Origin of the sequence: Collinsella aerofaciens (assembly GCF_040915425.1) — a bacterium.
Taxonomy (GTDB): Bacteria; Actinomycetota; Coriobacteriia; order Coriobacteriales; family Coriobacteriaceae; genus Collinsella; species Collinsella aerofaciens_BW.
Genome location: NZ_JBCPDN010000001.1, coordinates 1 through 56543, shown reverse-complemented (window position 1 = coordinate 56543; position 56543 = coordinate 1). Strand labels below are relative to the sequence as shown.

Annotated in this window: 53 protein-coding genes, 1 pseudogene and 1 riboswitch (1 of these 55 running past the window's edge); of the genes and pseudogenes, 28 read left to right on the top strand and 26 right to left on the bottom strand. The window is 59.5% G+C overall.

Features of this window, described 5'->3' with window-relative positions; all coding sequences use genetic code 11:
• Positions 1-297 carry the 3' end of an ABC transporter ATP-binding protein/permease gene (locus AB5164_RS00270; RefSeq protein WP_368147710.1) on the top strand. The gene continues 2958 nt to the left of window position 1, outside the view, so the window shows 297 of its 3255 coding nt (coding positions 2959-3255); its start codon lies off the left edge, out of view; the stop codon is at positions 295-297.
• A 53-nt stretch (positions 298-350) separates the two neighbouring features.
• Entirely contained in the window at positions 351-1304 is a 954-nt protein-coding gene (locus AB5164_RS00265; RefSeq protein WP_161115274.1) for a tRNA dihydrouridine synthase, read from the top strand.
• A gap of 64 nt (positions 1305-1368) precedes the next feature.
• Here AB5164_RS00265 and AB5164_RS00260 read toward each other — a convergent pair whose 3' ends face one another.
• Both AB5164_RS00260 and AB5164_RS00255 read right to left on the bottom strand, forming a co-directional pair.
• Positions 1369-1614 carry a glutaredoxin family protein gene (locus AB5164_RS00260; protein ID WP_368142687.1) on the bottom strand — a complete coding sequence of 82 codons (246 nt, stop codon included), beginning with the start codon at positions 1612-1614 and terminating at the stop codon, positions 1369-1371.
• Between the two features lie 51 nt (positions 1615-1665).
• Positions 1666-2493 carry a TipAS antibiotic-recognition domain-containing protein gene (locus AB5164_RS00255; RefSeq protein WP_368142686.1) on the bottom strand — a complete coding sequence of 276 codons (828 nt, stop codon included), beginning with the start codon at positions 2491-2493 and terminating at the stop codon, positions 1666-1668.
• Between the two features lie 141 nt (positions 2494-2634).
• Here AB5164_RS00255 and AB5164_RS00250 point away from each other — a divergent pair, with 141 nt between their 5' ends.
• The 4 genes from AB5164_RS00250 (at position 2635) to AB5164_RS00235 (ending at position 7902) form a co-directional block, all read left to right on the top strand.
• A complete protein-coding gene (locus AB5164_RS00250) occupies positions 2635-3372 on the top strand; it encodes a tRNA (N6-threonylcarbamoyladenosine(37)-N6)-methyltransferase TrmO (protein ID WP_368142685.1) in 738 nt (245 codons plus the stop codon).
• Positions 3373-3484: 112 nt separating this feature from the next.
• Positions 3485-4699 carry a MalY/PatB family protein gene (locus AB5164_RS00245; RefSeq protein ID WP_368142684.1) on the top strand — a complete coding sequence of 405 codons (1215 nt, stop codon included), beginning with the start codon at positions 3485-3487 and terminating at the stop codon, positions 4697-4699.
• Positions 4700-4843: 144 nt separating this feature from the next.
• Positions 4844-5713 (top strand): substrate-binding periplasmic protein, encoded by an 870-nt coding sequence (locus AB5164_RS00240; RefSeq protein ID WP_368142683.1) that lies wholly within the window; start codon positions 4844-4846, stop codon positions 5711-5713.
• On the top strand, positions 5710-7902 hold the full coding sequence (locus tag AB5164_RS00235; protein ID WP_368147708.1) for a hybrid sensor histidine kinase/response regulator: 2193 nt from the start codon (positions 5710-5712) through the stop codon (positions 7900-7902). Before AB5164_RS00240 ends, AB5164_RS00235 begins: the two co-directional genes overlap by 4 nt.
• A gap of 69 nt (positions 7903-7971) precedes the next feature.
• Here the strand turns inward: AB5164_RS00235 and AB5164_RS00230 are convergent, their stop codons facing one another.
• On the bottom strand, positions 7972-8451 hold the full coding sequence (locus AB5164_RS00230) for a pyridoxamine 5'-phosphate oxidase family protein (protein ID WP_250786950.1): 480 nt from the start codon (positions 8449-8451) through the stop codon (positions 7972-7974).
• Between the two features lie 42 nt (positions 8452-8493).
• Positions 8494-11298, bottom strand: a complete 2805-nt coding sequence (locus AB5164_RS00225) for an ATP-binding protein (RefSeq protein ID WP_368142680.1) — start codon at positions 11296-11298, stop codon at positions 8494-8496.
• A 218-nt stretch (positions 11299-11516) separates the two neighbouring features.
• Between AB5164_RS00225 and AB5164_RS00220 the strand changes: the two genes are divergently transcribed.
• From AB5164_RS00220 to AB5164_RS00200, 5 genes are all read left to right on the top strand, one after another.
• A complete protein-coding gene (locus tag AB5164_RS00220) occupies positions 11517-11942 on the top strand; it encodes a potassium channel family protein (RefSeq protein WP_152068435.1) in 426 nt (141 codons plus the stop codon).
• 36 nt (positions 11943-11978) lie between these two features.
• Positions 11979-12224, top strand: coding sequence for an LOG family protein (locus tag AB5164_RS00215; RefSeq protein WP_368142679.1), 246 nt, complete (start codon positions 11979-11981; stop codon positions 12222-12224).
• Between the two features lie 8 nt (positions 12225-12232).
• Complete coding sequence (locus tag AB5164_RS00210; RefSeq protein ID WP_368142678.1) at positions 12233-12511, top strand: LOG family protein; 279 nt, start codon at positions 12233-12235, stop codon at positions 12509-12511.
• Positions 12512-12636: 125 nt separating this feature from the next.
• A complete protein-coding gene (locus tag AB5164_RS00205; RefSeq protein WP_368142677.1) occupies positions 12637-13941 on the top strand; it encodes a chloride channel protein in 1305 nt (434 codons plus the stop codon).
• A 35-nt stretch (positions 13942-13976) separates the two neighbouring features.
• A complete protein-coding gene (locus AB5164_RS00200) occupies positions 13977-14768 on the top strand; it encodes an EFR1 family ferrodoxin (RefSeq protein ID WP_368142676.1) in 792 nt (263 codons plus the stop codon).
• A 15-nt stretch (positions 14769-14783) separates the two neighbouring features.
• Here AB5164_RS00200 and AB5164_RS00195 read toward each other — a convergent pair whose 3' ends face one another.
• The 4 genes from AB5164_RS00195 to AB5164_RS00180 form a co-directional block, all read right to left on the bottom strand.
• Entirely contained in the window at positions 14784-15659 is an 876-nt protein-coding gene (locus AB5164_RS00195) for an EamA family transporter (protein WP_368142675.1), read from the bottom strand.
• Positions 15660-15727: 68 nt separating this feature from the next.
• Positions 15728-16435 carry an ABC-2 transporter permease gene (locus AB5164_RS00190; protein ID WP_349104977.1) on the bottom strand — a complete coding sequence of 236 codons (708 nt, stop codon included), beginning with the start codon at positions 16433-16435 and terminating at the stop codon, positions 15728-15730.
• Positions 16432-17313 carry an ABC transporter ATP-binding protein gene (locus tag AB5164_RS00185; RefSeq protein WP_368142674.1) on the bottom strand — a complete coding sequence of 294 codons (882 nt, stop codon included), beginning with the start codon at positions 17311-17313 and terminating at the stop codon, positions 16432-16434. Before AB5164_RS00185 ends, AB5164_RS00190 begins: the two co-directional genes overlap by 4 nt.
• 23 nt (positions 17314-17336) lie before the next feature.
• On the bottom strand, positions 17337-17717 hold the full coding sequence (locus AB5164_RS00180; protein ID WP_022093976.1) for a GntR family transcriptional regulator: 381 nt from the start codon (positions 17715-17717) through the stop codon (positions 17337-17339).
• Positions 17718-18189: 472 nt separating this feature from the next.
• On the opposite strand from AB5164_RS00180, the gene AB5164_RS00175 reads away from it, so the two are divergent.
• From AB5164_RS00175 to AB5164_RS00165, 3 genes are all read left to right on the top strand, one after another.
• Positions 18190-19803, top strand: a complete 1614-nt coding sequence (locus AB5164_RS00175) for a peptide chain release factor 3 (RefSeq protein WP_368142673.1) — start codon at positions 18190-18192, stop codon at positions 19801-19803.
• A 156-nt stretch (positions 19804-19959) separates the two neighbouring features.
• Positions 19960-20682, top strand: coding sequence for a VUT family protein (locus AB5164_RS00170; RefSeq protein WP_022093974.1), 723 nt, complete (start codon positions 19960-19962; stop codon positions 20680-20682).
• Between the two features lie 9 nt (positions 20683-20691).
• A complete protein-coding gene (locus tag AB5164_RS00165; RefSeq protein ID WP_368142672.1) occupies positions 20692-21372 on the top strand; it encodes an SDR family NAD(P)-dependent oxidoreductase in 681 nt (226 codons plus the stop codon).
• A 50-nt stretch (positions 21373-21422) separates the two neighbouring features.
• Here AB5164_RS00165 and AB5164_RS00160 read toward each other — a convergent pair whose 3' ends face one another.
• Together AB5164_RS00160 and AB5164_RS00155 are read right to left on the bottom strand one after the other, a co-directional pair.
• Positions 21423-22148: a uracil-DNA glycosylase gene (locus AB5164_RS00160; RefSeq protein WP_368142671.1), complete on the bottom strand. Its 726-nt coding sequence runs from the start codon at positions 22146-22148 to the stop codon at positions 21423-21425.
• 88 nt (positions 22149-22236) lie between these two features.
• On the bottom strand, positions 22237-23139 hold the full coding sequence (locus AB5164_RS00155; RefSeq protein ID WP_368142670.1) for a DMT family transporter: 903 nt from the start codon (positions 23137-23139) through the stop codon (positions 22237-22239).
• Positions 23140-23297: 158 nt separating this feature from the next.
• On the opposite strand from AB5164_RS00155, the gene AB5164_RS00150 reads away from it, so the two are divergent.
• Entirely contained in the window at positions 23298-24164 is an 867-nt protein-coding gene (locus tag AB5164_RS00150) for a LysR family transcriptional regulator (protein WP_368142669.1), read from the top strand.
• 27 nt (positions 24165-24191) lie between these two features.
• On the opposite strand, the gene AB5164_RS00145 is transcribed toward AB5164_RS00150, so the two are convergent.
• Positions 24192-25574, bottom strand: coding sequence for an MATE family efflux transporter (locus AB5164_RS00145; RefSeq protein WP_215673313.1), 1383 nt, complete (start codon positions 25572-25574; stop codon positions 24192-24194).
• A 178-nt stretch (positions 25575-25752) separates the two neighbouring features.
• On the opposite strand from AB5164_RS00145, the gene AB5164_RS00140 reads away from it, so the two are divergent.
• On the top strand, positions 25753-26565 hold the full coding sequence (locus tag AB5164_RS00140) for a putative RNA methyltransferase (RefSeq protein WP_368142668.1): 813 nt from the start codon (positions 25753-25755) through the stop codon (positions 26563-26565).
• Between the two features lie 128 nt (positions 26566-26693).
• Here AB5164_RS00140 and AB5164_RS00135 read toward each other — a convergent pair whose 3' ends face one another.
• Positions 26694-27095 (bottom strand): hypothetical protein, encoded by a 402-nt coding sequence (locus tag AB5164_RS00135; RefSeq protein ID WP_368142667.1) that lies wholly within the window; start codon positions 27093-27095, stop codon positions 26694-26696.
• 436 nt (positions 27096-27531) lie between these two features.
• On the opposite strand from AB5164_RS00135, the gene AB5164_RS00130 reads away from it, so the two are divergent.
• Positions 27532-28236, top strand: coding sequence for a class I SAM-dependent methyltransferase (locus tag AB5164_RS00130; RefSeq protein WP_368142666.1), 705 nt, complete (start codon positions 27532-27534; stop codon positions 28234-28236).
• 48 nt (positions 28237-28284) lie between these two features.
• On the opposite strand, the gene AB5164_RS00125 is transcribed toward AB5164_RS00130, so the two are convergent.
• Positions 28285-28581: a hypothetical protein gene (locus AB5164_RS00125; RefSeq protein ID WP_368142665.1), complete on the bottom strand. Its 297-nt coding sequence runs from the start codon at positions 28579-28581 to the stop codon at positions 28285-28287.
• 77 nt (positions 28582-28658) lie between these two features.
• Here AB5164_RS00125 and AB5164_RS00120 point away from each other — a divergent pair, with 77 nt between their 5' ends.
• From AB5164_RS00120 to AB5164_RS00105, 4 genes are all read left to right on the top strand, one after another.
• A complete protein-coding gene (locus tag AB5164_RS00120; protein ID WP_368142664.1) occupies positions 28659-29147 on the top strand; it encodes a GNAT family N-acetyltransferase in 489 nt (162 codons plus the stop codon).
• A gap of 254 nt (positions 29148-29401) precedes the next feature.
• A complete protein-coding gene (locus tag AB5164_RS00115; protein ID WP_368147706.1) occupies positions 29402-31402 on the top strand; it encodes a GTP-binding protein in 2001 nt (666 codons plus the stop codon).
• Positions 31403-31566: 164 nt separating this feature from the next.
• Entirely contained in the window at positions 31567-32685 is a 1119-nt protein-coding gene (locus tag AB5164_RS00110) for a DUF8462 domain-containing protein (RefSeq protein ID WP_368142756.1), read from the top strand.
• A complete protein-coding gene (locus AB5164_RS00105; RefSeq protein WP_438265599.1) occupies positions 32678-35191 on the top strand; it encodes an excinuclease ABC subunit UvrA in 2514 nt (837 codons plus the stop codon). The genes AB5164_RS00110 and AB5164_RS00105 overlap by 8 nt, the downstream gene beginning before the upstream one ends.
• A 41-nt stretch (positions 35192-35232) precedes the next feature.
• On the opposite strand, the gene AB5164_RS00100 is transcribed toward AB5164_RS00105, so the two are convergent.
• The 7 genes from AB5164_RS00100 to AB5164_RS00070 all read right to left on the bottom strand — a co-directional run bounded on the left by AB5164_RS00100 (position 35233) and on the right by AB5164_RS00070 (position 43879).
• Positions 35233-36093 (bottom strand): DUF8462 domain-containing protein, encoded by an 861-nt coding sequence (locus AB5164_RS00100; protein ID WP_368147705.1) that lies wholly within the window; start codon positions 36091-36093, stop codon positions 35233-35235.
• 436 nt (positions 36094-36529) lie between these two features.
• Positions 36530-37129 (bottom strand): tRNA (cytidine(34)-2'-O)-methyltransferase, encoded by a 600-nt coding sequence (locus AB5164_RS00095; protein WP_368142753.1) that lies wholly within the window; start codon positions 37127-37129, stop codon positions 36530-36532.
• Positions 37130-37230: 101 nt separating this feature from the next.
• The gene (locus tag AB5164_RS00090; RefSeq protein ID WP_117797701.1) at positions 37231-38361 is read right to left on the bottom strand and encodes a GTP-binding protein; all 1131 of its coding nucleotides are present in this window, start codon (positions 38359-38361) and stop codon (positions 37231-37233) included.
• A gap of 86 nt (positions 38362-38447) precedes the next feature.
• Positions 38448-38789, bottom strand: coding sequence for an arsenate reductase family protein (locus tag AB5164_RS00085; protein ID WP_055252194.1), 342 nt, complete (start codon positions 38787-38789; stop codon positions 38448-38450).
• A gap of 17 nt (positions 38790-38806) precedes the next feature.
• The gene (locus AB5164_RS00080; RefSeq protein ID WP_368142752.1) at positions 38807-39430 is read right to left on the bottom strand and encodes a flavodoxin family protein; all 624 of its coding nucleotides are present in this window, start codon (positions 39428-39430) and stop codon (positions 38807-38809) included.
• Between the two features lie 74 nt (positions 39431-39504).
• Entirely contained in the window at positions 39505-41034 is a 1530-nt protein-coding gene (locus tag AB5164_RS00075; RefSeq protein WP_368142751.1) for a diguanylate cyclase domain-containing protein, read from the bottom strand.
• 127 nt (positions 41035-41161) lie between these two features.
• The gene (locus tag AB5164_RS00070) at positions 41162-43879 is read right to left on the bottom strand and encodes a bifunctional diguanylate cyclase/phosphodiesterase (RefSeq protein ID WP_368142750.1); all 2718 of its coding nucleotides are present in this window, start codon (positions 43877-43879) and stop codon (positions 41162-41164) included.
• A gap of 318 nt (positions 43880-44197) precedes the next feature.
• Between AB5164_RS00070 and AB5164_RS00065 the strand changes: the two genes are divergently transcribed.
• Positions 44198-45067: a patatin-like phospholipase family protein gene (locus AB5164_RS00065; RefSeq protein ID WP_368142749.1), complete on the top strand. Its 870-nt coding sequence runs from the start codon at positions 44198-44200 to the stop codon at positions 45065-45067.
• Positions 45068-45168: 101 nt separating this feature from the next.
• Here the strand turns inward: AB5164_RS00065 and AB5164_RS00060 are convergent, their stop codons facing one another.
• The 3 genes from AB5164_RS00060 to thiM are packed head-to-tail and all read right to left on the bottom strand — an operon-like array spanning position 45169 to position 47045.
• Complete coding sequence (locus tag AB5164_RS00060; protein WP_368142748.1) at positions 45169-45864, bottom strand: thiamine phosphate synthase; 696 nt, start codon at positions 45862-45864, stop codon at positions 45169-45171.
• Positions 45861-46202 (bottom strand): thiamine-binding protein, encoded by a 342-nt coding sequence (locus tag AB5164_RS00055; RefSeq protein WP_022093950.1) that lies wholly within the window; start codon positions 46200-46202, stop codon positions 45861-45863. Before AB5164_RS00055 ends, AB5164_RS00060 begins: the two co-directional genes overlap by 4 nt.
• Positions 46203-46205: 3 nt before the next feature.
• Positions 46206-47045 (bottom strand): hydroxyethylthiazole kinase, encoded by an 840-nt coding sequence (thiM, locus tag AB5164_RS00050; protein ID WP_368142747.1) that lies wholly within the window; start codon positions 47043-47045, stop codon positions 46206-46208.
• Between the two features lie 51 nt (positions 47046-47096).
• A riboswitch (TPP riboswitch) is annotated at positions 47097-47207 on the bottom strand.
• Between the two features lie 93 nt (positions 47208-47300).
• Between thiM and AB5164_RS00045 the strand changes: the two genes are divergently transcribed.
• The 4 genes from AB5164_RS00045 to AB5164_RS00030 all read left to right on the top strand — a co-directional run bounded on the left by AB5164_RS00045 (position 47301) and on the right by AB5164_RS00030 (position 51863).
• The gene (locus AB5164_RS00045) at positions 47301-48209 is read left to right on the top strand and encodes an HAD-IIB family hydrolase (protein WP_368142746.1); all 909 of its coding nucleotides are present in this window, start codon (positions 47301-47303) and stop codon (positions 48207-48209) included.
• Between the two features lie 10 nt (positions 48210-48219).
• Positions 48220-49116 (top strand): LysR family transcriptional regulator, encoded by an 897-nt coding sequence (locus tag AB5164_RS00040; RefSeq protein WP_006234513.1) that lies wholly within the window; start codon positions 48220-48222, stop codon positions 49114-49116.
• 155 nt (positions 49117-49271) lie between these two features.
• Complete coding sequence (locus tag AB5164_RS00035) at positions 49272-50405, top strand: 5-methyltetrahydropteroyltriglutamate--homocysteine S-methyltransferase (RefSeq protein ID WP_368142745.1); 1134 nt, start codon at positions 49272-49274, stop codon at positions 50403-50405.
• A gap of 123 nt (positions 50406-50528) precedes the next feature.
• Positions 50529-51863: a uracil-xanthine permease family protein gene (locus AB5164_RS00030; protein WP_368142744.1), complete on the top strand. Its 1335-nt coding sequence runs from the start codon at positions 50529-50531 to the stop codon at positions 51861-51863.
• Positions 51864-51923: 60 nt separating this feature from the next.
• Here the strand turns inward: AB5164_RS00030 and AB5164_RS00025 are convergent, their stop codons facing one another.
• Positions 51924-52589: an alpha/beta hydrolase gene (locus AB5164_RS00025; RefSeq protein WP_368142743.1), complete on the bottom strand. Its 666-nt coding sequence runs from the start codon at positions 52587-52589 to the stop codon at positions 51924-51926.
• 137 nt (positions 52590-52726) lie between these two features.
• A complete protein-coding gene (locus AB5164_RS00020; RefSeq protein WP_368142742.1) occupies positions 52727-54040 on the bottom strand; it encodes an NCS2 family permease in 1314 nt (437 codons plus the stop codon).
• A 193-nt stretch (positions 54041-54233) separates the two neighbouring features.
• On the opposite strand from AB5164_RS00020, the gene AB5164_RS00015 reads away from it, so the two are divergent.
• Both AB5164_RS00015 and bsh read left to right on the top strand, forming a co-directional pair.
• Positions 54234-54653, top strand: a complete 420-nt coding sequence (locus AB5164_RS00015; protein ID WP_117746174.1) for a peptide deformylase — start codon at positions 54234-54236, stop codon at positions 54651-54653.
• Between the two features lie 244 nt (positions 54654-54897).
• Positions 54898-55863: a choloylglycine hydrolase gene (gene bsh, locus AB5164_RS00010; RefSeq protein WP_368142741.1), complete on the top strand. Its 966-nt coding sequence runs from the start codon at positions 54898-54900 to the stop codon at positions 55861-55863.
• A gap of 79 nt (positions 55864-55942) precedes the next feature.
• Here the strand turns inward: bsh and AB5164_RS00005 are convergent.
• Positions 55943-56543 (bottom strand): annotated as a pseudogene (locus tag AB5164_RS00005) (KUP/HAK/KT family potassium transporter); the annotation flags it as partial.

Here is a 56543-nt window from a genome sequence, read left to right as displayed (position 1 = left end):
GGCATCTTACGCGCAATTGGTGCGTCGAAGCGCAACGTGGCCAATGTATTCAATGCCGAGACCTTTATCGAGGGCCTCATCGCCGGCGTCTTTGCCATTGTCGTTGTGATGGCCGTGAGCTTTCCGGTTAATGCCTGGGCGCTTGCTGCCAAACAGGTACCCAATCTGATGAGCCTGCCCGTGCAGGATGCGCTGGTGCTCATTGCAATTTCGGTGCTGCTGACGGTTGTTGCCGGCCTGCTGCCGGCCCGTAGCGCATCCAAGAAGGACCCCGTCGAAGCCCTGCGCTCCGAATAATGTGACAAAGGGACAGTCCCTTTGTCACGTTCGTTGATATGAGAGAAGAGTAGATGATTCTATCGTTGGCCCCTATGGAGGGGATTACCGGGCATGTGTTCCGTCGCGTGCATGCGGAGTGCTTCGGTGCGCTCGATTGCTATTACACGCCGTTTTTGCCGCCGCCGCGGGTGGGAAACCGCTTTGGCGGCAAGGCGTTTAAGGAGATCGATCCTGCCAATAACCAGGGGCTCAACGTAGTGCCTCAGCTGATGTCCAAGAACGCGGACGAGTTTGTGTGGGCGGCACAGGTGCTCGCCGATATGGGCTACCGCGAGGTCAATCTCAACTTGGGTTGCCCTTCGGGAACGGTTGTCGCCAAGGGCAAGGGCTCGGGTTTCTTGCGCAATCTCGACGAGCTCGAGGCGTTCTTAAGCGATGTGTGCGAGCGGTCGCCGTTGCCGGTATCGGTAAAGACCAGGCTGGGGTTGGAACGCGATGACGAGTATGAACGTGTGCTCGATCTGTATTGCCGCATGCCGTTGGCAGAGCTCATTGTGCATCCGCGCGTGCAAAAGGACCGCTATACGGGTTCGCCGCGCAAAGAGTTTTATGGCGAGACGCTGGAGCGTGTGCCGTTCCCCGTGGCCTATAACGGTGACATTTTTGATCTTGAGGATATGGACGCGCTGGTGGAGGCCTATCCCGGCACGCGCCATGTGATGTTGGGGCGTGGCCTGCTCGCGAACCCCGCTCTGGCTCGCATGGTCAAGGGCGGCCCTGCTGCAACGGCTGCTGAGCTGCAGCGCTTCCACGACACGCTGTTTGCGGCATATGCAGAAGAGATTGGCGGCAATGCGGTCTTCCGCATGAAGGAGTGGTGGTTCTACGCCAAGTGCGCTTTCGCTGATCCCGCTACCGTCCACAAGATCGTACGCAAGACCAAAAAGGTCGACGAATACCGCGCTGCCGTCGAGCGCGTCTTTCGCGAACAGCCGCTTGCACCCACAGCTCGCTTCAACGACTAGTTAGTCGTTGGGGACGTTCTTTAACGACTAGTCATTTATGAACGTCCCCAATGACTATGTTGCACTAGAGCAGGTTTTTCTGCACCCATGCGATGATGTCGCTTGACTCGTAGAGCGGCTTGCCGTCGATGAACAAGCAGGGAACCTGGCGTTTTCCGCCGACGGCGATGAGTGTCTGTTCGGCATCGGAATCGGTCGAGATATTGCGCTCGGGAATGGTCACGCCGTTATCGGCCAAAAAGTGCTTGACCTTTAAGCAATACGGGCAGCCGGTTATAACGTACAGCGCGAGCTCGTGATTAGTAGCCATAGGTCTCCAATCGGTTGAGGTTTTGATTGAAATACCCAAAGCCGCCGCGGTCTATGCGCGCGTCAACGAAGACTCGATGGCCTGGACCAGAAACGCCGTGGCTCCGGTGGCGCAGGGCTTGTCGTAGTAGTCAACAAAGCGCTGGTCGGCAAGATAACCGTGGGCGAGGCCCAGGTACGCCTCGTCTTGGGGCTCGCATCCCCAGTTGAGAGCAATCCAGCGACGATGCATCGCGACAAGCTTACGAGCCTCGTTGCTCTCTGGGTCGCCAATGCCCATGGCAATCGAGAGCTGGCCCAGAATAGCGCGTTCAAGTTCCTTCATGTCGTTCCATGTCTCGGGGTTCATGTCCAGCAGTGCTTCGTTTGCTGCGTCGATCGCCTCGTCGCCGTAGCGCGCCCGCGCCTCGGCACCGTAGCGCGCCTCGTTTTCCTGCACGGTGTGCCAGCGCTCCAGTTGCGGCAGGACGGCGCCCATGAGCGAGACGGCTTCGTCGAGCGACATGCCGGTGTTTTGTGCCAGGCGCGGGGCACAATCCTCAATCATTGCCTCCATGGTGGTGTCATAGGTGTACTTGCCGTGGTCGTAGCACCACTTGCAGTAATGATCGGTCGCGGTGCCCGTGGCATCGGTGCCGCAGTCGTCGGGCGTGAGTATCATGCCGCAGCTCTGGCAATAGTGCTCAGGCATTTCGAGCAGGTGGGACAGCGGTTCTCCGGTTACGGCGGCGATGAGCTTCATCATGTCGATGCCCGGTGTGACCTCGCCGCGCTCCCACCGGCTGATGGCCTGGCGTGTGACGAAGAGCTTAGCGGCAAGCTGCTCTTGGGTAAGGTGATGGGCGCGACGGACAGCAATGAGCTTTTCTGCAAAGGCCATAGCGGCTCCTTTCTGCTGGTTGATGGCTTAAGCATACGCGGCGGCAGGCGCCCTTCCAAGCAACCGTTGGTTGCACGACGGGGGACCGCGGCGAAGAATTGCGCGCAACGCCCCACGCCTCCATGCCGTACAATGACCGGCATGGAACCTATCGCACGCATACATACCGACCTGCCGCAGAAGTTCGGCATCCCGCGCAACAGCTTTTTGGCGCCCCATCTGCAGGGACGAATCTTTTTTGAGCCGGAATTTGCCTCCAATGCAGCGGTTGAGGGCCTGGACTCCTTCTCTCACCTGTGGCTGCTGTGGCGCTTCGAAAACGGAACGCCCGGCGGCACGGCTAAGGATATTGCCGTCGACGCTAAAACGCAGGACAGGTCCGGCACCAACGCAAAATGGTCGAAAACCGTGCGCCCGCCGCGTCTGGGCGGAGCCGAACGTGTGGGAGTGTTTGCCACGCGCAGTCCGTTTCGCCCTAATCCCATCGGGCTCACCTGCGTCAAGCTTGATCGTGTCGAGCTCACCGACGATGGCCCCATCATCCATGTGTTGGGGGCCGACCTGCGCGACGGTACGCCCATCTACGACATCAAGCCCTACATTCCGTTTGCGGACTGCCACCCGGATGCGACCGGAGGCTGGATCGAGGATGCTCCGTGGCAAGAGCTCGATGTTGAGTTTCCGCAAGCACTGCAGGATATGGTCCCGCCCGCAAAGCTCCTCGGCTTGGTCGAGGTCCTTCGCCAAGACCCGCGCCGCGCGGGCAGCAAGCACGAGCCACACCGCGTCTATCATCTGGCTTACGCCGGGCTCGACATATCGTTTACGGTCGATGAAACCCAGCTAACCGTAGTCGCCGTCAACGACGCGCGAGACTAACCGGCCATTCGTCCGCACCCGTCAAATTAAGCGCCAAACCCCATGCCAAAACCGCCCACGCTGGTGGACAATAACGCCTATCGAAACAGTCTACTTTGCACGGGAGCTCAGCATGAAATACGACTTTAGCTCGCTAATCGATCGCCACGGCATGGACTCCATCGCCGTTGACTCCTGGGGCGAGATCCCCGGTATGGCTCCGAACGCACCCGACGAGGGCTTCGACCGCATTCCCATGTGGGTGGCCGACATGAATTTTGCCACGGTGCCCACGGTCCAGGAGCACATCATTCAGCGCGCTCAGCATCCCATGTTTGGCTACTTTAACCCGCGCTCCGAGTATTTCGACCGCATCATCGAATGGCAGAGCCGCCGCAATGGCGTCGAGGGTCTGCGCCCTGAACATATCGGCTACGAAAACGGCGTGCTGGGCGGTGTCGTGTCGACGCTGCGTGCGTATGTTCAGCCAGGCGATGCGGTGCTGGTCCACAGCCCTACCTACATCGGCTTTACCAAGTCCATTGAGGCCGCGGGCTATCGCATTGTCCACAGCCCGCTTAAGTTCGACGACCAGGGCGTGTGGCGCATGGACTTTGAGGACATGGAGTGCAAACTCGCCCAAAACCACATCCATGCCGCGGTATTCTGCTCGCCGCACAATCCCTGCGGCCGCGTATGGGAGCGTGACGAGATCGAGCGCGCCATGGACATCTATCGCCAGCACGATTGCGTGGTGATCTCGGACGAGATTTGGTCCGATATCATCCTGCCGGGGCACAAGCACATCCCGACGCAGTCGGTGAGCGAGGATGCCCGCATGTGCACGGTTGCCCTCTATGCGCCCAGCAAGACGTTCAACCTGGCGGGTCTGGTCGGCAGCTATCACATCATCTATAACGAGACGCTGCGCGACCGCGTGTGCGCCGTGTCCAACAAGACCCACTACAACGAGATGAACGTCCTCTCCATGCATGCGCTTATCGGTGCCTACCAGCCGCAGGGCTACGAGTGGGTGGACGAGCTCAACCAGGTGCTTGCCGGCAATATCGAGTACTTCTGCGATTACGTGGACGAGCATTTTGAGGGTGTGTCCTATTCGCGTCCGCAGGGCACGTACATGGTGTTTCTGGACTGCACCGAGTGGTGTCGCGAACATGGCCGCGATATTCAGTGGCTGCTCGACGAGGGGGCGCGCGTGGGCGTGGGATATCAGGACGGCCGTCCGTTTCACGGGCCCTGCCACATTCGCGTGAATCTGGCGCTGCCGCTTTCGCGCGTAAGGGAAGCGTGCGACCGCCTGGACCGCTACGTTTTTAATGCACGGTAAGTGAGCACTGCATGCGGGGTCTTCTGCCAAGTCGGCTGGAAGGCCCCACACGGTAAAGCGTCTGTAACAATTGGGCGCTCGTGTGGTTTTGTTTGCTGTTATCTTTAACCATTTCAGTCTGTAAACAGGATCGTATGGAGCTCGATGAAAAGATTCCGTCGCTCGGTTGCCATTTCGTTGTTTGTTGCGCTTGCAGTGGCGAGCGTCTTTGTCGTAGCGATAGCTGGCTGTTTCGGGTCGAATGACGGAGCCTCGACGTCTGCATTAGAAGGTCTGGACGCCTCGCAAGTCAAAGACGACGACCTTAAGACGCTCAACGTCGGAAGCGACCTCTATCCACCGTTTGTGTATACCGACGAGTACGGCGATATCGTTGGCCTGGATGTCGAGATATTGACCGAGGCTTTGGCTCGCATTGGTTACAAGCCAAAATACCAGCTGATCGACTGGGAAAAGAAGAAGGAGCTGCTGGCGAGCGGCGAACTCGATTGTGTCATGGGCAGCTTTAGTATGACGGGTCGCGAAAACGAATATCGTTGGGCCGGCCCGTACCTTGCGAGCCGCCAGGTGGTCGCGGTCGATCCCCAGAGCGATATCTACACGCTTGCCGATCTTGAGGATAAGATCGTGGCGGTTCAGTCCACCACCAAGCCCGAGGACATTTTGCTCAATCGCATAAATGAAAACGTTCCGCAGATCAAGGAACTCTACAGCTTTTCGGACGGTTCATACCTGAACCCGGCGCTCGTCGAGGGCCTGGTCGACGCTATCGCCGCGCATGAGTCCTCGTTCCTCACCTACGAAAAAGACTATGGTGTGACATATCGCATTTTGGATGAGCCGCTGCTAGAGGTCGGTTTGGGCACCGCTTTCGATATCAACGATACGCGTGGCATCGACGTCAAGCTCACTCATGCCTACCAAGAAATGCTTGCCGATGGCACCATGGAACGCCTGGTGTCAAAGTACTTCGATGACCCTTCGCCATTTTTGAATATGGAGGGCCTGTCATGATCGATGCGCCCGACCACGCCGCTCAGGAGCGGGACAATCGTTCGACAGGGGCATGGCTCCTTGTCGCTCTGCTGGGGATAGCGCTCTCGGTTGTTGCCGGCATGATGAGCTACGATTACACGACGGCCCAAGCCGAGCAGCGCTTTGCCGACGTTGTCGATTACGTGGCGACGCAGAGCCTTTCCTACGATGCATTCAACAGCGCCTATACGACCAAAAACCTGATTCGCGTTATGGAGATCGCCGGAGAGGCTGCCCGCGATATGGAGCGCGACGGTTCGGTGGATAACGCCATGCTGGAGCAATACGCCGACCAGTTCAACGTGAGCGCGCTGATCGTGACGGACGCATCGGGCAATTTGGTGTCCGAGTCCTCGACGGGCGATGTGGACTACGGGTCGCTCGCTACGTATCTCAAAGAATCACCCGTGCTTGAGGTGGCAACTCATCCGCTTAAGTCCTATACTGCCCGCATCACGCTTGCGGATGATTCGGTCGCAGACATTGGCTGCGTGACTCGGCAGGATGGCGAGGGCATCGTTATCGCGGTAAGGCATCAGAGCGCGAAAGCGGTTGCAAGCAATACACTCAAACTGCAGAGCTTGCTTGATGGCTATGAAACCATCGATAGCGGCAATATCGTGATCGAAAGCGACGGCAAGGTCGTTGCGACCAATGCCGTTGAACCCACCGTATTGGGCGTGTTCGATCTGCCTGCGACGGATGTCTTTATTGTCGACGGTATTAAGGATCGATGCCTGGCTGGTAAGGTTAGATTGGTTAACGCCGACGGCGAGTGGTATTTGGGCACATTTGGAAAAGCGCACAAATTCTATGTGTACACCTATGCCTCGGCGCAGCGCTACTTTGAGGTCGCCGCGGCTGTTGCCGCCGGCGTGCTGGTGCTCTACGGCGGTGTTATAGCCGTTGTTGTGACGGTGCGTCGCCGCGCTGATCGTCGACGTTTGACGGACTTGCTGCAGCAGGAGCGCGACTATGGCGACAAGCTGGCAAAGGCGGCGTGTGAGGCCTCGTCTGCCAACTCGGCAAAGACGGAGTTTTTGCGTCGCATGAGCCACGATCTGCGCACGCCCATCAACGGCATTCGCGGCATGGTCGAGGTTGGCGATGCCAATGCGGACGATCTGCAAAAGCAGACTGAGTGCCGCTCAAAGATCTGGACGGCATCGGGACTGCTGCTCGACCTTGCCAACGAGGCCCTGGATATGAGTCGCCTGGAGAGCGGGCAAATCGATCTGGAGCTTGTTCCCACAAACTTGGTGACCCTCAACCACGAGGTGCGCGATATTCTGGAGCGCCAGGCCGAGGAGCGTCTGGTGACAATTATCTGCGACCAGCAGACGCTTAATCATCCCTATGCGCGGGTGAGCGTGACGCACCTCAAGCGCTTGTTGCTCAATATTGCCGGCAATGCCGTCAAGTACAACCGCCAGGGCGGCTATGTTCGCCTGGTGTGCCGCGAGGTGGAGCCAGCGGATGGCGTCCCCGTCTATGAATACACGATCGCCGACAACGGTATTGGCATGAGCGAGGAGTTCCAACAGCGCCTCTACGAGCCGTTTTGCCGTGAGGGGCAACAGGTGGAAGGCGCTTCATCGGGAACTGGCCTGGGCGCGCCTATCGCAAAACAGTTGGTCGAGCTTATGGGCGGAACCATGAGTTTTACGAGCGTCTTGGGGCAGGGGACGACGTTTACCATCCGCCTGCCGTTCGAGAAATGCAAGCGCTCCGAGATTCCTCAGGCTGTGCGCGTGGACGCGGGAGACGGCGATGCACTCCAGGGCTTGCGCGTTTTGCTCGTAGAGGATAACGATCTGAATGCCGAGATCGCGCAGTTTACGCTCAGCCGTGCCGGTGCCGTCGTGACACACGCTAGGGATGGTGAGTCTGCCGTCGAGATGTTTGCCGCGAGCGTGCCGCACGAGTACGACGTGGTGTTGATGGACATCATGATGCCGGGCATCGATGGCCTTGAGGCCACACGTCAGATTCGAGCACTCGATCGCGAGGATGCCGCGACCACGCCGATTATCGCCGTGAGCGCCAACGCCTTTGCCGACGACCGCAGGCTTTCGCGTGAGGCGGGCATGAACGCGCACCTGAGTAAACCCGTGAGCTCGCAGGAGCTCATTGAGGCGCTTGCGCACATAGCCGCCGACGCTCTATAAGCATATGGCCTGGTTCCAAGGTGGGTTGGAACCAGGCCATATTGTTATTGATGAGGCCTGCTGAGGGGCTTACTTTTCCTGAATCTGCTTGCCGCAGAGATGCTCAATCGTAATCTCGTAGAGCTGGACGCCCTTAATGTCCTTGGCGATTTCCTCTTCGACTTCCTCGGCGGAAGGGTAGTACTTAAGGGCGAGCTGGCGGACTTTGTCTTCGATAAACGCGGGAGTGTCGTTCGCCAGGCGACAGCGGCCAAAGACCACGGTACTCATAACGTAGGGAGCCCAGTCACCGTCCTTGTGCCACTCGTTGCCGTAAACGGTAAAGCAGACCTTGTCATCGCGCTTGAGTGCGTCGACCTTGTGGCCGGCTTTGGCGCCATGGAAATAAATCTTGTCGTGCTCGGCGTCAAAGAAGTAGTTGACGGGAATGGCGTACGGGTAGCCATCGTCGCCGTTGACGGCAAAGACGCCGCGCTTGCAGGTAGCGAGCAGTTCGCGCGCTTCCTCGTCAGTGATGGCGCGTTTCTTTCGACGTAAGGGCCTAAACATCGTTGGCTTCCTTTCTGGTCGTGCGTGGTGGTTGAGCACAAACTATAGCGAAACGGATCCGTTTTTCTTGATGCGGGCGAGTATGTTTTTGAGCTTGTTAAAGTCGAGCGGTTTGGACAGATGGGCGTTCATGCCGGCGTCGTGTGCCGCCTTGGCGTCCTCGGCAAAGGCATTGGCGGTGAGCGCGATGATGGGGATATCGGCTGCATCGACCTTCTCGCTCAGGCGAATCGCGCGGGTTGCCTCGTAACCGTCCATGTCCGGCATCATAATGTCCATCAGGATCGCATCGAAGCTGCCGGCGGGACGGCCAACGTATAGGTCGACCGCTTCGTTGCCATCGGCGGCGCGAGTTACGACAATGCCTTCGCTTTCGAGCAGCGCCTGGGCAATCTCGGCATTGAGCTCGTTATCTTCTGCCAAAAGAACGTTCATGCCGGCAAGCGAGCAGCTGTCTGCTTGCTCGTCCGCGCGCTCTCTTGCCTGAGGGTCTTTGTCGATATCGAGCGGAATCTGGACGTTGAACGTACTCCCCACGCCAACCTCACTCGAAATCTCAATCGTGCCGCCCATCAGTTCAATAAGCGACTTGACGATTGGCATGCCCATGCCGGTTCCTTGGAACTTGCTGCGCGCATCGTCACCTTCTTGGGCAAACGGTTCATAGATATGCTTTAAAAACTTGGGAGTCATACCAATGCCGGTATCCGAAACGCTAAAGCAAAAGAGAGCGCGCCCGTTATCGAGTGGCTTGGTCTTTGAGCTAAAGGTGACGGCGCCGCCGTGCTTGTTGTACTTAATGCTGTTGTCTAACAGGTTGATCATGATCTGTCGGATATGGGTGGGACTGCCGACCATGTATGGCCCCGTGGCGTACGGCAGACTATTGTCCTGCATTGTGATGCCGTTACTGGACGCGCGGAGCTTGCACAGCACCAGCGTATCGTCACAGAGCTCTTTGAGGTTAAAAGGCACATGTTCCAGTGTTAGCTTGCGGTCTTCGATCTTGCCCATCTCGAGGATGTCGTTGATTAGCGAGAGCAGGTGATTGGCGGCAACGCGCGCCTTGGCACGGCTCTCGCGGGCGACCTGGATATCGCCTTCCTTCAATTCCTCGATCTCGATAAGGCCCAGGATACCGTTGAGCGGTGTACGGATGTCGTGGCTCATGCGCGTGAGGAATGCCGTCTTGGCGGCGTTGGCGGCATCGGCTTTTTTGCGCTCGGTTCGAGCGCGCACGAGTGCCCAGATGAGCAGGACGATGCCGACCGACAACATACCGATGAGGGCAGCTGCAACGGCGGCACGGTTGCGATAAAGGAATTGAAGCGTGTTGGATTCCTGGGCCGTGTACGACGTGGAGGAGTAATTGCTTGCGGAGAGCGATTCTCCGGCATTGATGATGCCCTTGTTGATGATTCCCAACAGCTCGGGTTTTCCGCGCGAAATCCAGCACGAGAGCTCACAGGTGTCAGGGAGCTCGGCCGTCTCGCAGTCCTCGAGATCATAACGGTCACCGATGGTTTTTACGCGTGAACTGGGGGCGAGGATGCAGTGCGCCGTTCCCTTCCTGAGGGCGTCGAACGCTTCATCGTCGGATCGGTATTCGGTCACGGTCGCTGTGGGGAACAGACTTTCAAGTGCATTTTTGTTGACAAACGATGATTTGGTACAGGCGATGTTCTGAAGGTCTTTGTTCAGGTTGCTGCCGGTGTGGATGGCGGTGAGGGACACGGTCCCCAACGATACCGACTGCACAACGCCTGATTGCTCGGCAAACCAGTAATCTCGGTATACCGGCAGCGCAACGTCGATGCTTCCCTTTGACAGGGCCTTTGACATCATCTTGTAGTTATCAAAGGCGACGGTTTTGACCGTAATGCCAAATTTATCGTGCAACGTCGCCGCAAGCGATGCGAGCGAGCCTTCCATTTTGCCGTCTTCGTCTTCGTTGCAGTAGGGGAGTTTGCCCGTAATGTAGCCGAGCGTGATGGTGTTGTCATTTGCTTTGAGCCAGGAACGTTCGGGGCTGTTGAGCGATGATGAACCGCTGTTTTGGGCCGAGTAGTTAGATTTGACTTCGTCGATATAGCGTGGGTTGACGCGGGCGATTGCCGACATGGCGGCATTGATGTCGTCCATTAGGTCGGGGCGGCTTTTGGGGACGGCAAAGTAGTAGTCGCTCGAACCAACGTAGAACATGGGCGACGCCTCGGGCGACGAGAGCGTGTCGTTCATGATGATGGCGTCGACCTCGCCGTTTGTGAGCGCGCCAAAGAGGGCGCCGCCAGTGTCGATTTCTTTATAGGTGCAGGTAATGCCTTCGTTGGCGAGCCACTGCTGGCCAACGAAGGTTTGCATAACGTCGGGGTTGTAGCCGATGGTAAGGCCTTGGAGCGCTTGGGGGTCGCCCTTGGCCAGATCGTCGCGATCGGGCTTGGCGTAGATGTAGTAGCGCTCGGTGCCCTCGGGGTTCGAGGAAAAGAGCAGCTTTTGGGCGCGTTCCTCGGAGTAGGAGATGTTGGGCATGAGGTCGATCTCGCCTGCCTCGAGCATGTCCATAAGCTCGGTGAAGGTGCCGGAGACGTATTCGTACCGCCAGCCGGGCGTGTAGTACGACAGGGTCTGGAGGTACTCGTAGCCCCATCCCGAAAGACGCTCCCCGGGGGTGCCGTTCTGGAAGCCTTCGCTGTTGACGAGCCAACCAACGCGGACCGTCTTGACTGGCTGATCGGAGTCGGCGGCAAAGGCAGGGGCGGGCGCGATAGAACTTAGTACGGCAAGCGCGGCAAGCACAATGGCCAGAGCGCGATATATAACTGAACGAAGGACAGTGGCAGCTCTCACATGCAATCCTAACGAATCGAGACATTACCGCATAAGGATACCAGCTCAACCTGCCCAGTCGGCAGCTGCACCGCTAAACGCTCCCGCCCGGCAGTCATTGGGGACGTTCTTGTTTGACTAGTCATTTAAGAACGTCCCCAATGACTAGTTTCGTTTGCGGGGGAGGCGTGGGACAATACCGAGCGAACGAGATTGGGCGTCTGGGAAAAGGGGTCGCGATGAACAAGTTGAGGACGCTTGCCGATGTGCTGCGACAGGCTGGCTTTGCGCGCATCACGGGCCTGTTTCTAATCTTTTACCTGCTGTGCTCGACTGCCGTCTGGCTGTCCGAACCCACGTCCCTTACGTTTGGCGACGGTCTCTGGTTTAGCTTTGAGACGGTCTCGACCATCGGCTTTGGTGACATTCCTGCCGAGACACCGGTTGCCCGCGCCATTACCGTCATTCTGAGCGTCATCAGCATCTTCTACATCGCCATGCTCACGGGCGTGGCGGTGAACTACTGCAATACGCTTATCAAGCTGCGTCAAAAGGACACCATGGCGCGCTTTATGGATGATCTGGAGCATTTGGAAGAGCTCGATCGCGACGAGCTTGCCGATCTTTCGCGTCGCGTGCGCGAGTATCGTCGACGCCAGCGCTAAGACGAACGTCGTGCGCCACAACAAGGGGGACCAAATATGAATATCACCGTGTATCTGGGTGCCAGTGCCGGCAATGATCCGGCGTTTCTGCCCGCGGTGCAGGAGCTGGGCAACTGGATTGGCGCCAACGGGCACGCGCTGGTATACGGCGGGTCCAAATCGGGGCTGATGGGTGCGCTCGCCGATAGCGTGCTCGAGGCGGGTGGACACGTGACGGGTGTTGAGCCGAGTTTTTTATCGAGGCCGAGTTTCAACATGACGGTATCAACGACCTTATCGTGACGAGCGATATGGCGGAGCGCAAGGCCAAGATGATTGAGCTCGGCGATGCGTTCATCGCATTTCCGGGCGGTACGGGCACGCTCGAGGAGATTGCCGAGGTCATGTCTGCGGTGTCGTTGGGGCACCTGAGTGCTCCGTGCATCCTGTATAACCTGGACGGTTACTACAACGACCTCAAGGCGCTGCTCGGGCACATGATCGATAAGGGTTTATCGAGCCCGCAGCGCCAGCAAGGCATTTACTTTGCCGACGATTTGCGCGAGATTGCCTCGATTATCAACGGATAAGTCTTGAGCCTGCCCCACAATGGCTCCCAATGGTGCCGTTTGCAGCGCAGACGGTTGGCTCGTTCGAGCAACGCTCGCTCTACAATAAAACGTATCTATGTCGACTTTAACCGCGGGAGGACCCGATGGATAACCTTGCCAAACCCACAAACCGCGCGCTGTTTTTGGTCAGCGTTGCCGTGACCGGTGCACTCGCAGGTGCTGCGGTCTGGCTGTTCTTTTTTGCGATGGAGCACGGTATCGACTATCTATGGACCGAGATTCCGCACGCGCTGGGCGTCGCTTCGCCCGAGCTTGCCAGCGGCCCGTTTGGCTTTCTGCCGTACCCGTTTTTTATCTGCCTGCTGGGCGGCCTGTTAATCGGTCTGTACGAAAAGATGACAGGCACCAAGACCGATGACCTCAACCAGGTGATGGCTAAGGTTAAGCAAGACGGGCGCTATCCGTACGACAACCTGGGCAAGCTTTCGCTCGCGGCATTGCTGCCGCTGCTGTTTGGCGGAAGCATTGGACCGGAGGCCGGCCTGACCGGCGTTATCGCTGGTCTGTGCAGCTGGGTCGGCGACCGCATGCGTCGCTTTGGCGCCGAGTTTAGGGAGCTTACGCTGCTGGGCACCCAGGCTGCCCTGACGGCGCTCTTTACCGCGCCCGTCTTTGGTTTTGTGGCACCGCTCGCTGGTAGCGCCGACGGCCAGGGTGCCGGCGATGGCGAGGATTCCGAATCCGGTGAGATCACCATCAGGCTGCCCAAGGCGCAAAAGACCGTGGTTTACGGCATCGCGATTGCTGGCGGCCTGGGCACCTACCTGCTGCTTGGCCAGCTTGTGGGCGGCGGCATGGGTATGCCGAGGTTCGAGGCTGCCGTGGTGGGCAACCTGGAGCTTACCTGGCTCATCCCTCTGTCGCTGATCGGAACAATCTGCGGCTGGCTGTACTTTGTCTCTGAGCACGCGAGCGAAGCGCTTGCCCATGCAATAGGGGCGCGCCCTGTCGTCAAAGCCATGCTGGCCGGCCTGGCGCTCGCCATCTGCGGCACGGTCCTGCCCTACACCATGTTTGCCGGCGAGACGCAGGCCGACGTGCTCATGGAAACCTATCTGACCATTCCCGCCGGCGTGCTTATCGCGACCGGTCTCGTTAAGGCCATGCTGACGCCCGCCCTCATCAACCTTGGTTGGCGCGGCGGCCACTTCTTCCCGGTTATCTTCTCGGGCGTAAGCCTAGGCTATGGCCTTGCTATCCTCACCGGCGCCGATCCGGTCTTTTGCGTTGCCGTCTGCACGGCATCGACGATGGGCGCCGTCATGCGCCAGCCGGTCATGGTCGTGGGCCTGCTGCTCATGTGCTTCCCACTCAAGGGTATCGTTTGCATGATCATCGCCGCCGTTATCGCCGCCGGCATTCCGCTGCCCAAGCCGCTGCGCAAGTAGCGCGGTTTTTCACGAGTCAATTCCAGGGGTACGAGATGATCCTGTACTTTAGCGCGACAGGGAACAGCGAGCATGTGGCGCGTCGCATTGCAGCGGCGACAGGCGACAAGGTTGTGTCGATTGAGCGTTTTGATGTCGAAGCCCTTCGCCTTGTTGCGACGGAAGGCCCCTGCCAGCTGGGATTTGTTGCTCCGGTGTATGCCTGGGGTCTGCCGACACCGATGATCGAGTTTTTGAAGACTGCCGACCTGTCGATTGCTGCCGGTGCAAAGGGCGGCGAGCGCCCCTATACGTTCTATGTTTCGACGTACGGTTCGACGACCGGCCAATCTGCCAAGTTTGCCCGCGACCTGCTGCACGAGCGTGGGCTCGAGTTAGATGCGGCGATGAGCGTCAAGATGCCCGATACCTGGACGCCTGTTTTCGACCTGTCTGACCCTCAAAAGGTTGAGGGTATCAATAGAGCTGCCGAGGCGCAGATTGATGCCGTGATCGAGGCGGTGCGGGCACGCCGCACGGGCAACATGATGCGCCATCGCGTGCCTCTGTTTGCATCGTGCGCGTATCACGCAATTGGGCTGCCGCGCATGCAACAGACGAGCAAGTTTGCCGTCGATGCCGATCGCTGCATCGGCTGCGGCCTGTGCGCCAAGCGCTGCCCCATGGCGGCGATTGAGATGCGCGACGGCCTTCCCGTCTGGACAAAGCCGGAGTGCGCAGCCTGCCTTCGTTGCCTGCACCGTTGTCCCAAATTTGCCATCTCGCACGGTAAGCGCACGGCATCCCACGGTCAGTACAGGCATCCCAAGCCAGGTGTGAGGATGTAGCGGCTGCTGGCCGCGCTACTTCCAAACCGCGAGCGCCGCAGTGCCCAGTACGATGAGGGCGAGACCGATGGCGCTGCGCCGCGAGACCTTTTCGTTGAATGCCAAGCGCGCAAATAGTACCGATACGACAATCGATAGTTTGTCGATCTGCACCACGACGCTCACCTGGCCTGCGGCGATGGCATAGTAATAGAGCAGCCACGATGCTCCGGTCGCGATGCCCGATGCCGCGAGAAATACGAGCTCGTAGCGGTCTACGTGCACGGCTTGGCCCATCTTGCCTTTAGCTGCCACGATTGCCCATGCCATAACCAGTACCACGCAGGTGCGGATTGCCGTGGCCAGGTTTGACTCGACGCCTTCGATGCCGATCTTAGCGAGGATGGAGGTGAGCGCTGCGAACATGGCGGCGCCGAGGGCGTAAGCGAGCCAGGTCCGGTCTTGCTGCTGCTCGGGTCCGGCGGATTGCTGCTTCTCGGTCATTAAAAACGTGCCGAGGGTAATGACGGCGGTTCCCACGAGCTTAACCGCAAGGTTGCTCGTCTCGCCAAAAAGCACGATGGCGATCAGCGCGGCGAGCACGGTGCTCATCTTGTCGACCGGTACGACCTTATTGACGTCTCCGATGCTCAACGCCTTAAAGTAACAGATCCACGAAGCGCCGGTAGCGAGTCCCGAGAGGACGAGAAAGAGCCAGGATCTGGGTTCGATGCTGCCAATGGTTCCAATGGATCCAGAAATGCCCGCCATTGCCCAGGCGAAAACGAGCACCACGCAGGTGCGAATGGCCGTCGCGACATCGGAGTCGGTCTGCTTGATGCCGCATTTGGCCAAGATGGATGTGATGCCGGCAAAGAATGCTGACGCAAATGCTGCGACGACCCACGACACGGGTTGAGCGCCTCCTCAAAAAAGACCACGCCAGATCTATGGCGCATGTCCAATGATACCGCGCTTGCCTATAGGTTGCGTGCCCGGTAGACCTTGGTGCTGATGGCGCAGCTGACAGCGCCAAGGACGACCGTTGCCAGCGCGGCAATTCCTGCGCACAGGAAGCCAAGAACGGAAGGATCGGGATTCGCCCCGGCAATCATCGACATGAGCTGGTTGCTGATGGGGTTGAATGAGTTTAGCGTGACCATGATAAGGCACATGTATAGGGCGTATAGACCAACGGATAGGCGTTGCGCCTTCATGTGTTCAAATCGAAAGAACAGAGGCAGTACCAAAAACACCGCCATGAGGGAGAAAAGCATCGATATTGCCGAGGCGATTGCGGTCTCAAAGACGGTCTCTCCCGTGGAGGGGATACCCACGCTGTTTAAGATCGGGATGGCGACGATACTCAACAGCACGGCCGCGCACGTCATGATGACCGAGAAAATAGTGATGCACAGGTAGCGTGCGCTGACGATGTCTTTGCGTGAGATGGGCAGCGTTGCCCGATAGCGCTCCCATCCGTTTTGGTTGTCGAGCCCGGCCAGCGACGTCATGGCCATGATAGGCGACATGGCACTGATCGCGAAGGCGCCGGCGGCGCTCATATCGGAATCACCATTCGATGCCCTGACGGCGGTCAGCACGACGAAGATGAACAGGCCGACACCTGCGATGCTCGGGACGAGCGTGCGAACGATGGCAAGCTCGGACATAATGGCGCGTTTCATTTCGAAGCCCCTTTCAGCATGAGGCGCAGATAGTCATCAATGGTTGCCCGATCGCAGGGAATCTCGGGAAAGGCTTCGAGCGTTTCGCGACGGTTGGGCACGAGCACGTCCACGCTATAGGCGTGGTGGACGGCACGGGCGCCTTCGACGCAAGCCATAAGCTCGGCGGCCTGTGCTTGGGTACAGTGGGCGATGCCGGCGCGGTCGGTAATGTCCTCGCGCGGCAGGTCAAAAATAATCGAGCCGTTATCGATGCAGATGACGCGGTCGGCGGCGCGATCGAGGTCGGACGTAATATGGCTCGAGAGCAGCACGCTGTGCTGGCCGTCGGCGACAAAGGCAAGCAGCTCATCAAGCAGTTCCTCGCGTGCCATGGGATCGAGGCCCGCGGTGGCTTCGTCCAAAACGAGCAGCTTGGCATTGTGGCTGAGTGCACAGGCAAGCTGCAGTTTCATGCCCATGCCGCGGGAGAGGTCCTTGACCTTTGTCTTGGGATCGAGGCCAAATCGGTTGATGAATCCGGCGAACGTTTCGCGGTCCCACGTGGTGTACGCCGGTCCTACGAGCGACTCGATCTGGCCCACCTTGAGCGTGGAGGGGAAGGGGCACGTGTCCAGGACAAGACCGACGCGGGAGCGTAGATGGCGTTGCGACTCATCGGGCGCGTCGGCGCCACAGCGTTGCCCAAACAGGTTCACTTCGCCGGCATCGAGCTTTATAAGCCCGAGCGCGGCTCGAATCGTCGTGGTTTTGCCGGCACCGTTGGCACCAACAAAGCCGACGATCTGGCCGGGCTCCACGGCAAGCGTGACGTCGCGCAGCGAAAAGCGGTCGCTTACAGTGCGTGAGATGCCTTTGAGTTCTAGCAAGTTTTGCATGGTATAGCCTTTCTTGCAGATGGCTACTGCATGGTTTCGGGGGCCACCAGGTCGAGCATCTCGTGCAGTTTGTCGCGCGTGACGCCCAGGGTTTCGGCTTGGCTCGCCGCTTTCGCAAGCAGCTCTTCGATATGGCAGAGCTGGTTTTCGCGCAAAAGCTCCTGGTTGCCCTCGGCGACAAAGCAGCCCTTGCCCTGCACGGTGCAGATAAACCCGAGCTGCTCCAAGTCGGCGTAGGCGCGCTTGGTGGTGATGACGCTCACGCCAAGATCGCTCGCGAGCGCACGGATGCTGGGGAGTTTGGCGCCCGCAGCGAGCGTGCCCGAAAGGATCTGAGCTTTGACCTGCGAGGCTATTTGCTCGTAGATGGGCTTGTCGCTCGAATTGGATAGGATGATGTCCACAGCGGCTCCTTAGCTGATGGGCTACACGTGTATATAACCGGTAAGCACAGTATATATACACTATGCACAGTTATGCAAGAGGTAAATACGGATTGTCCGCTCGTTCATTCATCTCAATCTGTAACATCTGGAACCGATTTGGACGGCTACCTGTTACAGATTGAGATTTTGCTGGCGGGCCCCACCTGGTTGTCTCAATCTGTAACAACTGGAGAAGATTTTGGCTGCTAGATGTTACAGATTTAGATCTTTCTGGGACGCCCACCTGTTTGTCTAAATCTGTAACAGGAAGAGGTTCAAAAACCGTCTAGATGTTACAGATCGAGACAAACTGCTGCGGAGTGCCGCCATCGACTGCTACCCCATGCCCCATCTGATGAATTTGTCCTGATAGGCGCTCTAAAACGGAATTTCGCGGCTACAATAGTGCGGTTACAACGACGTAATGCACTCAATGCAAGAAAGGATCCGCATGGCAAGCCTGTCGGATGAAATCTCGTCGCGCCGCACATTCGCGATCATCAGCCACCCGGACGCCGGTAAGACCACACTTACCGAGAAGCTGCTGCTCTATACCGGCAGCATTCAGACCGCCGGCTCGGTCAAGGGCAAGAGCTCGGCCAAGCATGCCGTCTCGGACTGGATGGACATCGAGAAGGAGCGCGGTATCTCCGTTACCTCCTCGGTCCTGCAGTTCACCTACAACGGCGCCTGCGTCAACATCCTCGATACCCCCGGCCACCAGGACTTCTCGGAGGATACCTACCGTACCCTTATGGCCGCCGACGCCGCGGTCATGGTCATCGACGGCGCCAAGGGCGTCGAGGCCCAGACCAAAAAGCTCTTTAAGGTCTGCACGCTGCGCCACATTCCCATCTTCACCTTTGTGAACAAGCTCGACCACGAGGCTCGCGATCCGTTTGAGCTCATGGAAGAGATCGAGAACGTCCTGGGTATCAATACGTATCCCATGAACTGGCCGATCGGCAGCGGTCGCAACTTCCGCGGCGTGTTCGATCGTCAGACTCGTCGCGTTATCGCCTTTGAGGGCGACGGCCACGCCAACGCCACCAAAAAGGTCGCCGAGGTCGAGGCCGAGCTGGGCGACCCCGCCATGGACGAGCTTATTGGCGAAGAGAACCATAAGAACCTGATGGACGACATCGAGCTGCTCGATGGCGCCGGCGATGAGCTCGACTTGGATGCCGTGGCCTGCGGCAAGCTGAGCCCGGCGTTCTTTGGCTCGGCGCTCACCAACTTTGGCGTGGAGCCCTTCCTCAAGGAGTTCCTGCGCCTGGCCCCGACGCCGCGCGCCTATACCGATACGCTCACCAGCGAACCGGTCGATCCCTGCCGCGACGACTTTAGCGGCTTTGTGTTTAAGATCCAGGCCAATATGGATAAGAACCACCGTGACCGCATCGCCTTTGTGCGCATTTGCTCGGGTAAGTTCGAGCGCGGCATGGATGCCTTCCACGTGCAGGGCAACCGCAAGCTTAAGCTTGCCACGGGCACGTCGATGATGGCCGACGATCGCGCCATCGTGGACGAGGCGTACGCGGGCGATATCGTGGGCCTGTTCGATCCGGGTATCTTTAGCATCGGCGACACTGTGTGCTCCGGCAAGCGCCACGTGCAGTATCCACAGATCCCGACGTTTGCCCCCGAGATGTTCGCTCGCATTACGCAGGTCGACACGCTCAAGCGCAAGCAGTTCGTCAAGGGTATGGAGGAGCTTGCCCAGGAGGGCGCCATCCAAATCTTCCGCGAGCTGGGTGCCGGCATGGAGAGCGTCATCGTGGGCGTGGTCGGCGTGCTGCAGTTTGAGGTGCTCGAGCGCCGTCTCAAGGCCGAGTACCGTGTTGAGGTTCGTCGCCAGCCGCTGCCCTATACGGACATCCGCTGGATCCAGAACGACCCCGACACCATCGATATCCCGGCTCTTTCGCTCACGCGCGACACGCTGCGCGTCGAGGACATGCGCGGCGGTAAGCTGCTGCTGTTCACGAGCCCGTGGAACGTGGATTGGGCAACCGACCACAACCCCAACCTGATCCTGTCGGAGTTTGGCAACGTGGCCTTTTAACGCATCGGCGCGGTGGCCCTGCGGAGCTGCCGCGCCGTTCGCTTGCCTGATGCCGCGCGAGCGGCTATCATACCCACCGTCGTCTCAAGACCGAGACGTCCGAGCAGTTCGGGTCCGATATCCTGCTCGTTAAACCTAAAACCAAAGGAGTACATAATGATCAAGAAGGTCATGGAGGACTACAAGGTCCTGCTGCGGAGCATTCCCGCGGCAACGGTTTCGCTGTTTTTCGTGAGCGTCATCATGATGAACCTGCTGGCCAACAAGGAGCTCATCAGCCTGCCGTATCTGGCACTCGATTGCGGCTTTGTGGTGAGCTGGGTTTCGTTTTTGTGCCAGGACATGATTTGCAAGCGCTTTGGCGCCAAGGCATCCATCAAAATCTCTATCCTCGCGCTGCTGGTCAACCTCGCCGTGAGCCTGTGCTTTTGGGCATGTTCGCTCACGCCCGGCATGTGGGGCGCCTACTACGACACGGGCATGATCGAGGTCAACACCGCCCTTAACGCCACCATCGGTGGCACCTGGTACGTGGTGCTTGGCTCGTCGCTTGCCATGCTCGTTTCTGCCGTGGTTAACTCCACGCTCAACCAGTCGCTTGGCCGTATGCTCAAAAAGAATAACTTTGCGAGCTTTGCCTTCCGCTCCTATGTGTCTACGGGTGTTGGCCAGTTTATCGACAACTTGGTCTTTGCCATTGTGGTGAGCCACACGTTCTTCGGCTGGACCTGGGTGCAAGTCCTTATGTGCTCGCTGACGGGCGCTGTCGCCGAGCTGCTGTGCGAGGTCTTCCTAAGCCCCGTGGGCTACAAGGTCGTGCGCGGCTGGGAGCGCGAGAATGTGGGCTCCGAGTACCTCGAGCGCCACGCAACCGCCTAAGGAGCAAGTATGCGGGTTTTGATCACGGGTGCTTCGGGCGGTATCGGAGCCGCATGCGTGCAGCGCTTTTTGGACGAGGGCCACGAGGTCGTGGGCTTTGATCTGCTGCCGGCGGCGATCGAACACGAGCGCTACCGCCATCTGATTGTTGATGTTCGCGAGCCGGACTCGTTTCCAGACGACCTTGAACCACAGGTAATCGTAAACGTTGCCGGTACGCAGGATTCGGCCGACGATATCGCCGCCAACCTGTGTGGCACCATCAACGTGACCGAGCGCTATGCCTTTGTGGGGGAGGGGCTTGCCGCCAAGCCGGCGCCGGCTATCGAATCCGTGGTCAATGTGGGGTCGGCGAGCGGGCATACGGGATCGGAGTTTCCCGCCTATGCTGCCAGCAAGGGCGGCGTTATCGCCTACACCAAGAACCTTGCAAACCGCCTGGCGCCGCAGGCCATCGCCAACAGTGTGGACCCGGGCGGCGTTATCACGCCGCTCAACCGTTGCGTGATGGAAGACGAGCACCTGTGGAACCAGATTATGGAGCTCACGCCGCTTAAACGCTGGGCTACCGCTCGAGAGATCGCTGAGTGGATCTACTTTGTGGGCGTGACCAACCGGTTTATGACCGGACAGAGTCTGTTGATCGATGGCGGCGAGGCCGGCCGCACACAATTTATTTGGCCCGAATAGGAAACGCGCCCGATGGAAAGCTGTCGGGCGCGTTTTTGATGTATCGATTGTTAGCCGAGGCAAGTCCAGTTGACGGGGGTCGAGTCGTGCTGCTCGAGTAGCCGATTGGCTGCCGAGAAGGGACGCGACCCCATAAAGGCGGGGAGTTCTGCCGTGGCGCGGTTGGCCGAAAGCGGCGAGGGGTGCGTGGAGGCCAGGCAGAACTTGCCGGTTGCCTCGCCCGCACCAGTTGCGACGAGCTTGCCTTCGACCATCTGCTGAGCAAAGCGGCCCCATGCCAAAAAGACTACCGGCTGGGGCAGCTGACAGCAGCGTTCGATAACGTAGTCGGTGAGCGTGCTCCAGCCCAGTTTGGCGTGCGAGTTCGCGGCATGCTCGCGCACGGTGAGCGTAGTGTTGAGGAGCAGGACGCCCTGTTGTGCCCATGGTGTTAGATCTCCCGTGGCGGGAATGGGACAACCCAGATCGGCTTTGAGTTCCTTATAGATGTTGCGCAGGCTCGGCGGCAACTTGGTTTGCGTCGCGGGGACCGAGAACGACAGCCCCATGGCCTGGTTGGGTCCGTGATAGGGGTCCTGACCCAAGATGACAACTTTGACCTGGTCGGCCGGTGTGTAGGCGAGGGCATTGAGGATGTCGTCTTGTGCCGGGTAGATAGTCTGCTCGGCACGCAAAAGGGCGATGCGCTCGAGCAGCTGGTTCGTAGTGTCACGTACCGGCTGTGGCGCATCGCCCAACCAAGTTGCTATGTTGCGGTCGCGGGTCGCGGCGTCCATGGGGCTCCTTTACGTCAGATGCTCTGCTGGCATCTATTGTAAAGGCGCACCGGTTGCCTTTATGCCACGGCTGTATGAAGAGCGGGGTCTAAGAGACGTGCTCGGGCGCTCCTGCCATGCGAGCCTGTCCATGCGCGCGAAGGCGCGGAAGCTCGACGGTTGCTACCATGACGCCGGTGAGGATGAGGGCGGCGCCAAAGAAGGCGATGGGGCTCAGGACCTCGCCGACCAGGAAGAACGAAAAGACGGCGGAGCATACCGGCTCGAGCGAGAAGGCGAAACCGGTGGTCTCGGCAGGCACGTGGGGCTGCACGAGCGTCTGGGTGATAAAGCCGTAGGCAGAGCAGATGAGTGCGAGCGCGACGACGACCACGATTTCGCCCGGCGTGCTGGGAAGCGTGAAGCCGCCAAAGGTGAATGCCGCGACGCCCGAGAACAAACCGCCAAAGCCTAGCTGCCAAACGCCCAGAGCCAGCGGATCGACTTCTTCGACAAAGCGCTTGGCCACGATAATGTGGCTGGCATAGATAAAGGCCGAGAGCAGCATGATGATTGCGCCGGGATTCAGGCTGGTAAAGTCGGCGCCCGAGAGCAGCAGCATGCCGCAGGTGACGATAGCCGTGCCGATGAGCACCTTGCGCTCGGGGGCGCGACGCAGCAGAGCTGCGTTGGCAAACGGCACGATCACGACCGTCAGGCTCTGCAAAAAGCCGGCAGTGGAGGCAGAGGTGAGGCTGGAGCCCAGGCACATGCAGGTGAGCTCGGTTGCCATAATGGCGCCGATGATGGCGGCGCGGACCATAAGGTCGCGGTTGATGCGGAAAGCGCGCTTGTGGAAGAGCAGCAGGCAGGCCACAAAGGCGATGATGCAGCGTAACGCGACGATGCTCGTGGCGTTCATGCTGTTCATGCCGATCTTCATGAGGGGATACGAAAAGCCCCATGCGACGGGAACGGAAAATGAGAGCGCGATTGCTTTTTTGCGATCCATGGGACTCCTTTTGTTACAGAACGGTTTCGTAAAAAGGATTCTGCTCCCAGATGTGGATGTAGTAAAGCGAATGTATCTTCAGTACGATTAAGAAAAACTAATGTTGACAGAAAAAGCCCTGGCAAAACGTTTTACGGCTGCATTGACGTGGAGGTACGATGGCATCGCGGTATCAGATTGTTTGTATGGTGGTCGATCGCGGCAGTCTGAAACGTGCGGCGGACGAGCTGGGCTATACGCAAAGTGCGGTGAGCCAGGCCGTCAAGGCGCTCGAGCGTGAGCTGGGCACCACGCTTATCGAGCGCGGAAAGCAGGGCGTCTCGCTTACGCGCGACGGCAAGCAGTATCTGCCGTACCTGCGCCAGATTGTGACCGCCGAGGCCGAGCTCGAGGGCAAGCGCCAGGAGCTGCTGGGGCTTTCGTCGACAGATATTCGCATCGCGACGTTTACCAACGTGAGTCGTACCGTGCTGCCGCGCGTGATCCGCGATTTTGGTGCGCTGCACCCGGGCGTACGCTTCACCCTCAAGCAGGGCGATTACACGCGCAACGCTCAATGGGTGCACGATGGCGTGGTTGATTTTTGTTTTACGGCACGCGGATTTACCGCTGGGCTCGAGAAGCGCGTCGTCTATCACGACGAGTTGGTGGCATTGTTGCCGGCCGCGCATCCGCTGGCGGCAAAGGAAAAGGTGACGCTCGCCGATCTGGCGTCCGAGCCGTTTGTGCTGCTGGATGAGGGCGAACAGAGCCTGGTGCTCGATGCATTTGCGGCGCATGGACTGTCGCCACACGTGACGAGCGAGGTAACCGACGACTACACCATCATGGCGATGGTGGAGGAGGGCCTAGGCGTGAGCATGCTCTACCGCCGTACTGTGGAGGGCATGCGGGCCGATATTCGCGTACGTCCCATCGTGCATGCCCCCTCGCGCGACGTGGTGGCCGCCTGGCGCAGCTGGGACACCATGCCCATCGCCACGAGGCGCTTTATCGACTATATGAGCTCGCATGTTGTCAATTAATGGCTGGTGTGGCGTTGAGTGCGGTGTTTAGCGGGCTGTCGCTTTGGCTTGGGTGGCGCGATAGGTGCGTGCCGGGTGGCAGAGTAGCACCGCCACGACCATAAAGAACGCCGTGGTGCCCAGGCTGATGGGGTAGACCATCATGATGTTCGCAAAGGTGCGGAAGTGCGGGAACACGCAGAACACCCAATAGAAGCGGATGCCGCAGACGCAGATCATGGTGATGAGGGCGGGCGTGAGCGAGATACCAAAGCCGCGCAGGTAGCCTGACATGTTTTCGTAGAACATGCTAAAGGCGTACGCCGGGAAGATTGAGCACACGCGGATATAGCCGATTGAGACGATGTTGGGATCGCTGTTGAACAGCGACAAAATCTCGCGCCCCAGGCCGACAATAACGATAATTGTGGTGAGCGCGACGATACCGCCTTCGACTAGGCAGACCTTGAGCGTCTTGGTGCAGCGGTCGATCTGGCGGGCACCGTGGTTTTGTCCCACAAAGGTGGTGCAAGCCTGGCTAAAGCTGTTGAGCAGGTTGTAGCACACGTACTCCAGGCTCATGGCGGCGCTCGATGCCGCCATGACCTCGGTGCCCAGGCTGTTGATGGCAGACTGGATGATGATGTTGGCGACGGCAAAGACAGCGCTCTGGATGCCGGCGGGCAGGCCGATCTTAACGATGCGCTTGAGGGCGACGGGGTCGATAGCCAAGTCGCGCGGGGTGACACGGACGACGGAGTCGGTCTTGAGTAGGCGGATAAAGAGCGTAGCGGCGCTGACGGTGTAAGCGATGGCGGTGGCGATGGCGACGCCCGCGACGCCCCAGTGGAGTACAGGGACAAAGATGAGGTCCAGGCCAATGTTGAGGACGGTGGACACGGCAAGCGCCTGCAGCGGCATGCGGGTGATGCCGACGGAGCGGAAGATCGCGGCCTCAAAGTTGTAAAGCAAGATTGAGGGCATGCTGAGCAAAAAGACGCGCAGGTAGAGCGAAGCGAGCGGCATGGTTTCGGCGGGAACGTTGAGCGCGGCGAGCATGGGCTCGGCAAAGATCTCGCCCAGCGCGATGACGACAAAGCCCACGAGCGCCATTAAAATCGAGGTATGGACGGCGCGTTTGACCATGTTCTGATCGTTGCGGCCGATAGCGTTGGCGATGACCACGTTGGAGCCAAGCGACATGCCAATAAACAGGTTGAGCATAAGGCTGGTAAGCGGAACATTGGAGCCGACCGCCGCCATGGCGAGGGTTCCCTGGTCGCCCGAGAAGTTACCGATGATGACCGTGGCGATGAGGTTCGACAGCTGCTCCAAGATGCTCGTGGCGGCCACGGGGAAGGCGAACAGGGGAATATTGCGCCACAGCGAGCCGGTGGTCATGTCAATGTGCTTAGATACGGTGTCAGCCATACGCTCTCAATCTCTAATATGCTCTTTCGTGCTTATTTGCGCAGATGATGATACTCCTAATCGACTAGTCATTGGGGACGTTCTTAAACGACTAGTCATTTAAGAACGTCCCCAATGACTAGGTGGGGAAGGCGTGCGACAATGGTGGGCGTTGTGTTGTTCGCGCTAAGGAGTTGCCATGTTGTTGTGTCCCGTTTGCCATGAGCCTTTGGTGGACAATGAGCGCGGTGCTGCATGCGCGGGCGGACACCGGTTTGACCGTGCTCGCGAGGGCTATCTATATCTGCTGCGCTCGTCCAAGAGCGGCGACTCCATGGGCGATCCCAAGTCGCAGGCACGCAGTCGTCGTGACTTTCTGAACCGTGGATACTACGCGCCGTTGCGCGATGCGATGGTTGAGCAGGTGCGCAAGCAGGTGTCTGAGCGCGCCGCGTCTACGAAAGGCCCCATGACGCTGCTCGATATTTGCTGCGGTGAGGGCTACTACACCAGCGCCATGGGCGCGGTGCCGGGCGTGGATGCTTACGGTTTCGACCTGGGCAAAGAGATGGTGCGCCTGGCCGCCAAGCGCGGCGATGCGACCTATTTCGTGGCCAACATGAAGGACATCCCCGTGGCCGATGGCGCCTTCGATATGGTGACCGAACTCTTTGCTCCCTTTAACGAGCGTGAGTTTTCTCGCGTGCTGGCGCCCGAGGGCTCGCTCTACACCGTCGTGCCAGGTGCACGCCATCTGTTTGGGCTCAAGGAGGTGCTCTACGACACGCCGTACCTTAACGATGAGAAGCTGCCGAAGACCACCGAGCTCGAGTTAGTCGGAACGCAGCGGGTATCTGCGAATATTACGCTTCAGACGCAGGCCGACATCGAGGCAGTGTTTCAGATGACGCCCTACTACTACCGCACGCGCCCCGCCGACAAAGAGCGCCTGGCAAGCCTCGATACCCTTCAGACTGACATCGACTTCATCATCGCCGAGTACCGTCACTAACCTGCCAAAAAGGGACAGGTTTGTTTTGGCAGGTTTTATCTGGGCAAACGCAAAGGGCCGACCGCGGAGATGCGCGATCGGCCCTTTTTAGTTGCTTGGTTGCAACAGAGGTTATGAGAAGCGGGCGCTTACAGGCGGTCCTTGTTCTCGGCCTTAACGGCGTGTGCCTGCTGAACAAAGAACAGGTCGTAGACCACGATGACAAAGGCGACGATATTGACGGAGCTGCCGCCGAGTGCGGGAAGCGTGAGCACGGCTTGGAGGAGCGTGGCTGCCGCGGCAACGATACCGAGCTTAAATGCGCCGTCTACCTGCGAAGGCTTGTTGGCGCCCTTGATACCGGCGACGCCTGCGGCAAGGTCGACGAGGCCCTTAACAATCACCACAACAGCGGCGAGTGTGGCGTTCGATCCGTAAGCGGATCCAAAATTGCCGGTAACAATGCCGGCAATTCCGATGACGAGGCTGGCGATGCCCAGAACAAAATAAATCAGGGCAAGGATTTTGAGTGTCTTGCGAGCAGCGCTCATAGCTGGTCCTTTCGATGCGGGCGCGGAGAATCTGTCGCGCCCAGGTTACGGCACATATCGTGAAGCACATTGTAGTTCAACGGGACGATGCATGCGTTTGAAAGCGTCTCTTGCCTGTACGATCCAACCTTTCAAAAAGGAAAGCTGGACGTAAGCCAAATCGATGGCAGCTCATGTGCGGCGCTGCGATGATGAGGCCGTAACAAGGAGCTGGTCTCAAGGAGGAGTCATGATGTACGGAGCAGAGCAAGTACGAGAGCCGCGGTCGCTGGGAAGGCGCATGAGCGATTCTGTGATCGCTGCCGTGTGCACGGGGTTGATGGCGGTGCTTTGCATTGGGATGCTGTGGGCCATGTCGCATGTGGGACAATAGCGGACGGTTGGGTGCTGGCATAAACGGCGCCCCGCGTATTCGTTTGTTTATTAAGGAGTGTCCATGGGCGTCGTCGATCCCTTTTCTGTTGCTCGGGCCGCGGGGCTTGAGCTGACCGGGAAGCCCGAGGGCCTCACGCTCACCGACGGCTCGATGGAGCTGCGAGCCGATTTTGCCCGCATGCTGCCACGACTCAAGCAAGGCCGTCTGCAGCAAGAGCTGCTGGTAAAGGCTGCGCGCACAAAAGGCATCGAGAGCCCATGGGCGATTGATGCCACGGCAGGCTTTGGCGAGGATTCGCTGCTGTTGGCGGCCGCGGGCTTTACCGTCGATCTGTATGAGCAGGATTGCGTGATCGCGGCGCTCCTCAAGGATGCCTTGGATCGCGCGGCGGATGATCAGGTGCTTGCGGCTGCCGTGGCTCGCATGCGCCTTCATGCGGGCGAGGACAGCATTGCCGGCCTTCGCCATACAGCTGGGCTGATCGAGCAGGACGAGCTCGCGGCTCCCGACGTGGTGTATCTGGACCCCATGTTTCCCGGGCGCACCAAAAGCGCGGCGGTCAAAAAGAAGTTCCAACTCTTGCACCATTTGGAGCAGCCGTGTGCCGATGAGGAAACACTGGTCGAAGCTGCGCTCGCGGTGCACCCGCGCAAGGTTGTTATCAAGCGGCCGGTGAAGGGGCCGCTGCTTGCCGGCGTTAAGCCGAGCTATCAGCTTGCGGGCAAGGCCGTTCGTTACGATGTTTTGGTGCCGCCGCGTCCGTAGCTTGCGTACGATGGCTGACACTCCGTCAATGCTGTGCCGATGCAGTGCCTATTTCCAAGGGTGCGACGTCAGGTGCCATCCACCGCAGTATTCGCATTTGTAGCAGGCCAAACCACGCCGCCCGCGGTTTTCGCAGTCGGCCATAACAGCCTCGGCCTCAGCGCGCGTGTCGTAACGGTTTTTGCGCTCGCACGACTTGTAGCGCCAGGCCTCATCGCGCTCGGCGTCCAGGGCGTCGCGGCGCTCGTCTTCGCGCGCAAACAGGTCGCTCATATCGCCGCCGGTGGCAGTGCCCAAAAACTCGCTTTTTGCCTTTGACCAGGCGGCTCGCTTTTTGCTCCCCATCTGCTTCGTGCCCCTCTCCAAACGCTGGTATCATTGCTCAACCAAAGTGATACCAATAAACGTGAGGTCGCCGCGTGATGATCAGAAAAACCCTCGATACCGACATTCCCGCCGTCATGGCTATCTACGACGTTGCCCGCGCTTTTATGCGCGCACACGGCAATGCCACGCAGTGGCCCGAGGGCACGCCTTCGGCCGAGCAGCTGGCTGCCGATATCGCCGCCGGTGGCAGCTATGTGTGCGAAGTCGACGGTCGCGTGGTGGCGACGTTTGCCTTCCTGCCGGGGCCGGACAGTTCCTACGATGTGGTCGAGGGTGGCCAGTGGCGTAGCGACACTCCGTACGCTGTGCTGCACCGCGTGGCATCCGACGGCACCACGCATGGTGTCGCGGCTGCGATGTTTGCCTTTGCCAAGGAACGCATCGACCATCTGCGTATCGACACGCATCAGGACAACCTGCCCATGCAGGGCGCAATCACCAAGGCCGGGTTTAAGCGTGCCGGTATCGTGTACGTGTCGGACGGCACACCGCGTGTTGCGTTTGACTGGCTGCGCGAGGCATAAGAGCGAGGGCGCGTATCAACAATTCGCGCGGACGAAAATGGCTCCGGGTGGGGCCATTTTCGTTCGCTGCGCTGTTTTGCAAGCCGGCTTTCGCAAGGCGCGAACCTACGAAAATCGCCGCGCGGCAACGCGGGGCGATGAGCTCGGTCGGGGGATAGGGCCCGCTTCGCCCGCCGGCCCGTAAATTGTATCATCCAGTGTGGAGCGTGAGTGCCCGTTGCCGCGTGCGATGGGCTTGTAATAAGAGGAGAGCCATGTCGAAGCAAGCGGTCGTTGGAATCTTGGCGCATGTCGATGCCGGTAAGACCACGCTGGCCGAGGCCATGCTGTTTAACGCGGGTCGCATTCGCAAGCGCGGCCGCGTTGACGATGGCGATTCGCATCTGGATACGAACGAGATCGAGCGCGAGCGTGGCATTACGATTTTCTCGTCGCAGGCCGTGCTCGACCACGGCGATACCCACGTCATGCTTGTGGATGCGCCCGGCCACGTCGATTTTTCGGCCGAGGCGGAGCGCACGCTGCGCGCGCTCGACTATGCGATTTTGGTCGTGGGTGCCAACGATGGCGTGCAGGGGCACACCGAAACCCTGTGGCGCCTGCTCGCGCGCTATGACATCCCGACGTTCATCTATATCAACAAAATCGATTTGGAGAATCCCGGCCGCGATGTTTTGCTGGCACAACTTGGGCAGCGTCTTTCCGAGGGCTGCCTAGACGCCAGCGAACTGCTGGCGGGCGGCGCCGTTCAGGAGGACGCTGCTGCGTTGGACGAGTCGGCGCTCGAGGAGTTTCTTGATGCGGGTGAGCTTTCTGTCGCAACGCTGTCGCGCATGGTTGCCGAGCGCAAGCTCTTTCCCTGCTTTGCCGGCTCGGCGCTCAAGGACCAAGGCGTGGACGAGCTGTTGGATGGTATATGCGCGCTGATGCGTGAACAGGCGTGGCTCCCGGAGTTTGCCGCGCGCGTCTATCGTGTCAGCCGCGGGGATCGCGGCGAGCGCTTGGCATGGGTTAAGGTGACCGGCGGCACGCTGCATGCCAAGCAGATGATTGCCGGACGTTCCGGTGCCGAGGCATGGGAGCAAAAGATCGACCAGGTACGCATCTATAACGGCGAGAAGTATGAGCTTGCCCAAGAAGTTGCTGCTGGCGGTATTTGCGCCGTGACGGGTCTTGCGCACGTTCGCCCGGGGGACGCCCTGGGCGCGGAGCCCGCGGGCGATGCGCCTGTCATTGCGCCGGTCCTCACCTATACGGTGCTTCCGGGCGAACACGACGTCCATGTGGTATTCAAAGCGTTGACTGAGCTGGCAGACGAAGACCCCATGCTCGGCGTAAGCTGGAACACGCATCTTGAACAAATACATCTGCAGCTTATGGGGGCGGTGCAGCTCGAGGTCGTGCAGCGGGTGTTGGCCGATCGCTTTGGCCTTTCGGTTGCGTTTGAGTCTGGCGGCATTCTCTATAAGGAGACTATTTCGCAGCCGGTCGAGGGCGTGGGCCACTTTGAGCCACTGCGCCACTATGCCGAGGTGCATCTGCGTCTGGAGCCGTTGCCAGCGGGTTCGGGCGTGCAGTTTGGCACCGTGACCTCGACCGATGAGCTCGATCTTAACTGGCAGCGTTTGGCACTCACCAACGCCATGGAGCGCGATCACCTGGGCGTGCTGACCGGCTCGCCCATCACCGATGTGCGCATTACGCTCACGGGCGGCCGTGCGCATGCCAAGCACACCGAGGGCGGCGATTTTCGCCAGGCCACGTACCGCGCGATTCGCCAGGGGCTCATGCAGGCGCGTGAGGCCGGCGCGGCGGTGCTGTTGGAGCCGTGGTACCACTTTGAGCTCGAGGCGCCGGGGGAGTGCGTGGGTCGGGCGCTTTCAGATGCCACGCGCATGGGTGCCGAGTACGAGCCGCCGACGATGGCGGGGGACCGGGCGAAGCTTGTGGGTCGCGTGCCGGCATCCGAGGTGCAGGACTATGCCCTGGAGGTAGCTGCCTACACAAGCGGCCGCGGTCATCTGTACCTGGAGTTCGCCGGTTATGCGGCTTGCCATGATGCCGAGCGCGTCATCGAGACGGCCGCCTATGAGCCCGAGGCCGATCTGCCCAACACGCCCGACTCGGTCTTTTGTTCTCACGGCGCCGGCTACACGGTCAAATGGTACGACGTACCCGCCGCAGCTCACGTAAAGGTCGATCCCGCCACCTTCCGCTCCTATCGCCCCGCCGACCCCACCTTCTTCTGCCATTAGGGGACGGGGTAGAAATGGTAGATTTTTGAACCCTCTGATCCTTGACTAATTGATTTTGGCGCCGACGCTGCAAGAGGGACAGTCCCTTTGTCACCTGCTGATGGTATAACTCGGTATAAGTTGGTATAACTGTTACCAGGGTTTACCGATCTGAGGAGGCCGACATGAATCCAAATCCCTTTAAGCCAACGGCAGGCAAGCGGCCTCCGATGCTCATCGGTCGAGAGTCGGTCATCGAGGATTGTGAGGAAGGGCTCGATAACGGCGCCGGTGCCCCCGGAAGGCTCATGCTCATTACGGGAAACCGCGGCTGTGGCAAAACGGTTCTCCTGCGGGAGCTGCAACGTCTAGCCAGCGAGCGTGGATGGGCGGTTATCTCCGATTCCGCTTCGCTTGGCTTATGCGACCGCCTGGCCGATGCGCTTCGCTCGAATAAACCCGTTGTGACGTCAATGGAGTTCTTTCCGTCGTTTGGCCGGATGTCGGTCGAGGCGGCGCGAGCAAAGGGTGAAACGTTACGAGGGCTGGTCAACGAGCGCCTCAAGAAGCTCGGTCCAGCCAAGGGCATACTGTTTGCGATTGACGAGGCGCAATCGGCGTCTATCGAGGAACTGGCGGCTCTCGCCGTTCTCTATCAGCAAGTGCTCGGAGATCAGGATGCTACGGGATTGCCCGATAGCGATCAGCGCGGTCTTGCGCTGGTGTTCGCTGGATTGCCCAGTATGGTTGATGACTTGCTCGAAGAGCCGAGCGTGACGTTTTTGCGGCGTGCCCAGCAGCGTACGCTGGGGGCGATATCTTTGCCCAAGGTGCGCGATTCGTATATCCAGACGGTCAAAGACGCTGGTCTTTACGTTGACGCGGAGACGGCGGACCTTGCGGCACGCAAGAGCATGGGGCATCCCTATATGGTTCAGCTGGTGGGATATTACATGTGGCGGGCTGCTGTCCGGCATGGCTCTCAGGTCATTGAAGTGTGCGATGTCGAGGCTGGCTACGCCGATGCCGTCTCCGAGTTCTACGAAGCGGTTGACGCGCCTCTGTATTACGGGCTGCGCAGTCCACAACGCCTCTTTATCGAGGCCATGGCTGCTGACGAGGGTAAACCGACGCGCATGGCGGATATCATTGAGCGTTGCGATCGCACCCAGAGCTGGGCGAGTAAATATCGCGCAAGCCTGATTCGCGAGCGCGTCATCGAGGCTGCTGGATACGGCCTCGTCCGGTTTACCGTGCCCATGCTGGGCGCGTACATTCGCGATCGAGTTTTATGGCATGAGTAGGGTGATAAAGGTGACGGAACAGAAGATGAGCCCGCAGGCTATCGAGGTGCGTGGCGCGCGCGTCCATAACCTCAAGGACATCGATATTGATATTCCGCTGGGAAAGCTCGTGGGCATTGCCGGCGTGTCGGGTTCGGGCAAGAGTTCGCTGGCGCTGGGGGTTCTTTATGCCGAGGGCTCGCGCCGTTACCTGGAGGCGCTCAGCACCTATACTCGCCGTCGTCTGACGCAGGCCGAACATGCCCAGGTGGATGAGGTCTTGCACGTACCGGCGGCGCTCGCACTGCACCAGCGTCCGAGCGTGCCGGGCGTGCGTTCCACTTTTGGCACCATGACCGAGCTCAACAATAGCCTGCGTCTGCTCTTTAGCCGTTGCGCCCATCACGTGTGCCCACATTGCGGGGCACGCGTGGAGCCGAGCCTTAACGTGGCTGCGGGCCTGTCACTCACGTGTCCGACATGCGGCCGCGAGTTCTACGCGCCGAGTGCCGAGGATTTGGCTTTCAATAGCGGCGGTGCGTGTCCCACTTGTGGCGGCACCGGTGTCATGCGCGAGGTGGACGAAGCGAGCCTGGTGCCCGACGAGTCAAAGACTATCAACGAGGGCGCGGTGCTTCCCTGGGGTACGCTCATGTGGGATTTGATGAAGCAGGTCGCCGGCGAGATGGGCGTACGCACCGACGTGCCGTTTAGCCAGCTCACGCCTCAAGAGCGCGATATCGTGTTCCACGGCCCGGCGGTTAAGAAACACATTCTCTACGTTCCCAAAAACGGCGAGGGCGCCACGCCGCTCGACTTTACCTATTACAACGCCGTCTATACCGTCGAGAATGCGCTCGCCAAGGTTAAGGACGACAAGGGCCTCAAACGCGTTGCACGCTTTTTGCGCGAGGGAGCATGCCGCGATTGCGGCGGCACGCGTCTCTCCGAGGCTGCGCGCCAGCCTCAGGTGCGCGGTATCAATCTGGCACAGGCCGCGGCCATGACGCTTGGTGATGCGGTCGAGTGGGTGCGCGGGGTGCCCTCATCCTTGCCGGTCGAGATGCGGCCCATGGCGACGGATATCTGCGATTCGTTTTTGAGCGCGGCCCGTCGTCTGGTCGACCTGGGTCTCGATTACCTTTCACTCGATCGCGCCGGTGCCACGCTCTCCACGGGTGAGCGCCAGCGCGTGCAGCTTGCTCGCGTGGTGCGTAACCGGTCGACGGGTGTGCTTTATGTGCTGGACGAACCTTCAATCGGCTTGCATCCCGCCAATGTCGACGGCTTGGTGGGCGTGATGCGCGATCTGGTGGATGACGGCAACACCGTGGTCGTTGTCGACCACGATACGCGCGTACTGGCGGAAGCCGACTATCTGGTCGAGATGGGCCCCGTTGCCGGAGCGGGCGGTGGCAACGTGATCGCCGCTGGTACGGTAGACGAGGTCGAACAATCGCAGGGCAGTCGCATCGCGCCGTTTTTGCGCGCCGAGCCCAAGCGTTTGCGCCCACAGGTGACTGACGACGAAATGTTCGACCGGGGCCACATCCGCATGGCGACCGATACCATCCATACCGTCAAGCCGCTCGAAGTCGATATCCCGCGCGGTCGCTTGGTCGCGGTTACGGGTGTTTCGGGTTCGGGTAAGACGACGTTGGTACTCGAGACGCTCATTCCGGCGCTTAAGGCGCAGGCAGCTGGTGGGCGCCTGCCGGAGCACGTGCGTTGGGTCGATGCCGAGGGTATTGCCCGCGCAAACCTGATTGACGCTACGCCCATCGGCGCTAACGTGCGCTCGACGGTGGCGACCTATGCCGACATCCATGATGAGCTGCGTCGCGCCTTCGCCCGTACGCCCGAAGCCAAGGCGGCCGGCTACAAGGCGGGTGCCTTTAGCTACAACACCGGCGCCTTGCGCTGCCCTACGTGTGACGGCACGGGCTCGATATCGCTCGACGTGCAGTTTTTGCCCGACGTCGAGATCGTCTGCCCGGCATGCCGTGGTTCGCGCTACGCCGAGGCCGCATCGCATATCCATCGCGAGGGCAAGGACGGGAGTCTGCTTACGTTGCCACGGCTCATGGACATGAGCGTGGACGAGGCCATCGACGCCACGGTGGGGCTCAAGAAAGTTCAGACGCGCTTGCAGACCTTGCACGACCTGGGCTTGGGCTATCTCACGCTCGGTGAGCCCACGCCGGCGCTCTCGGGCGGCGAGGCACAACGCCTTAAGCTCGCGAGCGAGATGGGCCGCGTGCAGGACGATGCCGTATTTGTGTTCGACGAGCCCACGATCGGCCTGCATCCGCTCGATGTTCAAGTGTTGTTGAGTGTGTTCGATGGTCTCGTTGCCAAGGGTGCCACAGTTATCGTGATCGAACACGATCTCGACCTTATCCGTAACGCCGATTACGTGATCGACATGGGCCCGGGCGGTGGCGATGCGGGCGGGCAAATCGTCTGCGCCGGCACGCCGAGCGACATCGCGGCCTGCCCCGCAAGCATCACCGGTCGCTACCTATAGACAATGAGGCAAAGGGACAGCCCCCCTTGCCTCATTGATGCCTATTTCACGCATTGAGCCGCGAGATAGTCGCGGAAGAATGGCAATTCAAATGCGACGAGCCCTCGTCCTCGTTCCCCGATGATGCCGGCATCTATCATGCGGCGTCGGTAGCGGGAGACCTGCTGTGGCGAACGCTTAAGGCGCTCGACAAGGTCAGCGGTGGTGGACTCTTCCTCGTCATCGAGCATGGCGATGAGGAATCGCTTGTCCTCTGCAGTGAGTTCCCGATAGGTTGCCGCGAGGATTCGGTCGTCCATCTCGTCGCGCGCGATTTTGATTCCCAGGTCAAAGTCGCGCGACGAGATTTCCTTCGAATCGCTTGTGAGATCCCAGGCACGGTAGCCTACGAGTTGCAATAGGAAGGGAAAACCAGAGATCGAGCGAACGGCTCTATCGATTCCCTCGGCATCTGCCAGGCGATCGTTTTCCTGGATCGTGCGAATCAAGGCCTCGCGTACGTCATAGTCGGCAATGCGACCCAGATGATATTGTTGGGCGCGGCGAAGGAACGAGACCGTCTTGTGGTTCAGCAACGTCGATACGTTGTTGGGAAGTCCCGCCATGAGCAGGGCGACGCGTTTTCCATCGGTCACAAAGTGCTGATACGTCGCTGCGAGCTGAATCATCTCGTCGAGTGTCGGGTCCACCTCGTCAACCGTGACGAGCAGACCGGTGCCCGCCTCGTTGAGCTGGTCGATGATGTCGCTCATGCGATAGCGCCAGGTTGAGGCATCGTGAACGCGATTGACCTCAATGCTGCCGAGCGGTGCAATTCCGAGACCGGTGACTTCGAAGTTCTTAGACGGGTCGATAAGATGGCCGGCAGCACGTTTCGCCCCGAACTCGATTTCCTCAAGCATTCCCGGGAGCGCGGTCGTCTTTACGGCTATCCAGCCGTGGGATTCCGCCCTTGTCGCGAGCGACGACATGAGAGCGGTTTTACCGGTTCCACGCGCGCCTGAGAAGATCGAGGTCAATTCTGGGCGCCTACGCTGGCTCAAGAAGGCACGGTCCAAATCCCGAATAATCTGTTGTCTGCCAGCGAGATGGGCAGGAACCTCACCGAAACTGGGGGTAAACGGGTTCTCGAGATATTTCACAAGGTTCTCCTTTCACACCGCCGTTTAACTTCATTTTACTTTAGTTAATTCTGATTAAAAGCAATGGTTCGTTATTTAGAGCATCAATGTGACAAAGCGACAGTCCCTTTGTCACATTGATGCCAAAACCAGCTTGTCAAGAGCTAGAGGGTTTAAAAATCTGCCATTTCTACCCCGTCCCCTAATGGCAGGTTTGTCACATTCCCGGAAAGCCTGTTTGGCGCAGGGCTTCGTAGAGGACGATGGCGGCGCTGTTGGAGAGGTTGAGGGCGCTGATGCGGTAGTCGTCCGGGTTGACGAAGTTGCCGCAGATATCCTGCTGAAGAATGGCCTCGTGGCTGTCCTCGGTATGCCCCAGCGATTCCTCGTGAGCTTCCCAAGCCTCGGCGTTATCGAGTGAGTCGCAATCGCGCAGCATCGGGATGCGCTCGCAACGCTCGGGCGCCGCGGCAAGCAGTGGCTCGGGAATGCCCGAGCTCTCGCTGCCAAAGACCAAATAGTCGCCATCGCGGTAGGTACTCTGCGCATGGGTGCGGCGTGCCTTTTTGGTCAGCAGATGCAGGCGCTCGTCGGCGGGGGAGAGGCCGTTGCGCGCAAGGAAATCCTCCCATCCGGCATAGGTTGACACGTCCAAGTTTTGCCAGTAGCCCAGGCCGGCGCGACGCACCGTCTTGTCGTCGAGTGAAAACCCCAGCGGCTCCACCAGATGCAGGCGGGCGCCGGTGACCACGCAGGTGCGACCGATATTGCCCGTATTGGCCGGAATCTCGGGCGCATACAGCACAATGTTGAACATGAGTCTCCTTGGCTCAGAACGAAAAACCACCACGAAGGGGACAGGCACCTTCGTGGTGGTTTGGCGGTTACGTAGGCGGACAAATGCCCGCTTGGATAAACCTAGGCGCGGTGCCAGTCGGTCAGGCAGGCATCGAGGGAGGCGATGAGCGCGTCCTTGTCCATGTGACGGCCGATGATGCACAGGCTCGTCATGCGGTCGCCCGTCTCGTCGTCCCAAATCTGCATGATCTCGGGGTTCTCGTCGATGATCTTCTGCTTCTCGCCCTCGGGCGCCGAGTCAACGAACAAGCCGTTCTCCATCAGGCGCATCTGGTGGCCGGCCTGCTCAAACATGTAACACATGTCCGGATCGCCGGTCTGCCACAGCGGGCCCTTGACGCGAATGACCTCGTCGGGCCACTCCTGCTCAACAAAATCGGTGAACTTCTGCAGGTCAAACGGCTTGCGGCGCGAGTACACAAAGGTCTCGATGTCGTACTCGAGCACCTCGGGGTCGTCGTGCTCCTCGGGATGCTCCATGGCCTCGATCCAGGCGGCGGAGTTGTAGGCGCGCATAAAGTCGAAGCGGTCGGTGTCGAGCAGCTCCTCCATGGGGACCTCGCCGTTTTGGGCCTCGACGATCACGGCGTCTTTCTGCAGGCTGCGCACGATGGCCTTGAGCTCGGCGATCTGTTCGGGCGTCACGGTATCGGTCTTGTTGAGGATCAGCGTGGAGCAGAACTCGATCTGCTGGATGAGCAGGCTCTCGATGTCGTCCTCGTCGATATCCTCAGCCAGCAGGTCGCGACCGCCGTTGAACTCGTCGTACATGCGGGCACAGTCGACCACGGCCACGATGTTGTCGAGCGCGAGCTTGGGCTCGCCGCCCACCTTGGCCTCGTCGCAGAAGCTCGAGATGGTGTAGGCGATGGGGATAGGCTCGCAAATACCCGATGCCTCGATGATGATGTAATCGAAGTTGCCCGAATCGGCGATGCCCTGCAGCTGGTTAGCAAGGTCGTCCGAAAGCGTGCAGCAGATGCAGCCGTTGGTGAGCGGGATGAGGTCGTCGGTCTCGGAAAGGCCGCCGTCGGCGATAAGGCTGGCGTCGACGTTGATCTCGCCGATATCGTTGACGATAACGGCGGCGCGGATGCCGCCGTCGTTAGCGAGGATGTGGTTGAGCAGCGTGGTCTTGCCGGCACCGAGGTATCCGGTAAGCATGATGATCTTCACGGGTTTGTTGGGCATGTGCCCTCCTTTGTTAGACATGGCTTACAGTTAAATCTTATGCCAAACGCCTGCTCTTATACCCACGCGTCGGCAAATAACACAGGCTACTCCCAGGCTCCCCACACATCGGGGCAATAACCGACGGTGGCCTTTTTGCCGTTGCGAACGATGGGCTCGGCTAGAACCTGCTGATTCTCGAGCAGCTTGTCGAAGCGCTGGCTAGGGGTGAGGTGCTGGATGAGCGCGAGCGTCTCCTCGTCCTTAGCCTTGGGGTTGAGCAGCTTGTCGATGCCGCCGACCGCCTGCATCACGCTCGTGAGCTCGCCCTTGCTCATCTCCTTTTCCTTAAGGTCAATAAACTGCACCTTAATGCGACGCTCCTTAAAATAACGCTGAGCCTTTTTGGTATCGAAAGACTTTTTGGTGCCAAAAATTTGCACGTTCATGTATTTGTTCCGCCGTTCTACCTGATGAAGTTGGTGCGCTCGCGATCGGCTTCGGGGGCTTCGATGCCGGCGGCCTGTCCTGCCTCGATACAATGCAGGAGCCAGGCCATGTTCTTGCCGATGTTGCGCATGGTGGCCAGGCCCTCGGCGTCCTGGGTGGCCTCGCCCGGCATGGCGCCAAACACGTTGTTCCAGTACGTGGAAGCAACCACGGGCATCTGGTTGATGGTGAAGTACTTATTGAGCACGTCGAAGGTGGTCGACGTGCCGCCGCGACGGGCAACGGCGACGGCAGCGCCCGGCTTGTGTGCAAAGGCTTTGCTGCCGGCATAGAAGGCGCGATCGAGGGCCGAAAGGATGCGTCCGCTGGGGTGCGCATAGTAGACGGGCGAGCCAAAGACAAAGCCATCTGCCTGCTCGGCGGCAGCGATCAGCTCGTTCACCACGTCATCGTCAAAGGTGCAGCGGCAATCGAGCTTGCCGCACTGACCACAGCCAATGCAGTCGCGAATGGGCTTGGTGCCCAGCTGAAACACCTCGGTATCAATGCCTTCGGCATTGAGTTGCTCGGCGACCTCGGCGAGTGCGCGGGCGGTGTTGCCGTTTGCCTTGGGGCTGCCATTGACCAAAAGAACCTTCATCACAAACTCCCTCTGCTGTTGGTGACTTCTGCAGAGGATTATCGCACGATGGGGGAGGCGGTGTGGGCGCGGTGCTAATCCAGTTTGGTACCTGGCACCTGCACGGCTTTCCCGAGCAACGCTTTGAGCTCGTTCAAAATCGAAACGGGCTGACGGTCGACGCCGTCCAGATGGAGCGTGGCCACGCGAATGGGCGGCTGATATTCAAATGGGCCAAAGAGCACGGGCGAACCCAGGAACCGCTCGATTTCCTCTGCAATCGCATCGGTTTCTTCGGGATCAAAGTCGTCGAAAAGCGCCACGAACATCGGCCCCGTCGAGCGGAACATACGACCCTTACCGCGCGAGCATTCCACCAGACAGGCGGCACATTCTGCCAAAACACGGTCGCCCGCATCAAAGCCAAAACGGGCATTGACCTGAGTGATATCGTCGATTTTAATGGCGATCAACCCCGCCTTGCGCGCCACGCGACGCATTTCGCCAATGGCGTTGACCAGGGCGTGAATATCGCCCAAGCCGGTCACGGAATCGGTCGTATCTGCCAAGCTTCGGTTGATGATAATGCCCACATACATGCCGGGCTCGGTATCGGTGCCGTCCAAGCGGTAGCCCGTGCAGTCGCAAAGCACGTATTTTCCGGTGGCATCCATTACGCGATACTGCATGTAGTGGAAGTGCCACGTGCCGTTTATCACCATGTCGAGCTCGACACGTACGTTGTCGCGGTCCTCGGGATGAACGCGGGCGAGCCACATGTCGAGTGAGTTAAAAGGGTGCTGGGAGGGCAGGTCAAAATCGCGCACGGCGTTAACCGACCATTGCGATTCTCCCGTATCGAGATTGAGGATAAACGGATAGCGCGTCTCGGAGCTCATGGAGATCGCTTGGAACACCCGGTCGTTGCAGGGAAGCTGATCGACGATTGGGCGTTGCGGCGCGTCACTGTCTTTCGGTTGCTGCACACGATGCATAAGCTTATAGCGATACATCTTGCGATCGGCATCCATCGTCATCTGGCGACGCGTGTCGCCGGCAAGTGGATCGACGCGCGAGCAGCCAAAGCTAAAGCTGCCGATCATGGGCGCCTTGCCACCTGAGCTCGCCTCGATCAGCCTGGTACGTACCTGCTCCAAGCGCTGCTCGAGTTCAATCTCGTTTGCGGAGAGCGAGATGAGCACAAACTCGTCTCCACCGATACGGAACAGCATCTCATCGTGCTCCATGGTTTCGGAGAGCGTGCGGCAGATGCTCAGAATATAGCGATTGCCTTCGGCGTGGCCAAACCTATCATTGCAATGCTTGAGATGGTCGATGTCAATATAGGCGCAGGTGAAGGGATCGCCTTTGCGCCAGAGTTGCTCGACGTGACGGTCGAATCCGTTGCGGTTGCCCAAGTTGGTGAGCGGATCGATATAGGCGTTGCGCTCAAGCAGCTGGCGCTCTTGTTGCAGGATGGCATGCGTCTTTTGCAGTTGCTCACCAACGGCGCGTAGATCTGCAGGCAGCGCGGCAACATCGAGTTCAGCGGTCGAGACGCCGTTCGCAAGTCGCTGAAGATAGGCAATAATCGATTGCTCGCCCAGGCGATATGACTCGTTCATGATGGATAACCTCCTTGGGCGGAACAACGGTTTGTATCATATCCCCAATTCGGTTTGAATTGGGGATATAAGTTAACTAATGGAGACAAATGTCCCCTTCGACGGTGGCGTTTTGCGCGCGAGCGTATCAGTTGTTATTGCCACCATCGAGCAATGCCTCAAAATCCTTCGCCGGCATGGGACGGTAGTAGAGGAAGCCCTGAGCGTAGCGGGCGCCCATTTGTCGTAGCATGTTTGCCTGCTCATTTGTCTCGACGCCTTCAACCACGACGGGCAGATGGAGCGACTGCGCCATCTCGAGCATCGATGACACGATCTGCGCGCTGCGGCCTTGATCGCGGTCGGTGGGCACAAAGGTGCGGTCGAGCTTGATGACGTCGACGTTGACGTTCTTGAGCATCGCGAGCGTGGACTGGCCGGTGCCAAAATCGTCCATGTAGGTCGAGAAGCCACGGGTGTGCAGATCCGCGGTCAGCTTATCCACGGCCTCGGACTCTCCGGTATAGGCGGTCTCGGTGATCTCGATGTGCATGAGTTCGGGCGGCAGGTTGTACTGGGCGGCGAGCGACCCCATATGCTCGGCGACATCGCAGGCAAGAATGTCTACGCGCGACACATTGAGGGAAATCGGAACCACGCGAAGTCCTCGATTGAGGCGCTCGCGGAGCCACATGGCGACGCCCTGCCAAACATATTTGTCGAGCGTCACTACAAAGCCGCTTTCCTCGAGTGCGGGGATAAACGTTGCGGGCGAAATGAGAGAGCCGTCCTTGTCAATCCAGCGGGTGAGTGCTTCGGCGCCAATAATCTCGCCGGTTTCCATATCGACCTGGGGCTGAAGATAGTACGTGATGCGACCATTTGACAGCGCGTACTGGAATTCGGTCAGCGTGCGGTTGAACACGATTTCGCGCTTGTACTCCTCGGGGCAAAAAATGGCAATGCGCTCCTTAAAGTCGTTTTTTGCGCGCCGATTGGTAAACATGGCCTTTGCCTGCGCATCGATGGTGATCTCCTCATTGGAATCGATGGGGTAAACGCCCATGGACGGCCAAAAACCTACGCCGCCATCATGCCTGGCTACTGCCTCGCGAACGCGGTTGTAGATTTGATGGACGGTGATGTGCTTAAAGGGGATGAGTACGCAAAAGTCATCTTGGCCCCAGTACCCTGCGACGCCCATGCCGGCATTCTCGATGTCCTTGAGGACCGTGCCCACATCGGCAAGCAGGCGGTCGCCTTCGGCCTGTCCATACCATTCGTTAAACAGGCGCATGTGGCCCATGTCGACCGTGGCGATGCACCAGGCGCCGTCGCGCCTTGCCTTGATGAAGGCATTGGCACGGCGCATAAACTCGCTGGGTCGGTAGAGACCGGTGAGCATGTCGAGGTGCTCGGCGACGGCGCCTTTGCGTTCCATCTCGGGTATGGGCAGACTGTCGTTGGGAACAAGTCCGCCGGCCGTGCGAAGGCGACGGTCGAGTTCGCCTAAAACGGCGGTCGCTTGATGGGTTAAGTGCTCGTAAAAGGCCGGGACGACAAGGCAGACGGGAGTAATGGTGTCGCCTGCGATTCGAACAGGAGCGAAAACGGCCTCTTTAAGGTGGCGGGTCAGTTGCTCGAATGCCTCGTGGTCTAGGTCGTTGCTGAGCACGACGAACTGAACGCTTCGTGAACGGTAGACCCGGCTCCTGCCGCGAGTGATCGACAGCATGCGGCCTGCGTATTCGGCAAGCATGTTGTCGACAGCCTCGGCCCCGTAAAGCTCGTTGAGCTTTGTCGTGCCACGAACGCGCACCGCTATAAGGCCCGTCTCGCAACGGTCGCAACGACAGGCGTCGATGGCATTGACCAACATGCGCTGGGTGCCGAGGCCTGTCGCGGCGTCGACGGTTTCGGCAAGTGAGTGGTTGACGAACTCGCCGACATAGAGCGAGGGGACATTTTCGTCGCCGTCGATGCGAAACCCGCGAGCACGGCAGAGGACGTAGTCGCCGACGGCATTGCGCACACGATACTGCATGACGCGACGGTGCTTGGTGCCGTTATAGACTTGGTCGATGTCGTTGATGTAGGCCTCAAGGTCATCGGGATGCACACGCGTTTTCCAGTAATCGCGACAGTTGTCTATGTGCTCCGAGGGAAGGCCAAGATCGCGCAAGGCGCCTTGTGACCAAAGGGTGCGATGTTTGTCCAAGTTCTCGATAAAGAAATAGCGGCCTTCGTTGAGCATCGAAAAGGCGTCGAAAATGCGATCGCTTATTTCGAAGTCGTCGGCGTGGACTTGCGTGATATTGCGTCGATCAAGGTGCATGGCATGACGTAGCTTGTAGTCGTACATGCGATGGTCGGCATCGAGCGTCATGCGATTGGGGGCTTCGCCCAGGGCGGGGTCGGCATACGACACTCCATAGCTAAACGAGCGGGGCATCTCGGAATCGTTGTTTTTGAGCAGGACCGTTCGGCAGTGTTCCAGACGTTCGGCGAGGTCGTCCTCGGTTGCAATCGTAGATAGGATGGCAAACTCGTCGCCGCCTATGCGAAACGCCGCCTCGTCCACTTTCATATACAGCTTGAGATAGAGACTTACCTGCAAGATGTAGCGGTTGCCCTCGTCATGCCCAAAGACGTCGTTGCAGTGCTTGAGGTTGTCGATATCGACGTACGCCATGGTAACGGGGGTGTCCTGCTCCCAGAGCTCCTCGAGGGAGCGGGCAAAGCCGCCACGGTTGCCAAGCCCGGTAAGCTGGTCGGTAAAGGCGGTCCTGATCAGATCCTCCTGACGCTTGAGAAGGTCGCGGACGGTCTTTTCGAGCGTTTCGGTGTAATTGCTGACAGTATCCATGTCGTAAGCGGCTTTCTGAGGTCGGGCGAATTGCGTCGGGCGAGCTCGTTGTGCACACGCGTTGTTGTTCGGCGCTTTGCGTGTATCCAGGCCCCCGCCTTGCTGCGTTGTTGGGTTAATTTACCGGCTAATGTTCGCTGTTGATAACTGCTGAGTAGTATAAACAACAGTGCAGAATTATATATGGGTGTACATGCTACGGGCGGCTATTATTCGCCAAACCGCAACGCCTGGGTGCGCATGAAAAATGCGACTGGGGCGGTATATGTTGACGGGTATACTTGTCCCGGTTTTAAACGCAGGAACGGAGATGGTCGCATGACACAGCCAAATATGACGCGCACGGTGGGGCTTGCACTCGAGGGAGGCGGCTACCGCGGTATGTATACGGCGGGCGTGCTCGACGTTTGGATGGAGCACGGTTTGACCTGCGACCATATGGTGGGTGTCTCGGCGGGCGCGGCGTTTGGCTACAACTTTAAATCGCGCCAGATCGGCCGCGCCATTCGCTATAACAAGGCCTATTGTGCCGATAAGCGCTATGCGGGTGTAGCAAGCTGGCTGCGGACCGGCGATATGTTCAATGCCGATTTTGCCTATCACGAGGTGCCCATCGAGCGCGATCCCATCGACCTGGAGACATATCGCGCCTGCCCCATGCGGTTTACGTGCGTGTGCACCGATATCGAGACGGGCAAGGCCGTCTACCACGACCTGCCTTATGGCGATGAGCGCGATATCGAGTGGATCCGGGCGTCGTCGGCGATTCCCGTGGCGACGCGTCCCGTTGCTATTGACGGGCATAAGTATCTGGATGGTGGCGTGGCTGATTCCATTCCCAGCGCTTGGTTGTTTTCACAGGGGTATGACCGCAATATCGTGGTACTCACGCAGCCGGCGGGCTTTGTGAAGCAGCCCAACAGCGTGATGCCCATGCTGCGTCGCGTGTTCCGTCACTACCCGGAGTTTGTCGCAGCGCTTGAGCATCGGCATGAGGTTTACAATGCCACGCTCGATGACCTGGCACGTCGCGAGGCTGCCGGCGAAATCTTTGTGGTGCGGCCGAGCGAATCGGTGAAGGTGCCGTCACTGTGCCGCGAACCGGATGAGCTCGAGCGCATCTACCAGGTCGGTCGCCGCGATGCGGAGGCGACTTTGCCGGCGTTGAAAGCGTATCTGGCGGGGTAAGGGTCGCATGCGGAAAGCGCATCCCAGAATGGACGTCCAAACTGGGATGCGCTTTCCGTTATTGAAGATATGAGGCTGCGGAGCAACTGCTCGGTCTAGACTTATGCCTGCTGCCAGGTGTCGACGAGCTCCTTGGCTGCGGCGTGGGGGTCGTCGGCGCTGCAGACGGCGCTCACCACAAAGAAGCCGTCGACGCCGGTGGCCTTAAGCTGCGGCAGGTCGGCCGTCTTGACGCCGCCGCCCACCACGATGGGCACGGGGCTTGCCGCGTGGAGTGCGGCCAGGTCCTCAAAGCTCTTGGTGATGATGGAGCCATCGGCTGCGCGTCCGCAGTCGCGCTTGGTCTCGGTCTCGTGGAGCGGGCCGATGCCCAGGTAGTCGACCAGGCTCATGTCGGCGGTCTTGACGTACTCGAGCATCTCTTCGCAACGGGCCGAAAGGCCCACGATGGCGTTGGGCCCCAGAAGCTTGCGGCAGACCTCGACGGGAATATCGCTTTGGCCCACGTGCACGCCGTCGACAGCGATGCCCTGTTCGCGCGCGGCGAGTACGCAGTCCAGGCGGTCGTCGATCAGCAAGGCGACCTGACCGGTCTTGCCGGCCTGTGCGATTGCCTGCGCGGCGTCGCCGGTCAGTGCAATGATCTCGCGGGCGCTTGCCACCTTGGAGCGCACCTGAATGCAGGTAAAGCCGGCGTCGAGTGCCTGGGCCACCACATCGCCCACGGGGCGCCCGAGGGTGTTTTCGGGGCCGAGTACCAGATAGGCCGAGATATCAAGGTTGTCGCGGATGCTCATCGTGCTTCCTCCTGCTTTTTGATCTGCGCTTCCATGCGCTCGAGCTTGCCGGTCATGGTGTCGGTAAATCCGGGCCGAATATCGGCTTTGAGCACGACTTCGGTGCGGATGCCCTTGCTCGCCAACACAAAGGTTGCGTCGCGCACGACCTGCATGACCTCGTCCCAGTCGCCCTCGATCTCGGTGAACATCGAGGTGGTGCGGTTGGGAAGGCCGCTCTCGCGAATAACACGCACGACCTCGGCGACCTCGGCGGATAGCTCATCGCCGGTGCCGCACGGGGCGATGGCCACAGCGACGAGCGTGTTCATGCCGGTATTGGTTGCAGGCTCGGACATGGCCTATGCCTCCTCGAGCTCGAGTTGGTTATCGGCAATGTCCTGGGCGGTTGCGCGGTAGAGCTCGTCGATAAAGGCGACCTTAAAGCTTGCCGGGGCGTCGGCGGCAGCGGCGGCACGCGTGCCGGCCACGTTGTAGACGGCGGTGCCGCAGACGGCTGCCGTAAACGGGTCGGCAGCGCAGGCGTACACGGCCAGCACGCCGCCCTGCGAGCAGCCGCAGCCGGTGATCTTGGACATGAGCGGGCTGCCGCCGTGGGACTTGGCCACGGTCGTGCCGTCGGTGATCAGGTCGACTTCGCCCGAGACCACTACGGCGCCGCCGGTGTAGCGGGCGAGCGCCACGGCAGCATCGCGGGCGGCGTCAACCGTATCGGTGGTATCGACACCGCGCACGCGGCTCAGATCGGTCGCCTCGCCCTCAAGACCCCACAGGCCGGCGAGCGCGATGATCTCGGAGGCGTTGCCGCGCACGATGGCGGGCTTGTACTGCTTGAGCTCGTTTACCAACTGGGTGCGCAGGCTACCGATGCCCAGGCCTACCGGATCGAGCACCCAGGGCTTGCCGGCGTCGTGTGCCGCCTTGGCCGCGCGGGGAATCGTTTGCTCGTAGATGGGGAAGAGCGTGCCCATGTTGAGATAGATGGCGCCGCCGCCGGCAACGAGCGCCTCGCCCTCGTCGGGCAGATAGACCATGGCGGCCGAACCGCCCACGGCGAGCTGCGCATTGGCGACAAAGTCGATCGTCACCGTGTTGGTGATGGAGCCGGCCATCGGATTGGCGGCGCGAATCTCCTCCACGGCCTTGACCATATGTTGCTTAAGCTGTTCCGAATCAATCACTGCACATGCCTCCTTGGCATAGAAAAGGGGCGCTGTGCATAGACAGCGCCCCTGTAAAGGCGGCATGCTCCCTACGCCAGCATTAACTGACAGGTTCAAAGGATTGGGCCCCATGCCCTCTCAGCCTGGTGGTTTGCACCGCCGGCACTCCCGCATCGAATCTGTTGTTCCCTATACTAGCGCACCTGCCAAAAAGGGACAGGTTTATTTTGGCTGGTCGTTACAATAGGTAGAACCGATACGAATGGGGGCCTTATGATTAAACTTGTGCTGACCGATATGGACGATACGCTGATTCCAGCCGGGCATGACGGCGCCAGCGACTACGCCATCGAGGGCATTCATGCCATGCAGGCGGCGGGTCTGCACTTTGGCCCGGTTTCGGGTCGCCAGCCGTCCGCGATGGGCTGGATGTTCAAAAATCGTTCCGAGTGCTTCTCGACTGGCGCGTTCTGTAACGGCCAGGTGATGTTTGTCGACGGCGAGGTTGTTGCCTCCCGTGCGAGCGACAACGGTGCCCTCATGCGTCTTGCCGACTATCTGGAGCAAGAGACCGACGATACCTATCTGAAGGTCTATAGCCTGGGCGATGACTTTTGGGGCAACGATGCCTATTGCGTGACGAGTGATCCCGAGCGCGTTCGTCGCGCCATGGAGTCGGGCGGCAACGCATGGCTCAAAGGCGAAGAGGCCCCGTGCCGTCCCGTCGTCGATGACGCGCCGGTGTTCAAGGCGAATATCTGGAGTGCCCGTTCGCGTGAGGAGCTCGCGGAGCTACGCGAGCGCGTTGCCGCTGAGGTGCCGGAACTCTCGCTCGTGTTTCCCAACAACCGAGTGCGCCTGTTCGACATCCTTCCGGCTGGTTGGGACAAGGGCTGCGCTGCGCTGGAGCTAGCGCGCGCTTTGGGTCTGACGCCCGATGAGGTGGCCGTATTTGGCGATTCCGATAACGATTTGCCCATGATCGATGCCGTTCCCAACTCCGTTGCAGTCGCCAATGCCAACGAGGCTGTCACGGCTGCCGCGCGCTGGCATATCGGCGCTGCGGCAGACGATGCGGTCGCCGGGGCTCTGCATCAGATTGCCGCTTGCGCCGCGACGGGGGAGATGCCGCCGTTTATGCGCCTGCCGGGTACTGCCGACGCGAATCTCACGAACAGCTAAGGAGACAGCCATGAAGCTCCAGCAGCTCAGATATGTCGTCAAAGTTGCCGAATGCGGCAGCATCACCGAGGCCTCGCGCCGGCTCTTTGTGTCGCAGCCTTCGATTACCGCGTCGATTCGCGATCTCGAAAACGAGATGGGTGTGCACATCTTTGAGCGCACCAACAAGGGTGTCATTGTGTCCGAGGAGGGCGAGACCTTCTTGGGCTACGCGCGCCAGGTGCTCGACCAGGCCGATCTGCTCGAAGGCAAGTACAAAGGCGCGTCCGAGCAGGTGCCGCACTTTAGTGTGAGCTGCCAGCATTATTCCTTTGCCGTCAATGCGTTTGTCGATGTGATCCGCGAGTTCGATGCCGCGCGCTACGACTTTACCCTGCGCGAGGAGCAGACCCACGAGATTATCGAGGATGTCGCGCATATGAAAAGCGAACTGGGCATCCTGTACTTATCCGAGCATAACCGCGAGGTCATCGAGCGCATGCTGGCGGCCAACGAGCTCGTGTTCGAAGGACTCTTCTGCGCCGCGCCGCATGTCTTCGTGTGCGCCGACCATCCGCTGGCGGGTCGCTCGAGTGTGACGCTCGAGGACTTGGAAGACTACCCGTTCCTGTCCTATGAGCAGGGCAGCTATAACTCGTTTTATTATTCCGAGGAGCTGACCTCGACTTTTGAGCGTCGCAAGAATATCCGTGTGCGTGACCGTGCGACGCTGTTCAACCTGGCCATGGGCCTCAACGGCTACACGGTATGCTCAGGCGTGATCAGTCATGAGCTCAACGGCCCCGGCATCATCTCGATTCCGCTCGATGTGGACGAGTACATGGAGATCGGCATCATCACGCGCAAAAACACGACGCTCACGCGCTACGGACAGGCCTATATCGACGCGATTCGTCAGCATATCTAGGCTGCTGTGCTCCGCGCGGGTCAAATCTCTTTATGACAGTCCAGATTGATATAGGAAGCATCTATATCAAACTGTTATAAACATATATTTTACGATGACCACATGAGCGCTCATACTCTGTCTCGATAAAGCAACCAATGCAAGGGGAGATATCTATGAGCACTTCGATTCAACCGAACGCGCCGTTTCGCGCCGATATCGTCGGCAGTTTTCTTCGTCCCCAGGCCGTGAAGGACGCCCGTGCCGCCTACGCCGCGGGCACGCTTGATGCCGAGGGGCTTAAGGCCGTCGAGGACGATGCCATTCGCGATTTGGTGGCAAAGCAGAAAGCCGCCGGCCTGCAGGTCATCACCGATGGCGAGTTTCGCCGCAGCTACTGGCACCTCGATTTTATGTGGGGGCTGAACGGCGTCGAGCGTCGCACCTCGCGTACGGGCTATATGTTCCACGATGAGGAGACTACCGCCGACACCGCCGTGGTAATCGGCCCCATTAGCGGCGAGAACCATCCGTTCGTCGAGCACTTTAAATTTGTCAAGGCGCTCGAGGGGGAGGGCCAGGTCGCGCGACAAACCATTCCGGCGCCGATCCAGACGTTCTCCGAAGTCACGCTCGACCGCTGCGATGGCCAGCAGGAGAGCCTGCGCGCTGTCTATAAGACCGATGAGGAACTTGCCGACGCCATCGCAGCCGCTTATCGAACCGTGATCGCCGACCTGTACGCAGCAGGCTGCCGCAACATCCAGTTTGATGACTGCACCTGGGGCATCTACTGCGATACCGATTTTGTCGCCAAAACCGGCATGAGCCCGGTCGACCTGCAAAAGGTGAGCGAGCTGGGCGTGGCGCTCAACAATGCCGCCATCGCGGGCAAGCCCGACGATTTGGTCATCAACACGCACGTGTGCCGCGGCAACTACCACTCCACCTACGCTTTTGAAGGCGGCTACGACCCTATCGCTCCGTATCTGTTCGCACATGAGAATGTCGATGCGTTCTATCTGGAGTTCGACACGCCGCGCGCCGGCGGCTTTGAGCCGCTCAAGTACGTCGCTCCCGGCAAGAAGGTCGTGCTGGGCTTGGTAACCACCAAGGCGGCAGAGCTCGAGAACGAGGACGCCATCGTCGAGCGCATCCGCGAGGCGGCAAAGTACGTGCCGCTCGAGAACCTGTATCTGTCTCCGCAGTGTGGCTTTGCCAGCTGCGAGATTGGCAACAAGCTGACCGAGGACGAACAGTGGGCAAAGATCGCGCTGGTCAAGCGCATTGCCGAGCGCGTTTGGAAGTAACGCTACCGTTTGCAGGTGACGGCGCGCGCGAGACATGGTGTATCACGTACAATGGTTCGGATCGTATCGTTCGGGCAGGTTATCCGATATACCTGATCGCCCTTCCATCATGAAAGGACTTCCATGTCCCAATCCTCGACGCCCGCCGTCACCGATGCCATCTACGATGCATCGTCGCTCGGCCGCCCGCGCATGTTTGTGTTGGGTTTGCAACACATGTTTGCGATGTTCGGAGCCACGGTGCTCGTGCCCGTGCTTACCGGCCTTTCCGTTTCGGCGACGCTTCTGTTCGCCGGCATCGGCACACTGTTGTTCCACTTCCTGTCGCGCGGTAAGGTGCCGGCATTTTTGGGCTCATCGTTTGCCTTTATTGCTGGTTATGCCGCAATCGCGCCCAACGGAGAGACCGAGCTTTTGCCCTACGCCTGCCTGGGCGTAGCCTGCGCCGGCCTGCTCTATCCGGTGCTGGCGGCCCTGTTCCGTGCCTTTGGCGCCAAGCGCGTTATGCGTTTCTTCCCGCCGGTGGTGACCGGCCCCATCGTCATTTCCATCGGCCTGATCTTGGCAAGCTCTGCCATTGCCAACTGCCAGACCAACTGGCTTGTCGCCGTCATCGCTGTGGCCGTGATCGTCGTCTGCAATATTTGGGGCCGCGGCATGGTCAAGATCGTGCCGATTTTGCTGGGCGTTGTGGTGAGCTATGCCGTTGCGGCCGCGTTGGGCGAGGTCGACTTCTCTGGCGTCGCAGCCGCCCCCTGGGTCGGTCTGCCCATCGTGTGGGGCAACACCGTGTTTGCGCTCTTTGGCCCGCAGTTCGATAGCGGTCTTGCCACGACGGCCATCATCACCATCATGCCGCTGGCCTTTGCGACCATGATTGAGCACATTGGCGATATCTCCGCCATTGGCTCTACCTGCGAACGCAATTACATTGCCGATCCCGGTCTGCACCGTACCCTACTCGGCGATGGCCTGGCGACCATCTTGGCGTCGCTCTTTGGCGCTCCGGCCAACACCACGTATGGCGAGAACACCGGCGTGCTTGCGCTTACGCGCGTGTTCGACCCGCGTGTGATTCGCATTGCCGCCTGCTGCGCCATTGTGCTTTCGTTCTGCCCCAAGTTTGCTGCGGTGATTGCCGCCATGCCGGCGTGCGTTATCGGCGGTGTGTCGCTCGTGCTCTACGGCATGATCAGCGCCGTTGGCGTGCGTAACCTCATCGAGAATCAGGTTGATTTCCAGAACAACCGCAACGTGCTGGTGGCGGCTCTGGTGCTCGTGCTTTCGCTCGGCATTGCCTACAGTACCGCCGGTGCCATCGTGCTGGAGCTGGGCGGCGTGACGATTTCGCTTTCGGGCCTTGCCGTGGGCTCGCTGGTGGGCATTGTGCTCAACGCCATCCTGCCCGGTAATGACTTTGAGTTCGATACTTCCGAGCTTGAGGAGACTGCTGAATAGTAGCTGCGTTCAGCCAAATTAAAAATGGCGTCCATGCGTATGTACGCGTGGGCGCCATTTTTAATGCGTCAGTATCCAGTGGATGCCGCGCGCCATGCGCAGGTCAGTTTGGGCAAAGTGGTTGCCGGGGTTGAGCTCCAGCGTTGTTGGAATGTCACGCTCTATAAACAGCTCTTCCATCGCGTGCGTATCGTCGAGTACGTGCCGCATCATGCGGTTGGGCGTCTTGGTTTCCTTTTTACCGAGCGACAGATAGGCGGCGTCGGGCGTGGCTGTCATCGTGCGCTCGCGCGCGTAGTCGATAAAGCCGGGGAACCACAGCGACCCCGATGCACTTGCCGCGCGCTCAAAGACATCTGTTTGCCAAAGTGTCCACAGTGCAAAAAGACCCGCCAACGAGTAGCCGGCAACGCCGCGCCAGGCGGGCGGTTGCGGGAGCGATGATTCGGCCTGGGGGATTATCTGCTTCAACAACTCGTCAAGAAAACCAGCAGCCTGTCCACCAAAGGGCTCGGCATCTCGTATAGTTCCCTCACATTCCCAGGGGCTCAGCTCGCGATTCCAATCGAGCCCTCCAATGGCGACAAGGGTGAATGGCGGGCAGTCGAGCTCTCGGCAGCGCTCGTAGACTTCACTACCGTCGCCCATAACCACGGGGAGGTAGATGACGGGCGCGCCTTCCACACACTCTGAATAAACGGTTATCTGCTTATGATGCGCTTCCAAGGCAGGCTTCTCTCGGTGTTGTGATATTGACAGCCTCAATTGTCGCACGCTGGCACGGGGGCAGACGCTAAAAGAAAGGCGCGGAGCCGTTCGATGCGACTCCGCGCCTTGTTGTTTTGCTTCGGCAGACTATGCCGTTACGCTACGAAGAAGTAGACGAGGAAGGCAAGGGCTGCGATCCACATGAGCGGCTTGATCTTGGAGGCCTCGCCCTTAAAGAGCGCGACGATCACGTAGGCGATAAAGCCCAGGCCAATGCCGGCAGAGATGGAGTAGGTGAAGGGCACGCCGGCGACAATCATGAACGCCGGGAAACCCTGCGACACGTCGGACCAGTCGATCTCGGAGGCCTCGCTCATCATGAGGTAGCCGACGTAGACCAGAGCACCGCAGGTGGCGGCACTGGAAACGATGGTGACGATGGGGGAGAAGAACGCGGCGAGAATGAACAGCACGCCGGTGGTGACGGAGGTGAGGCCCGTGCGGCCACCGTCGGCAGCGCCAGAGGTGGACTCGACGAAGGTGGTGATGGAGGAGACGCCCATAAAGCCACCGGCAGCAGCGGCCACGGAGTCGACGACCAGGATGGGGCGGATGTCCTCGACATTGCCGTCCTCGGTCAAGAACTCGCCCTGCTTGGCGACGGCCATCGCGGTGCCCATGGTGTCGAAGAAGTCACTCATGAGCAGCGAGAAGGCAACGACGAGCAGCATCGGGTCGGTCAGAACCTTCACGATGGCCATGTTGCCATCGGCGGTGCTGGCAAACGGGGCGCCAAAGGTCGAGAAGTCGAGCGGTGCGATGAGGCCCTCGGGCGCATGGGTGACGCCCAGCGGGATACCGGCGATAACGGCGACGATGATGCCGATGAGCAGCGAGCCCGGCACGTTGCGGGAAGCCAGGGCAACCGTCACGATGATGGAGATGATGCCGACGATAAAGGTGGGGGAGGCGATGTCGCCCAGGCCGACGAGCGTACCGGCGCCAGCGGTGATGATGCCGGCGTCGCACAGGCCGATCATGGCGATGAACAGGCCCAAGCCAACCGAGATGGCGTGGCGCAGGACCACGGGGATGGCGTCCATAATGGCCTCGCGCAGGCCGCACAGGACGAGCAGCAAGATGACGACACCCTCGAGGAAGATAACGCTCATGGCCACGTGCCAGTCACCGCCGCACATGGTGGTGGCGATGCCCGCGATCATGGCGTTGATGCCCAGGCCCGAAGCGCAGGCGAGCGGGCGGTTGGCGAAGATGCCCATGCAGATGGTCATGATGCCGGCGCCCAGGCAAGTGGCGCAGGCGAGCGCTCCCGCATCGATGCCGGCGCCCGAGAGCACCGCGGGGTTGACGGCAATGATGTAGGCCATTGCCAGGAACGTTGTCAGTCCAGCGCGAAGTTCGGTCCCGATTGTGGACTTGCGCTCGCTGACGTGAAATAGTTCGTCCATGCATACCCTTTCCTTGTTCGGCCCCGAGTTTAGGCCGATTGACACGAACTCATTCACTATATCGCCTTTACAACCTTGCTGTTCCTCACATGTTGATGTTCGGCGCTTTGTAGCGGACGGGCGGTATTTTCCGTATGAAAATGTGTGGGTACCGTATACTTAAGCAGTTACAACGACCCCTATGGAGGAACGTATGATTAAAGAGCTCTGCCACGACGAGGCTATTCTGTCCCAGCGTTGCGAGGTCGCGACCGTCGAGGACGAGTCGGTGGCACAGGACCTGATCGATACCATCAAGTCGCTCGACGATGCCGGCTGCCTTGCCGCCAACCAGATTGGCGTCACCAAGAAGGTCTGCGTCTACCTGGACGATGCCGGCGAGCCCCACGTGCTCTACAACCCTCGTCTGGTGTTTGGCCTGGGCGCCAGCAAGATGGAGGAGAGCTGCCTGACGCACGAGGAGGTCACCAAGTCCACGCGCTATATCAAGTGCAAGGTTGCTTATGACGTGATCGTCGACGGCAAGATGCGCGAGCGCAAGCAGGACTTTGTGGGCTTCGAGGCGCAGATGATTCAACACATGATTGACCACTGTCTAGGAAAGTTGGTCTAAGGGGACCAAAGCACCGCACCTTGCCGCTCAATTGTCGCTCGCGTACCTTAAGTACGCTTCGCTCCTCTTTCGTGGCAATCTGCGGCACTTTGACCCCTTAGACGACCTGCGGGGTTAACTTGGTTGAGTTTATCCTGCTTGAATAGTCCGGGCGTGACATTGTTGTCATGTCCGGGCTTTTGTGTTTAGCGCCTCTTTGTTTGGTGACAATAACCTTAGCAAGAACGTAAAGCTGGGAGGCGCTATGTGTACGAGTATTCGATTTACCGATGATTCCGGCCACATGTATCTGGGCCGCAACCTCGACTGGAGCTTTGACTACGGCCAACAGGTTCGCGTGATGCCGCGCGGGTTTCACATTCCGTATTCGTTTATCGACGACGCGACAGCGGCACACGCGGTGATCGGTATGTGCATCGATTACAAGAACTACCCTATGTTCTTCGATTGCGGCAACGATGCGGGCCTCGCCGTGGCGGGCCTCAATTTCCCGGGTTATGCCGAGTATGCCGAGGGGCCGGTTGATGGAAAGACCAATATCGCGGCCTATGAGTTTCCCCTGTGGGTGGCAGCGACGTTCTCGACGGTCGATGAGGTCGAGGCCGCGCTGCGCGACACAGTGATTGTTGCCAAATCTGCAGGAGAGGGGCTGGGCGTGTCGCTGCTCCATTGGATTATCGGCGACAGCCAGCGCAGCATCGTGGTCGAGATGATGGCTGACGGCCTGCATGTATACGACGATCCGGTCGACACCCTTGCCAATCAGCCCACCTTCCCGTGGCACATGGAAAACCTGCGCACCTATATTACGGCCACGAGCGATTTTCCGCAGACGGCGACATGGCGTGGCGCCGAGCTCAAGCCCTATGGCGCGGGTGCCGGCATGCGCGGTATTCCGGGTGACTGCTATTCGCCGAGCCGTTTTGTAAAGGCGGCGTACCTCAATGCCAATTACCCGCAAAAGGAGAGCGAGACCGAAAACGTCGTCCGCATGTTCCGTTCACTCGAGGGCGTGGTGATGATCGAGGGGGCGTCCAGGATGGGCGATGGCAAGTTCGAGAAGACTATCTATACCGGATGCTTTAGCGCGCGCACGGGCAATTATTACTACGCGATGTATGGGGATCCATCGATTCGCTACGTGAGTCTGATGGATGCCGAGGGCGCGAACCCCGATAGGCTCGTGGTTCCCGAGCCTCGTCGTTCGTAGCCGATAGCTTTACTGCAATGCAAAGTGACCCTGCATCTCCCGTGAGGTGCAGGGCCACTATCGTCGATGGGTGACGGCGCTAGAAGTTGACGTCGTTGAGCTGTTCGCTCTCGAGGCCGTCGAGCTGTTGCTGTTCGGGCGTATCGGCGACGCTCTCGAGCAACTCGGTGGGATCGACGTTCATGTTCCTGCCGGCTTCGTTGCCGTTGACCAGGTCGTCCGAGAAGATGTCGACTTCCATTTCCTCGGCCTCTTCGATCTGGACCTCGAGCGGCACCTGGGTGCGCACGAGCTTAACGGCCGGGCGCATGCGGGCAAAGAGGGGCACGTACTCGATGATGATGGCCGAGTTCTCAAGACCGTACCAGCGTGCCGGGCTTCCGCAGGCGCGGCGGACGGCATACTTGATGGCCATCACGCGGTGGTCGTTGCGGTTAATGTCCGTTTCGGGGGCAAGCATCTTGCGCAGCATGCAAAAACGGAAGTCGCCCACGTTGCCGCGTGTCTCGTAGATGGAATACGTGTGGTGCTGCGGCGGTAGCTCGCCCGATGCCATCAGGTCGCCAACAATCTGGCGCAGGTAGGCATTGATGCGCTGGTTGACCTTAAAGCCCAGGTCCAAGCGCACGCGGAACAAAAAGTCCGTGCCAAAGGTCTCGACGGAATACTCGTGCGTATAG

What these genes read in the sequence shown, in the direction of transcription:
- AB5164_RS00265 (WP_161115274.1), top strand. Translation starts at nt 351, where the DNA reads ATGATTCTATCGTTGGCCCCTATGGAGGGGATTACCGGGCATGTGTTC.
- AB5164_RS00260 (WP_368142687.1), bottom strand. Translation starts at nt 1,614, where the DNA reads ATGGCTACTAATCACGAGCTCGCGCTGTACGTTATAACCGGCTGCCCG.
- AB5164_RS00255 (WP_368142686.1), bottom strand. Translation starts at nt 2,493, where the DNA reads ATGGCCTTTGCAGAAAAGCTCATTGCTGTCCGTCGCGCCCATCACCTT.
- AB5164_RS00250 (WP_368142685.1), top strand. Translation starts at nt 2,635, where the DNA reads ATGGAACCTATCGCACGCATACATACCGACCTGCCGCAGAAGTTCGGC.
- AB5164_RS00245 (WP_368142684.1), top strand. Translation starts at nt 3,485, where the DNA reads ATGAAATACGACTTTAGCTCGCTAATCGATCGCCACGGCATGGACTCC.
- AB5164_RS00240 (WP_368142683.1), top strand. Translation starts at nt 4,844, where the DNA reads ATGAAAAGATTCCGTCGCTCGGTTGCCATTTCGTTGTTTGTTGCGCTT.
- AB5164_RS00235 (WP_368147708.1), top strand. Translation starts at nt 5,710, where the DNA reads ATGATCGATGCGCCCGACCACGCCGCTCAGGAGCGGGACAATCGTTCG.
- AB5164_RS00230 (WP_250786950.1), bottom strand. Translation starts at nt 8,451, where the DNA reads ATGTTTAGGCCCTTACGTCGAAAGAAACGCGCCATCACTGACGAGGAA.
- AB5164_RS00220 (WP_152068435.1), top strand. Translation starts at nt 11,517, where the DNA reads ATGAACAAGTTGAGGACGCTTGCCGATGTGCTGCGACAGGCTGGCTTT.
- AB5164_RS00215 (WP_368142679.1), top strand. Translation starts at nt 11,979, where the DNA reads ATGAATATCACCGTGTATCTGGGTGCCAGTGCCGGCAATGATCCGGCG.
- AB5164_RS00210 (WP_368142678.1), top strand. Translation starts at nt 12,233, where the DNA reads ATGGCGGAGCGCAAGGCCAAGATGATTGAGCTCGGCGATGCGTTCATC.
- AB5164_RS00205 (WP_368142677.1), top strand. Translation starts at nt 12,637, where the DNA reads ATGGATAACCTTGCCAAACCCACAAACCGCGCGCTGTTTTTGGTCAGC.
- AB5164_RS00200 (WP_368142676.1), top strand. Translation starts at nt 13,977, where the DNA reads ATGATCCTGTACTTTAGCGCGACAGGGAACAGCGAGCATGTGGCGCGT.
- AB5164_RS00190 (WP_349104977.1), bottom strand. Translation starts at nt 16,435, where the DNA reads ATGAAACGCGCCATTATGTCCGAGCTTGCCATCGTTCGCACGCTCGTC.
- AB5164_RS00185 (WP_368142674.1), bottom strand. Translation starts at nt 17,313, where the DNA reads ATGCAAAACTTGCTAGAACTCAAAGGCATCTCACGCACTGTAAGCGAC.
- AB5164_RS00175 (WP_368142673.1), top strand. Translation starts at nt 18,190, where the DNA reads ATGGCAAGCCTGTCGGATGAAATCTCGTCGCGCCGCACATTCGCGATC.
- AB5164_RS00170 (WP_022093974.1), top strand. Translation starts at nt 19,960, where the DNA reads ATGATCAAGAAGGTCATGGAGGACTACAAGGTCCTGCTGCGGAGCATT.
- AB5164_RS00165 (WP_368142672.1), top strand. Translation starts at nt 20,692, where the DNA reads ATGCGGGTTTTGATCACGGGTGCTTCGGGCGGTATCGGAGCCGCATGC.
- AB5164_RS00160 (WP_368142671.1), bottom strand. Translation starts at nt 22,148, where the DNA reads ATGGACGCCGCGACCCGCGACCGCAACATAGCAACTTGGTTGGGCGAT.
- AB5164_RS00155 (WP_368142670.1), bottom strand. Translation starts at nt 23,139, where the DNA reads ATGGATCGCAAAAAAGCAATCGCGCTCTCATTTTCCGTTCCCGTCGCA.
- AB5164_RS00150 (WP_368142669.1), top strand. Translation starts at nt 23,298, where the DNA reads ATGGCATCGCGGTATCAGATTGTTTGTATGGTGGTCGATCGCGGCAGT.
- AB5164_RS00145 (WP_215673313.1), bottom strand. Translation starts at nt 25,574, where the DNA reads ATGGCTGACACCGTATCTAAGCACATTGACATGACCACCGGCTCGCTG.
- AB5164_RS00140 (WP_368142668.1), top strand. Translation starts at nt 25,753, where the DNA reads ATGTTGTTGTGTCCCGTTTGCCATGAGCCTTTGGTGGACAATGAGCGC.
- AB5164_RS00135 (WP_368142667.1), bottom strand. Translation starts at nt 27,095, where the DNA reads ATGAGCGCTGCTCGCAAGACACTCAAAATCCTTGCCCTGATTTATTTT.
- AB5164_RS00130 (WP_368142666.1), top strand. Translation starts at nt 27,532, where the DNA reads ATGGGCGTCGTCGATCCCTTTTCTGTTGCTCGGGCCGCGGGGCTTGAG.
- AB5164_RS00125 (WP_368142665.1), bottom strand. Translation starts at nt 28,581, where the DNA reads ATGGGGAGCAAAAAGCGAGCCGCCTGGTCAAAGGCAAAAAGCGAGTTT.
- AB5164_RS00120 (WP_368142664.1), top strand. Translation starts at nt 28,659, where the DNA reads ATGATCAGAAAAACCCTCGATACCGACATTCCCGCCGTCATGGCTATC.
- AB5164_RS00115 (WP_368147706.1), top strand. Translation starts at nt 29,402, where the DNA reads ATGTCGAAGCAAGCGGTCGTTGGAATCTTGGCGCATGTCGATGCCGGT.
- AB5164_RS00110 (WP_368142756.1), top strand. Translation starts at nt 31,567, where the DNA reads ATGAATCCAAATCCCTTTAAGCCAACGGCAGGCAAGCGGCCTCCGATG.
- AB5164_RS00105 (WP_438265599.1), top strand. Translation starts at nt 32,678, where the DNA reads ATGAGTAGGGTGATAAAGGTGACGGAACAGAAGATGAGCCCGCAGGCT.
- AB5164_RS00100 (WP_368147705.1), bottom strand. Translation starts at nt 36,093, where the DNA reads ATGCTTGAGGAAATCGAGTTCGGGGCGAAACGTGCTGCCGGCCATCTT.
- AB5164_RS00095 (WP_368142753.1), bottom strand. Translation starts at nt 37,129, where the DNA reads ATGTTCAACATTGTGCTGTATGCGCCCGAGATTCCGGCCAATACGGGC.
- AB5164_RS00090 (WP_117797701.1), bottom strand. Translation starts at nt 38,361, where the DNA reads ATGCCCAACAAACCCGTGAAGATCATCATGCTTACCGGATACCTCGGT.
- AB5164_RS00085 (WP_055252194.1), bottom strand. Translation starts at nt 38,789, where the DNA reads ATGAACGTGCAAATTTTTGGCACCAAAAAGTCTTTCGATACCAAAAAG.
- AB5164_RS00080 (WP_368142752.1), bottom strand. Translation starts at nt 39,430, where the DNA reads ATGAAGGTTCTTTTGGTCAATGGCAGCCCCAAGGCAAACGGCAACACC.
- AB5164_RS00075 (WP_368142751.1), bottom strand. Translation starts at nt 41,034, where the DNA reads ATGAACGAGTCATATCGCCTGGGCGAGCAATCGATTATTGCCTATCTT.
- AB5164_RS00070 (WP_368142750.1), bottom strand. Translation starts at nt 43,879, where the DNA reads ATGGATACTGTCAGCAATTACACCGAAACGCTCGAAAAGACCGTCCGC.
- AB5164_RS00065 (WP_368142749.1), top strand. Translation starts at nt 44,198, where the DNA reads ATGACACAGCCAAATATGACGCGCACGGTGGGGCTTGCACTCGAGGGA.
- AB5164_RS00060 (WP_368142748.1), bottom strand. Translation starts at nt 45,864, where the DNA reads ATGAGCATCCGCGACAACCTTGATATCTCGGCCTATCTGGTACTCGGC.
- AB5164_RS00055 (WP_022093950.1), bottom strand. Translation starts at nt 46,202, where the DNA reads ATGTCCGAGCCTGCAACCAATACCGGCATGAACACGCTCGTCGCTGTG.
- AB5164_RS00045 (WP_368142746.1), top strand. Translation starts at nt 47,301, where the DNA reads ATGATTAAACTTGTGCTGACCGATATGGACGATACGCTGATTCCAGCC.
- AB5164_RS00040 (WP_006234513.1), top strand. Translation starts at nt 48,220, where the DNA reads ATGAAGCTCCAGCAGCTCAGATATGTCGTCAAAGTTGCCGAATGCGGC.
- AB5164_RS00035 (WP_368142745.1), top strand. Translation starts at nt 49,272, where the DNA reads ATGAGCACTTCGATTCAACCGAACGCGCCGTTTCGCGCCGATATCGTC.
- AB5164_RS00030 (WP_368142744.1), top strand. Translation starts at nt 50,529, where the DNA reads ATGTCCCAATCCTCGACGCCCGCCGTCACCGATGCCATCTACGATGCA.
- AB5164_RS00020 (WP_368142742.1), bottom strand. Translation starts at nt 54,040, where the DNA reads ATGGACGAACTATTTCACGTCAGCGAGCGCAAGTCCACAATCGGGACC.
- AB5164_RS00015 (WP_117746174.1), top strand. Translation starts at nt 54,234, where the DNA reads ATGATTAAAGAGCTCTGCCACGACGAGGCTATTCTGTCCCAGCGTTGC.
- bsh (WP_368142741.1), top strand. Translation starts at nt 54,898, where the DNA reads ATGTGTACGAGTATTCGATTTACCGATGATTCCGGCCACATGTATCTG.